Below are 57,050 nucleotides of genomic sequence, written 5' to 3' on the forward strand. Positions count from 1 at the left end.
AGCGCCCATTAGCCTGATGTCTGAACGACAATCAGGGGGCTTTGAATGCGACAGACTTTCTCCGTTTCTTCCCGCGTGGCGCCGCTTATCCTAACCCTGGGCCTTGGGGCCTGCGCCACGCCGATCCCGACTTATGTCGATGTGCCGGGCATGGCCAATCCCGAACTCGCGCTGCGCGAGAGTTTCGCCAGCGTCGATGCGGAGACTGCCAAACTCGGAAGCCTTGATCTCAAGGATCCGCTACCTCCCTCGCCCGTCTCAAAGTCTGCCGAGACCCCGGCAAGACCGGCCAAAAGCCTCTCTCCACTGCAGCGCACGGGCGTTGTCCCTGGCGAATTGCAACGTGTCGTCCAATTTCAGTTCAATGGCTCGCTCGACGATGGCGTGACCCAGCTCGGCAAGATCATCGGCTATGATGTCGCGATCCAAGCGCCCCCCAATGCCGAGCCACAACCGATCGTCGTCGAGGCGGTCGAGGCGCCTGTCGTCGATTATCTCCGGTCCATCGGCAAGGCGGTTGGTGATCGCGCCACGGTTCAGATCGATCCGCAGCACCATCAGATCCAGGTGATCCACCATGTCTGAGCGCCGCGCGCCCCATGGCCGCCGCTTGGGCCTCACGCTCGTGGCCGGCCTCACCTTCCTCCCGCCTGCCCATGCCGAGAACAATGTGACGATCCTGCAGATCCCGCCAGAGCCCAGCTTGCGGGAGATCGAGCAGGCAGCGCGGGAAACCGGCAATCCTTTGTCGAAGCCGGTTACGGGCGCCAAGCAGATCCCGGCTATTACAGGTGGCGAGCGTCCACCGTCTCTTGAGGCTCTGCAAGCGGCTTTGCCTGGCCCTCAGCCTGGCGACGGGCTTGAGCCCGGACGCGGCGACATCCTCTATCAGGCGGCTTTGACCTTCGGGGCTCAGGGCGGGCTCGCCGCGCGGGCTTTCGGTATCAACGAAATGCTGCGCCGGTACGAGCCGACACTCGATAGCGTCTTCGATTTCAGGACCGTGGTGGTGCGGGTTGGTCCGGGCCGGACCCTGATGCGACCACCGATCGTGACGGCGGCGCAAATGGCCTTCGCTTTGGGAGAAGGCGCGCAGGTCGCCCGCGAGACGGCCTGTGTCTATCAGATCACGCGCCGCGCTCAGCTCGCCTCGGCACCGCCGAATTGGCGCACCTATCTCGTGCGCTCCTGGGCCTCACCGTCAAAACCGTCCGATGCGGTCCTGCCAAGGACCGAGCAGGAGGTGAACTGGTGGAAGAAATGGGTGGCCGAAGGCTGGGCGCAGGGCGAGCGGCAGGGGGTCGAGATTTTCCTCGCCGATCTCTCCCGCCTGCAGCGCGATTACATCGGCATGGTTCGTTACCGCGTCCTTCTTCGCGCGGGCCTCGTGGAAAATCCCCGTGTCGCCTTCGAGGATAGCCTCGTCAATGGCGGCCATGAAGAGATGCGGGCAGGCGATCGCGTGATCCGCATCACCGATCAACCCGGCCTGCGGGCAGACCGCAAATCCTGGCCGAAGAACACGAGGGATTGCCCGCAATGAACGCGCCGCTTTCGACGGTCTGGCAGGGACGGGGGGCTGACCCCTGGGTGCGCGATCCACGCAAAAGCGCGCCTGGTCTCGATCATCTTCTGACCTGGGCCTATCGGCAGGGGGCTTCGCGCATCGCCTTTTTGAGCGGTCATCCCGTCTGGGTGCGTATTCATGGCCTCAATCAACCGGTTGAGCCCGATCCCATTCCTGAAAGCGATCTCGCTCTCATCACCAACCATATCTATGGCGCCGATGGTACGGCGCGGTTGAAGAAAGGCCAGGACTTCGACCTCACTTACGAAGTCCTGCTCGATCGCGGCACCCGCCTGCGTTTTCGCATCAATGCGACGGCCACGCGGACAAGCCGCCGCGACGGCGTGAATATCATCCTGCGGCCGATCCCTGACAAGCCGCCGACGCTGGAACAGCAAAGGGTCGAGCAAGGCATCCTGGAGTCCTTTCGGCCGCATGAGGGCATGGTGATCGTCTCGGGGGCGACGGGCTCGGGCAAATCGACGCTGATCGCCGGCATGACGATGGCCAAGCTGAATGATCCCAATGGCCATTACAACATCATTGAAGGCGCGGCTCCCATCGAATTCATGTTCGATCGGATGAGGAGCGATAGTTCTACGATCGTTCAGAGCGAGATCCCGATCGATCTGCCGACTTTCGAAGCCTTTATTCGCGGCTGTATGCGGCGTGAGCCCACTGACATCATTGTGGGTGAGTGCCGTGACAGTGTCACGATGGCGGCGGCGATCCAGGCGGCGATCTCGGGCCATACTCTGACGACGACGATCCATGCCAATGACGTCGCTTTGACCATGCAGCGGATCGCAAGCCTCTGTCCGCCCGATGAGCGGGACAATCTCATCAGCGCGGTGGCGCAATCGCTGCGCCTTGTCATCAATCAGAAACTGATCCGTTCCAGCGATGGGAAGCGCATCGCTCTGCGCGAGTTTCTGGTCTTCAACCGCGCTCTGCGAACCACTTTCCTCGAAACCGATCCGAAATTGTGGCCCGCCCTCACCCGGCAGGCCATTGCGACGGAAGGACAATCTTATGAGCAGGCGATCAACCGCCTGCTCGAAGCCGGGCTGATCTCGGAAGAGACAGCTGCCCATGAACGCAAGGAGATTGGATAATGTGGCGGAATACGGCGCGGCCCGTGATGGTCGTGTTTCTCGATGCGCGAGCCTGTTTCCCGGTTCTCGCATTCTTCATGTACTGGAGTTGGACGACCGCCAAGATCGCCATTTTCGGCACGCTCTTCTTCGGCATGATCTCCTGGCTCGGCCTGACACTCCCGTCGTTTGTCCGGCTTTTGCGGCGCTGGATCAATGGGAGCCTTCGGCCAGCCATTCCCGCTTGGAAGCGCAGGAGGTTCGCATGAACGAGGAGCTGAGCCCGGTTCTCGTCGGCCGTGGTGTCACGGCTTTATTCAAACTGACACCGCGTCCGTTGCGCCTCCATGATCCTGTTTATGGGACCGTGAGGGACATTCCATCAGAGGCAATCGGGGAAGTCGACGGCTTGTTGCCGTTGTTCCTGGCGGCGGCCGAAGCGATTTGGTTCGAGGCTTTCGGGCATGGCTTCGCGCTGAAACTCTGCATCGATCATCAATCGCTGCTTGGCTATCGGGTGGTCAGCCTCGGTTGTGTCGGCTTCGTCGGCGTCATGCTTCACCTGATGGAGGCGATCTTTCAAATCGCCCGACCCGACATGATCCTGCTCAACGATTTCAGTGTGGTCTGGCAGAGCGCCAAAATCCGGCTTGGTGTTGCCTCTGACACTGACGCGCTGCTCTCGATCGCATAGGAGGGCGAATGTTTTTCAAACCCGGTCTCTTCGGTGTGGCCTTTGCGGTCTTAAGTGCCTCTATCACTCACGCCGATCCGCTCATGAGCGAGGGCCAGAAAGTGCTGGCCTGTATCGAGGCCTCGGCCGAGATCCATCATTTGCCGTCTGGTCTGCTCCTGACTCTCTTGCGGGTCGAAGCCGGGGAGCTCGGCAAAGTCTCACAGAACAAGAACAGGACGGTCGATATCGGGCCGATGCAGATCAATGATAGCTGGGTGCATAAGATCGCCCGGCATTGGGGAGCCTCCGATGCCGAGACTTACCGCGCCTTGCGGGACAATTTCTGCGCCAATGTGGCGGGCGGCGGCTGGATCCTGCGCCAGACGCTTGATGAGGCGAAGGGCGATATTTGGGAAGGCGTGGCGCTCTATCACTCGCATACACCTGTCCATAAAGTCCGCTATCTTCATCAGGTCCTGCATCATCTCCATGCGCTGCAGAAGGAAGCACAAGTTTCCTCTCGGAATTCAGGGAGCTGATGATGGCGGGAGGCAATGGCGCTCGCGCCGATTATACGGTGTTCAGCACGATCGTGATCGTGCTGGGCCTTGGTCTTGGCGGCTGGATGCTCTGGCAGAGCCAGCATGGCGAGATCAGCGCGGCACTGATGCAATTTTATCATTGGCAGATCCAGCACCTGCAGGGGTTTACCCATCGCTTCGATTTGGCCGATCGCCAAATGCTGGCCGCCAATCCCGATCGGGTCGAGATCGGTACGCTGATCCGAATGGCGCGGGCCTTGGGACAATTCTTTCTCTATCCGGCCGTTGGCCTCGTGCTGTGGCTTGCCGTCGTGTGTTTCATCTATGCAGCGTCATCTCGCTATTGCCGGGCTCTCGACCTCGAGGGGCTGATGCGTGAGCAGGCCCAGAGCCATCCCGGGATCACACCGTTCATAACCCGGTCGTTGCGTCTCCTGCCACTCGACAAGGCGTTTGTCCGGTCCCTCGATCCTGCCTTGAACGTGCGGGAATGGGTTGAGCGGCATGCGCTGACAAGCGATGGCACGTTTGATAGGGCAGCGGCGCGCTGTGAGCTTATTCGGCAGCTCGGCGATCCGTGGCAAGGCCCAGACAAGGCGAATCCAACGGTTCGCTGCATGCTGGCTGTGTTCATGCTGCATGCGGCGGGCAAGCGGAAAGAGGTGGCGGAATTCCTGGGTCAGATGGCCGAGGATCTGTCCGATGGAAAAGGCGAGGGAGCGGCCGGCCCAGACATGCCCCTTCACTTTTCGGCGCCTGTGGTCCAGCGTGCCGATTATTGGCTCAAAGACCGTGACTGTCTGATCGCTCTTCTTGGCCCCCTCTCTCAGCCCAAGCACGGCTATACGGCGACGATGCTGATGAGTGCCTTGACACAGGCACGCCTGGTCTCGGGCGTCCTGGCGCCGGCGCAGTTCAATTTCCTCAAATTGGTCGATCGCAAACTTTGGTTCGCACTCCATTCGCTCGGTTTTCCGACGAGCGGCAAAAGCCTGGAAACGCATCCCAACCCGCGCGTCGAGGCGATCGGCGCGCGCGATCATTGGTCAGCCGAACGGGTTTTTGGCGCTCCCCTTCGTCATCCTTCCGTTGATCAAGCCGTCGAGGCCATCGCCGAGGCCTTTACCAGACTCTCTTACGAGTAATCAGGAAAGCATCCATGTCTCAGATTGTTTTGTATTCAGGATTCGATCAAGTCGAGGCTCAACCGATTTACCTGCATTTTGACGACGACTTGAAGGAATGTCGGTTGCGGATCGTTCCCTCATCAGGGACTGGCCTTCACGTCCACATCGAACGGGATGAGACCAGGAGATTTGGGCTTTTTCGAAAGAAAGTCCCGAACGAAGCGGCAAGTGTTGGTGAAAGCCGCAGGTTTGTGCGGGATCCAACACTCGTGGCCGTGTTGATCACCGTAGCTGGTATGAGCTTCAGTTGGATCGTGATGCATGTCGCGAAGACGATTCTTGAGAAACCCGATATTGAACTCGTCGCCAAGGCACCGGCCGCCAACCCCGTTCAAGCGGTTCCCGCGAACCCTGCCTATCGGATATGGGAAAATACTAGGGTCGGGACTTCTCAACCCGACCCGGAACTGAAGGTCGTTACGGACAATCTCCGCCATGCGCCGATCGTGACGCCGGCCCCTGGCAGCGATCCGAATTCCCCATCGGGACCGACCGCGTTTGGCCTCGAATAGGGGCAAAGCATGCAACGGCTCTCCTGCTGCATCCCATTCTGTCGGGCAACGCGCGGCGATCGAAAGAATGATCCCTTGCGACCGGGCCTCGAGTGGATCTGCTCGCGCCATTGGCGTGATGTTCCCGTAGTTCTCAAGGCAGAGAAGAGCCATTGGCAGCGGCTGTCGCGCCCCGCCAAAGCCAAAGGGCTTGAGACGCCGCGCATCCATGCGCGCGCCTTTGCTGCCTGGGAGGCCTGCAAGGCCAGTGCGATCGAGGCCGCTATGGGTCTTTGAGCCTTCTCAAATTCAAAAGGGAGAATGATCTATGATCATGCGCGAGATCGCTGGCCCGCAGGGGCGTTTCGAACGAACGGGCGCGCAAAACCTGCGCGATACCCGCTCGATCACGCAGCGTTTCGCATCGGCACTGGTTACGAACTTCTCGGCCGTCATGCTCACGGTCGGTGCAGGAGCCATGGTGATCGAGCCCGCGAGTGTTGAGCTGATCGCTCCGGCCAGCCTGCTGTATGCCGGCATCGTCCTCACGCGGCGCGTCAAGCTGCCAATGCGCCTCCCCAAGAGCGCCAGGATCAAGGACTGGAACTATCCCGATCCATCCTCCCGCAAGCCCCGCATGGCGGCCGGCACGATCTATCTCGGCCGCGACATCGAAACCAATCATGAATTGTGGCTCACGCCGGAGGATGGGCGCCAGCATGCGACCATTCCTGGGACGACGGGTGCGGGTAAGACCACGGCGATCGTCTCCTTCCTGACCAATGCTCTGACGCAGGGCTCGGGCTTCGTGCTCGTGGACGGCAAGGCCGACAACAAGCTCTATGGTGAGATCCTAGCCCTGGCACGCCGCTTCGGCCGCGAGGATGATGTCCTTGCCCTGAATTTCCTGGTGGCGAGCGGTGAGAAACAGTCGAACACGTTCAATCCTTTTGCGACAGGCAACGCGGACGCCATCCGCGAATTGCTGGCGAGCCAGCTCGGCGAACAGAATGCGCAGGATTCCAATGGCGTGTTCCGCGCCCGCGCGGTGGCCTTGATTGGCACGATCGCGCCCGTGCTCACCTGGATGCGCGATCATCGCGGCGTGCCGATCAGCATCGAGACGATCCGCTTTTGCCTTGAATTACGCTGGATCTGGACACTCGCCACCCATCGCCTGTTCATGGTCCGCGATCCCTCAAACGGCAAGATCATCGAATACGACGTGTCGAAAGACATGCCGGAAGAAATCATCTATCCGATGCAGGCTTATCTCGGCGAACTGCCAGGCTATGATTCCAGCGTGCCCTGGAACCAGCAGAAGGACAACAAGCCGTCCGAGCAGCATGGCTATGCGCTCATGTATTTTACGGCGACCTTCACTCAGCTCGCTGTCAGCCTCGGCCACATTTTCAAGGTGCTCAATGGTGACATCGACATCCGCGATGTCGTGCTCAATCGGCGTATTCTGGTGGTGTCGCTGCCAGCCCTCGAGAACTCCGACGATACGCTGGCGGCGCTTGGCAAGATCGTCGTCGCCTCCTTGCGCGGGATGATGGCGCAGATCCTCGGTGCCAAGCTCGAGGGCGATTATGCGCAGATCGTCGAGAACAAGCCGGGCATGGGTGTCGCGCCCTTCATGGTGGTCCTCGATGAGCTGGCCTATTATGCGACGGGCGGTCTCGACCGCATGCTGGCCATGGGCCGTGGCCTCAATATCATGTTCTGGTTGGCGTTTCAGGAAGTCTCCGGCATTTGGGCGCGGATCGGGGAGAAGACGGCCTCTCTACTCGGCAACGCCAATCTGACCGTGGCGATGCGCCAGCAGGACGCGCAACGCACCCGCGAATGGCTCGAACAGACGGCTGGCCAAACCTATGTGACCCAGGCCGGTGGCTATCAGACGGGCGAACTCGGCACCTATCTCGAGAGCCAGCATGCCGATCTGCGCCAGGTGTCGCGGATCGACTGGCGCGATTTGCAGAGCCTGATCGAGGGCGAGGCAATCATTCTGTTTGGCGGCCGCCGCATCTACGCCAAGCTCTTTCATGCCAAAGTCGACGTCTCGGGGCCGATGCGCCTCAACCGCTGTCTGGCTTTGCTGCCACCGAAGCCTGAAGTGCTTTCCCAGGAAGAAGCGCGTCTTTCGGAACTGATTGCGACCTTCCAGAACGGGCTAATCGGGTTCGGAGTGGAGGGGCCAAGCGATCCGGTGCTCGAGGCTGGCCTTGGCGCGTTTCGGCAGGAGTTGAAGAAGGGCTCCTCGATCGACCAGGGCCTGCAGGAGGTCTTCGAGGCGATTGACGCGCTGCCGCATGAGCTCGCTCAATCCTCTTTGGTGATCCAGAAAGACGAAGCGCTGCGTCCGATCAAGACTCCGTTCACGGATCTTTTGGAAACGAGCCGAACCGGCTGGCCTTTGCCGCCCGCGTCCTTCGGATTGCCGCGTGAACCGATTGATCAGCGGCTCTTTCTCGACGTTGTCGAAATCGAGAGGACGATCGGTGCGTCTCAATCCGCCGCTCGCAAGACAGCCCTCGATCTGTTGGCGCTGCGCGATCTTGCCTTGAGAGATGAACAGAATGAGCCCCGGCCAGCTGTTTCGGTCGAGGATCAGAAACGTAAGCTCAGAAGCCTGATTGAGACATTCGAGGCCATTGCAGAGGCAGGCGAGCTCGTGCCGATTTAAGCTGAAAGGATCTTTCGATGATGGAAAGCCTGATCGTTGAAATGACCACTCAATAGTGCTAATAATAGCACTATTAATAAGCCCGTGGAGTGGTCATATGGCGCATATTGTTCTCGCTGAGATAACAGCCAGCATCTCGGAACTGAAAAAGAACCCCATGGGGACAGTAGCGGCTGGAGAAGGCGCAGCAGTTGCGATCCTCAATCGCAACGAGCCAGCGTTTTATTGCGTGCCTGCCCGCACCTATGAGGCGATGCTGGAACGTCTTGAAGATATGGAACTGAACGCCATTGCTGACGCGAGAGCGAATGATCCTGTCATCAAGGTCAATCTGGATGACCTATGAGCTCGCTTTCGTGGATGCCGCTCTGAAAGAATGGCACAAGCTCGATAGGAACACGCGTGAGCAGTTCAAGAAGAAGCTCACGGAACGCTGTGAAAATCCGCGCGTGCCCTCCGCAAAGCTCTCGGGAAGCACGGACCGGTACAAGATCAAATTGCGCAGCGTTGGCTATCGGCTCGTCTATGAGGTTCGGGAAGCGGAAATTCTGGTGGTCGTGATTGCGATTGGGAAGAGGGAACGCAGTGAAGTCTATAAAGCGGCCGAGCGACGAGACCTTTAAAATTGGCAGGTTGTCATGCCATGCAGCAGTCAGCATTCCCAGGCAAGATCGTTTAATTTCCGCATTGATCCAGCCTTAAACGGTGCCAGTGCAGCCTTAATATCTGTGACTGGTTTGTGCCTCCGTCTAACTATGCCGAAGTCAGCCTCGCGTTATAAAGCCATTGGCTACGACGTGCCGGATCCCCAAGGCATTCACGGCCCGCTTATCAGTCGTCATCTTGTAAGAAGAGGCTCTTGAAGCTGAACAGGCTGAACATACAGTAGCTCAAGGTGTTTCCACCTCGGAGTTTATCAGCCCAAATTCATTCTTAAGTCATATTGATTTAATATAATCATTATTATACACCGCCTTAATGATGTCGTCAGAACTATCTGCAAGATCTTCCAAGCTTGACCTTAGCATTAGCAGTACAGAGAATAGCATGGACCTTTGGAAATGAATCTGAAAGGAGATCCCTTGAGTGTCATATTAATATTACATCTTACTCTGATCTATGAATTGCTTGATGATTAGCTCCTAAAACTCGTTACTAGTTCCTCAAACTCGACGCAGTCGAGCATATCAAGATCAAGCCCTAAGCCAGGGTGAAGACTAGAACCATTCCGCTCTTCCCCGGCAACGCCAAGCGGCGGCTTTCTCAATGCGCAGACAGCCCGCATCTTTGACTCGGCGTCTCACTCAGATGCAATGGTTCCCGACAAAGCGAGAGGACTCCTGTTCGGCCGCAGATCGCGCAATGTCTATGACATCGAGGATTTCCTCCTGCGAACTGAGTTCAGACGGGCCGAGAAAGCCCCAATATGACAGTCGCATGTGCCATTGTTCTGTATTTTATAGTGATCGAAAATGACCTGCCGCGTGTTGGGCCGACGTCCTTGAAGCGGCCATTCATTTGATCATTGAAACCTGAACCTGGAAAAACAAGAACATATGGCATGAGCAAATTCACAGATCTTCTGGCGCTCGCAACGCCCGGTCTTTGGTTCGTCGAACCGGGCCAGAAACTGATGGCAGACGATACACTCCTGCCGATAGATTGGATCAAATCCGGTGACGATCTGGGCTGCATCGGAGCAGCTCACTTCGTCGGTCCTGGCGTGAACGAGCGGCAGCGTGGCTACGCTAATGCCCTGCTGTTCTCCGCCAGTCGCGAAATGGCGCTTTTGCTCGAAGAAGCGCTTACTGTCTATGATAACGAATTTGAGAACGACCTCGAGATTTCTGGTGCGGATCTCCTCGACTGGTTTTTCAACTGGCGCTTGCGTGTCAAGCGGCTCGTCAACGAGCTATGCTGAATTTTTCTAGCTGCCTGGTCGCAGGACACCATTGCAATCGCCACGACCAGTCATTCAACTGTCCCCGCCAGAGACACAAGATGTGCTGTCATTCTGACGGCAGCTTGACCTGGCCCATCCTTGCCGCGCCTGCGCTCGATAACGGTATATGTGATCGAGGGTAGCTGAGGCAGAATCCCGTCAGATAGCGGTGGCAAACCGATCCCCACTTCGGTACGGCTGGCAATACCCAGCCCAGCTTCAACCGCTGTGCGGAGGCCATCAAGGCTGGGTGTGACCAAAGCGATGCGCCAAGACCAACCTATGGCATCCAGCGCTTGCTGTGCGGCCTTGAGAAATGGGCATGGTGGCGTGATGCTGACAAGCGGTAGTACTTCCTCGGCCAGAAGATCAGGCTTTCCAAACCACTCCATCGGAAAGCTCGTGACGGCTTTGCCGCGGCCAGGATCGTCAGCACAAAGCGCTGTATCAATCCGGTCCTCCCCCATCGCTTGCAGCAACTCCGCCGTACTGCCGATAACAATCTCAAATGTGGTATTGGGGTTGGTGGCTCGTAGATCTATCAGGGTTGGGCGCAAAACAGGGACAACGAAGTCCTGAACGACGCCAACCCTTATCAGCGGCGTTGCTGCCGGTCCCAATTCCGCGCGCGCCGCGTCAATCCTCCTGAGAATTGCGCGAGCATGACCTAAAAGATGGCTGCCAACTTGATTAACCTTCAGTGCCCTGCCGTCACGATCGAAAAGCGGTTGCCCGACAATATTCTCAAGCCGTGACATTTGAAGGCTAAGAGCGGATTCACTGCGCCCAACCCGCACGGCCGCAGTGGCGAGCGAGCCGCAATCGACCACAGCAACAAAGCTGCGCAGCAATGGTGATGGCAGATCTGGAATCATGAGATGTTCTCAAGTCAGATTTAACAGCTTTTCGATTATACTTTTACAAATATGCATGAAAATCCGGGTATTACGAACCGGAGGTTAGAAATGCCCTTTGCCAGACTGACGTTGACGTCGATCCCGACACTGGATCAGGCCAATCATCTTGCAACCGAATTAACTGAACTAATTGCTCATGATCTTGGCAAGCGACAGGAGCTCACTTCGATACTTGTTGAGACCTCGGGTATTTCCCATTGGGCGATCGGCGCTGAAGGTCGACTGACTGCGGCACATCTCGAAGTCTGCGTGACAGCCGGAACCAACTCGGAGCAAGAGAAGCGGGCCTTCATTGCAAATGCCATGACAATCCTTCGGACAGTGCTGCCTGGTCTCAATCCCGCAACCTATGTTGTCATCAGGGAACTTCCCGCAACAGACTGGGGTTACGATGGACGAACCCAAGCAGATCGAGCGATGGATCGGATACATGGCACTGCCTTAATCGGACAAGAAAAGAGTTGAACGTCCGCTCAGGGCTGCAGGCGACTCTCCAAGAATATGGAACAAGCCTCATCCTGAACCCCAATGTTCATTTCCCTGCCGCAGGCGAGGGAGAAGCTTCGTTTCGTTGCCGTGCTTCGGCCAGCTTGCGCTGCTGTTCCTGGGTCTCGGCTTGCATCTCCTCCAGAAACGAAGCGGCGCGCTTTGAGAGAGCATCGAGCCGCTTTCCGTTTTCCTTGATCGCGGCATTCAAGGCCGCGACTTCCGGATCGACCTGTTCCTGCACGACCTTGGCCCGAATGAGCTGGCGCAGATCCCGGCCAAGCTCCTTCGATTTGCCCTCCTTACCCTCAGCCTTGAGCCCAAGGGTCAACAAGGTCTCGACCGCCTGTTCTCGGTGCCGGCGCAATGTGCCGATCAGATCGGTTGCCAGCGGCTTGTAATTCTTCGTGGCCATATCAGCGGCGATGCGCTTCCAGATGTCCTCGGTGGTAACAGGAGAGGCATCACCCAGGGCGCGGCTGCGCTTCTCAGCCTCATGGACGGCCGCTCCCGAAACCAGGGTCCATGTGGCGCCGCGGCTCCGGCTTTCTGCGACATAGCCTTTGAAGCTGCTGATGCCGGCACTGCCGCGCGGCAAGGCGTTGATATGCTCTTCCGAGGTCAGGCCTTGGGCGGCGTCGATGGTCAGGGCATGGCCATAGCCGAGCATCAGGCGCTGCGTCTTTGGATCGATCAGACGCCTCATTTCAACGGAGCCGATCCGGCCTTTCTTGTCCTTGAAAGTGAAGCCATCGGCACTTCTGCCGACAACCTCGACGATGTCGCCATTGTCGCCGATCGAGCCGCCCTTGCCATCGATCGTCGCCCAAGTGCGCCGATAAAGGCGCAGCTTGTCGCCCGTGGCGATCCGGAGGTCATAGGTCTCGCCGCGCTGGTCGATCGCCTTATAAAGCTTTTCATCGGCGCCGATCTCGCCACGCGCCTTGAGCCGTTCGCGGATGGCCTGGCTGATGTCGGCCGCATCCTGATTGGTCAAGGCGGAGACGGTGATGCTCTTCTTCGGATCCTCCGCGCGCAGGATGTCGCGACGCTGCATGTAGAGGTCTGCGATCTGGCCGATGACCTGATCCTGATCGCCGCCGAGGAGGCGGGCGGTGCCATCCTCGATCTTCATCCCCAGGGCCTCGCCGGCCTTGCCTTCCCGGAAGAGATTGGCGATGTCGCGGTCGCGCCGCGTGCGCTGGCGCACGGTCGTCAGGAGCGCGGGCAGGGCCTCCTTCGGGAGGACGCGCTTCAGGATCTCGATCGTGTCGCCGGCTTCGATCGACTGTGCCTGTTCCCGGTCGCCCAGGGCCTTGATGGTCATGCCGGTCTCGGCCTGGACCTCGAGGAGCTTCAGCATGGCGCGCGGGCCGATCTGGCTGACTTCGTCGATCACGATGACAGTGTTGTGGGTCGGCTTGACGGTTCCCTTGTCGATGGCTTGCAGCAAGGCCTCGACGCCGGCTGTCTTCTCGATGCCGGCATTGGCCAGGGTTGTTGTGTCGGGCTGGCCCTCGACGCCAAGCGATTGCAGGAAGGGCTGAAGGGCGACGGTCTTGTCGATACCAGCATCCTTCAAGGCATCGGCTTGCCGCCAGGCGGTGGCAACGCCGATCACTTCGCGGCCACCCGCATCATAGCGGGTGTCAGCCTTCCAGGCGGCGACGAGGGGTTGCAGGAGTGTCGTCTTGCCGGACCCGGCCACGCCCGTCAGGAGGGTCAAGCGCCCGCCCTCGCCGAGTGCATGAATCGCCGCGCGCTGCGCCGCTCCATGTTCGGGTTCAGTGGTGAAATCCAGGCCGGAGGCGTTGATCGCTGCCTTGACGGTTTGAGCAGAGAGCGCGCCGTCCTTGTCCCGCGCTACGGCCCGGGCCTTATTGGCGAGCTCGGTCTCGATGCGGATCTGCGCCGTATTGGTGATCCGCACCTTGTCCTCCATCCGGCTGGTAATCAGCGCCACATGCTCGCCCTGGAGGGTGAGGCCGCGTTGTTCGAGGAGAGTGACCACTTTGTCGATGTCGTCGCGACCATGGGCTATGCCGGCACCGATGAGGCCACGCACGGCATGGACGCGCAACCGATCATGGTTGAGGACGGCGGCCGTCTTGAAATCCTCGGCCAGGCGTTTGGCAGCGAAGTCATAGGCTTTGTCGTAGCGCTCCGCGTCGGTCAGGGCCTCGTGCCTGACCCCGTTCAGGACGGTTTCATGCCGCCAGCCGATGGCTTCGGCCTGGGCCTTCCAGGCTTCCTTTTCGCCCTTGCCGTCTTGCTTGGCATAGCGCGAGACGACGCTCGATTCATTGAGGATCGTTTGCTTGCGCTCGATCGAGAGTTCGTCCCAATCAAGGCCCTGGCTCTTGGCGAAAGCCTTGGCCGAGCGCAGGACCTGCTGGCGGCGCTTGCTGAAGGTGTCCACCGCCTTTTGGGGAATGGCCTCGAGAACGACGGCTTCGTCCTTCTTGTCATAGCCGATCTCGGCGCCGAGGCGGCGCAACTCGTCGGCGAGGCGGGCCTGGAAATAGCCGCCGAGCTCATGGGTCAGATCGGACGTCAGCTCCTTGGTGTTGAGCGATCCGACACGGCCATCGGCCGTGACGACCATGTTCATCAGGAAATTATGGATATGGGCCTGGGGATCGCCCGCTGTCTTGGCCTCGACCAGATAGGTCGCCCCGCTTTTGCCGTCCTGCAGCTCGACGGTCGGCCGGGCGACGTGATGCCGGAAGCTCACCCAGCCGACATCACCGGGATCGACGCCTTCCTCGCCGCCTTTGCCGCGCCGCGCGAAACCGAGGCGGCCGGCCGCATAGCGCATGGCGGCATCATTGGCGCGGTCAATAGCGTTCCAGATCGCCGCGCTTTCAGCGGGGGTCACGGCGAATTCGGCGGCGATCGTCACCGATTTATGCGGCGAGAAGGTGAAATCGAAACCGGATAGCGTTCGCTCGTGCTGGGACCAGCGCTCCCCATTATCCCCCCGCTTGCCCTCGAAGAGCCGGTCGAGGGCTTCGCTGGTCGGCATTTGGCTCGGATCGATGCCCGCGGCCTTGGCGAAGGCCGGGGTGATGTCTGGCCTCCAGGTGGCCCGGCTATCGCGGCCGGTATAATAGGACGTCAATCGGCTGCCCGGTTCGAGCTGTTTTTCTGGATGTTTGGTCGGGTCGTGGATGGGCGCGGTCTTGCCTTCGGTGAAATAGGTTCGCAGCACGACGCCTTGGGAATCCGCCGAGATCTTGCGGAAATTCATCATCGGCGGGCATCCCCTTGGCCATTTGGCGCGGCCGGGGTTTCCCTGCCCATCTGCAGGAGCTTTAGGATCTGCTGCAGGAGATTGAGCTGGTCTTTGCTCTGCCGGACGAGGTCGGTGAGGAGTTTATCGAGCGGAACCCGGTCGGGATCCATTTCGGGAGGGGTAAGAAGCTCGAGGATTAGGGCGTTCTGCTTGACCAGGGTGCCGAGGATCGCGGTTTGCTCCGTCTGCACCATCTGAATGGCTTGCAGGCGATTTTCGGTCGTGGGTTCTGGGCCGGTGGAAGAAATGGCCATGTGAGGTCTCCGGAATGGATGTTCTCAGCATGGCCAGAGGTCGTGAGAAGAGCACACATCTTCTGGCTGATGCCTAATCAAAAGCACGCACACAACAGCAAAAACGATTCAGGCAAAGAAGTCGGCTTGGCCAAGCGAGTTCGTTACGAATGTTATAGGAAGCATGGATCAGTGTTCCCGCTCCGATCTTTACATCTTCATCTTCGAAGCCCGAAACAGGTGGCCTGAGGGCTTTGCCCACGCGGTCCATGGACCGTTTAAACCAACTCCTACTTCTCATATCACGCAATTGTGATATGAGAATGCGCGCATAGGTGGAGCCAGACATATTGCCAGCTAAGGTTTAGCTAGTACTATGAAAAATATTTTACAGCTTCAGTATCAACCAATGATTTTGCTGTCGAGAGGGCGGATGACGCATGCATGCCCGCAGAGAGTCTAGATCATCGGTGGCTTGGCCGTGGCGGCGTTAGACCTTTATGCGTCATGACGAGGAATAGGCTAGTCATCATCGTAATTTGGTTTTCGCCTTAACGGAGAGTTTCCCATGACGTGGAAATTTAAAACAAAGAAAGGGGTTTTTGATTACGCCCCTGAATTCGAAGAACAGTATTCAGTCAATGATGATGGCACAGAAATACGCTTAGGTGGCACAATTAGTCGCTCATATACGCACTTATCCTTTGAATATGAGGGACGAGGTGTAAAATTTAGATTTTCCGCGATGCCTATTACGGAATATATAAAAAAAAACGATTTATATAACCTAGGTAAAGTATGTACGGTATATATATCATCGGCAAACAAGATTTATATAAGCCACGATCTTGGACTAAAGATCGCAGAAGACATCCGCGATATGCTTATAGATACATATAAATACTATAGATTTAGCGGCGATTCTCATCTTGAGGATGTTGTCTTCGATCAATACGCCAAGGCATTCTTAAACATTTAATATGCAATACGTAATAAAGGAAATTATATTATGCTTGACGCTACGACGCTTGCGCAGCTTCAGAATATAGCTAACGCTCAAACCAATGTCGGCGTCAAGAATGCTGTAGTCAATATCATAAACCTCGCGACCGGGAGCAATCCAGCCTCAAGCACTTTGGCGCAAACTGTCAACACATTGCTTGGCGGCCCGAACGGGCCGATGTCGGCCAAAGCCAATGGTTCTGCGCTATTCTATTCGGACGACGACAACAATCCAGGGAAGCCCAACCTCCAAGCGGCAAAGGACTGCCAGACGAGCCTAAAGGGGAATGGTTATTTTCTGGCCGACACCCAAGCAGGCGTGGCCGCAGAAAAGTTGGCAAATCAGGCTGACGCCTTGTCAGGCGCCGTTAATACTTCGCCAGCTGGCGACGCCATTATGGGCCTAGCGTCGGCGATGATGGGCGCGCAAGCGGACAACGCTTATGCCTTCGTCAGCAACGCCTATTCCGGAAGCATTTGGACGCAGTACGAACTGCCGGCGCTCCTGGGTCAAACGGGCAGCGAAGTGGGCACCGTCAACGGGCTCAACCTGAGCAACTACAATAATTACAGCCCCAGCCAAATTCAAAATCTGATCAGCGCGTCTCAGGCTTGCGACCCAAATAACCTTCCGCCTCCGACCGGCGGCGTTCCTGCGAATGATAACCTGAGCACAACGCAGATGATCGCGCTAGGCCTGCTCGGCGCGGCGACGACAGTCGGTGTTGGCGCCTTGATCATTTTGGGCGCGCCTGTGGAAATTCCTGCGCTTGGTGTCGGCGGAATAATGTTGTTGCTAACAACGAGTCAAGCCGCCGCTAAACCTATTGCGCCGACAACCACGGATGCGGCGTCACAATATCAATTTCAGTGGCAACTCAACACCTACAATGGCGCTCAGATTGCACCGGCGCTCGGCTATATTCTGGCGCAGGCTCAGGGCGCGCCAAATGTGTCGTCACTTGCAATGCAGGTTCAGCCGAGCTTGGTCAGCCTTCGTAACCTTGTGACGCAGAGCAATTCGCCATTGTTCGCTCAGACGACCGATTCTTCTGGAAACTTGGTGAATGTTACGATTCAATCGAACTCAAGCAATTCACTGCTAATTCAGTTGGCTTCCGCGACAGCGACCACGGCGGTGAATCCTGCGACAATCGATGTCGGCTTTAACAATTCGGGCGGAACGTCATTTGAGCAAACAACTGTAACCAACGCCAATGGCTCGGCCGCGGTTTTGATCTCAGGAGACGACAATAACGCGTCAATCAACAATTCTACCATTTCCCTGAATTCAGGCGCGACAGCTACGATCACTGGAAACTCCAACACCTTCGCCCTCGGATCTGACTCCTCCGTCACGCTGAACAGCCAGGGCGGGAGCAACACGGTGACCGTGACAGGTGACCCGTGGTTCAGCTGGCTGGCTTCGCAGACGACGCGGTTCGAGGCGGATGCGAACGGTGTCCGTGTGGGTTACCCCGGTGGCAATCTGGGGACGGACTATTCTCTCAATGACCAAGGACAGATCACGGCGGCGCCGGTCTTCATGGGCTTCGGGCTGGGCGGCGGCTATGCCTCGGACAGCGCGGAAGCGGGCAGCCTGCAATCGAGTGTGAGCGGCACGATTCCGGCCGACACATCGTCTGGCCCCCCTCTCGACGCCTGGCTGTCGTCGGTGGTGGTGATCAATCTCGGCGGCGGGGTGGGCAGCGGGACGCTTTATACCGCGCCGTCAGGCTTCATTCAGGGCGGCCGCGTCCTGAGCTCAACCGATATGGCGGTGATTTACCCCAACGCCAACAATGACGGCGTCTTCAACAATTCCCCTTCAGGCAATGTCGCCGGCTATAATCGGTCGGCCAATGACCAGCTGTCGGCTCCCTCCCAGAACCTGCAGGACCTCGTCGGCGGCACGGTTTCGGCGCTGCAGACCTTATCATCGGTGAGCCCGCTGTTTGGAGCCGCCCTTGCCGACATGGCCAGCAACGCCAGCAGCTGGATCAATACCGATCCCCTGGTGATCGGCACGACGAGCGCCGGCATCACACTGACCAATTGGATCTCCAATGCGGTCTATTTCGATACCAATGTGAACCCCACGACCTTGCAGGCCGATGGCAAGCTGCATCACACCAGCTGGGTCTCGGGTGGCACCGGCATCGTGGCGCTCGACCGCAACGGCAATGGCCAGATCGACGACATCACCGAGACCCTGTCGGAGTTCTTCCAGGGCGGCTCGAACCCCGGCCATTACGCCGATGGCCTCGATGCGCTGAAAAGCCTGGCGCAGGCGGGGGCGAGCGTGTTTTCCGCCGCGACCTCTCTGACCGATCCCACGACCCACCAGAGCTATTGGAGCGAGCTCAGGGTGTGGCTGGACGCCAACCAGAACGGCGTCACCGATGCGGGCGAGTTGAAGACGCTGAATGATCTCGGCATCACCTCGATCAATCTTGTGGGCTCGGGCAACCTGGGGGAATCGCTGGAAGGCAGCGCGGTGACCAACCGCACGACCTATACGAAGAGCGACGGCAGTAGCGGCGCGGTAGCGGCGGTGGATTTTGCCACCAATACGGTCGGCGACATCGCCACCTCCGCCAATGGCGGCATCACCATCCAGTCAGTGCCGGAAGGCGGCGCGACGCCGTCGAACAGCTTCGTCATCAAGAACACCTCCGCCCATGCCTATACGCTCTCTAACGGGCAGCTCATTGATAATACGACGGGGCAGACCGTCATCGCCAGCGGCACCAAGGGTGTCTTCAGCACCAATCAAAACGACAGCATCGCCGTGGCTTCCAGCGATCCGACACCCTATTGGCTGGGCGGCGGCACTGGCGCGGCGACGCTGACGGGGGGCGCGGGCAATACGGTCTTCTTGATCAATTCCAAGACCATCGTGCATGGCGGCACGGGCTTCAACATCGCCGAGGTTACGGACGCCAAGCCCATCACCGTTGATCTCAAGACCGCCAATCTGCAGGAGGTCATCGGCGGTGCGGGCGACGGCGTGTTCAACGCCTCTGGCACCAATTGGAACGTTTTCATCCAGGGTGGTTCCGGCAATAATATCATCATCGGTGGGACCGCCAATGACGCGCTGGCGGGCGGTACGGGGGATGACCTCATCGAGGCCGGCACCGGGGGGTCGGTCATCCATGCGGGAGCGGGCAATGACGTGATCTACGGCGGCTCGGGTTCGACCTCCACGGCCCAGCCTGCCTATGTCAATGCGGGTAATACCGCCGATATTTCCTATGTCGAGCGGCTCTACGAGGGCGGCTTTGGCCGAGAAGCCAGTGCTGGAGAACTGCAATGGTGTGTGTCTGTTCTCGGCAATGGCAGCGTAGACCGAGTGACGCTTGCCTCATATTTCCTCAGTAATCCAGAATGGCAAAACCGGTTCGGGACACAGACCGACGCGCAATTTGTGACGAGCGTGTTCGATAACTTCCTGGGGCGCGATCCCAGTGCCGGGGAACTGGCGCAGTTCACGCAAGCTCTTGCCGACGGAGCACCCCGTAGCTATGCGCTGGAATCAGTCGCTGACAACGCTCAATCCCAGACCTATTGGGGGCTCCACCACCCGGGCGCGAGCGACGTCATCTATGGTGGCTCCGGTCATGACACGATCGTGCTCGGCACCAACAATGCCGTGGTCTATGCCGGCTCCGGAACGATGACGGTGGTCGGCAACGCCAATGGCTTCTCGACCGTCGGCCTGCACGGCAGCTATGCCGATTATACGCTAACCCATAATGCCGATGGGACGATCACCGTGACCAATATCGGCCATGAAGATGGCGACGGCACGGTGACGATGAAGAATGTCACGGCTCTGGATTTCAAGGACTTCATCCAGGTTGATATTGCCACCGCCCTGGGCATGCCGGTCGATGACACGTTGAACACCGGCAACGCCAGCCAGGTCACGGTCAATGCATCCGGCCAATATGTGATCAGCGCCATAACGCTGCTCGCCAATGATCTCGATTATGCGGGCAAATCGCTGTCGATCCGGGAACTTCTCGACAATAATGGCAATGCCATCGCGCGCGGTTCGAGCGGCCAGGTGAACGGCGGCATTGCGATGCTCAGTACGGATGGTTCGAGCATTACCTTCACACCCACGCCGGGTTTCGCCGGGGTGATGAGCTTTCGCTATCACGTCGAGGACAGCGACGGCCAGACCGGCCAATCCGTCGTCCAGACCGGTACGTCCAATACGGCGGAACTGGCGGCGACGGTTTCCCTCGTCACGCCGTCTCAGCCGACCGACCCTCTTTTCGCCAAGGAATGGTTCCTGCAGGCGGCGGATGTCATCCCGCTGCTCAAGCACTATACCGGGGCGGGGGTTTCCGTCGGCATTTTCGATGGCTCCGGCAATGTGGATTTCTCCAACCCGGATCTTTCAGCCCATGCCGGGCAGTCGGTCAAGCTCGACGGCACGCCGGGGATCACGCAGACCGGCACCCATGCGACCCTCATCGCGGGCGTCCTCGGCGCCGCCATCGACGGTGAAGGCGCGGTCGGTGTGGCGCCCGACGCGACGTTGAACAGCGAGGCTGTTGGCCTCGTGGGGATGTCGACGCAGACCGATGCGAATCTCATGGACTGGTCGAATTACGACGTCGTCAACAATAGTTTCAGCGTGAAGCCTCCCTTTTACAATCTCGGCCTTTCCCCTGCCGGTTCAGCGTCGGAACTGACGGCGTTTCTAAACGCGATCCAGAACGGGCGACAGGGCTATGGCACGATCATCGTCATGGGAGGCGGCAATAGCCGCGCCCAGGGGGAAAACACCAATGATTCCTATTTGACGAGCTCGCCCTATGCGATCACGGTCGGCGGAATCAATGCCACGACCGATCTGTCCACCTTGCGGATTTCCGGGGCACCGTTCAGCGATCCCGGCTATTCGATCCTCATTTCGGCGCCGGCCAACAATATTACCTCCGACGGAGTGGCCTACACCAATGCCTATGGCCAGAACTTCGGCTCCACCGTCAAGACAGCGGAAGGAACGTCTTTCGCGACGCCGATCGTGTCCGGCGTGGTCGCTGATATGCTGCAGGCCAATCCTTATCTCTCCTGGAAGGATGTACAGCAGATCCTCGCCTATTCGGCGGTAAAAGTCGATCCCAACGATACCAATCCCTTTGTGGCCGGCTCAACAGCAGGATCGGGCTGGGCCTTCAACGGGGCGACGAATTGGAACGGTGGCGGCCTCCACTATAGCCCAGATTACGGCTTCGGCGAAGTCGACGCCCGCGCCGCAGTGCGGCTGGCCCAAAGCTGGAGCAGCTTTGGCATTTATACAGACGTTTTCTCCCATGATACTTATGTCATTAGCACTCCTTTATCATCGGGACCCTTTTCCAAAACTTTCACAGAATCCTCGACGACGGACACCGTCGAGACTGTTCAGGTGCGTGTCAAGATCTCGAATGCTATTCGTAGCAACCTGACCATTACATTGATATCGCCGTCCGGCGTCACCAGCACGCTCATGGCGCGGCCTGGATCGGTCATCGGCCCAATCGCGGATGCGGCGAATTTTGTTCCGGGGGCCTTCGATGATTTTACGCCAGGCACGTTTGATTATACGTTCATGACACAGGCGGACCGTGGGGAAGCCTTTCAAGGCAATTGGACTGTCAACATCTCGGATGCCGCTGGATCCACCTCCCAGGCGATTGTAACAGACGTCAAAATTATCCTACAAGGCAACTACACGGCTGGTAAGCCACAGACATTCATTTATACAGACGAATTCGCCACTCTCTCAAGCACACCGGGCAATGCTCTCTACGATCCGAATAATGCCGCGCGGTTTACTCTCACGGGATCAGGCTATCAGGATACACTGAATGTTTCGGCAACAACCGGGGCGGTCAATCTCGATCTTGTCACCGGCTCCACCGACAGCACCATCGACGGCCGTTATCTTGCCATTGCGCCAGGTTCAAAGATCAACAAGGTTTACCTCGGTGATGGTGTTTCAACGGTCCATCTCAATGCCGATAACGACATCATCAATACGGGCGCCGGCAATGCCATTCTTTATGGCGGGGCGGGGTTTGACATCTACAACATTGGCAAATGGCTCCAGCGTTCGATCCCTGCTGGGAACACAACCATCTATGGAGGCAGTGGTGGCAGCGCGGTCTATATCGGGGACGAGGCGGGTAGCAACATATTGGTCGGAGGAGCTGGCGTTGACACCGTGTCCTATTCCTCGGCCTCTGCGGGTGTCACGGTCAACCTGGGGGTGACGACGGCGCAGGCCACCCGCAGCACGGGGACCGATACGTTGTTGGGCTTCGAGAACCTGACCGGCTCGGCCTACAACGATGTGCTCACTGGCAATGGCGGCAACAATGTCATCGATGGTGGGGCCGGCAATGACACGATCGACGGGGGTCCCGGCAACGACACACTGATTGGCGGGGCTGGGATCGACACTGTGAGCTATGCCTCGGCGACCTCCGGGGTGACGGTGAGCCTGGCCCTCACCACGGCGCAGGCCACGGGCGGGGCCGGAACCGACACGCTGTCGGGCTTCGAGAACCTGACCGGCTCGGCCTATAATGATGTGCTGACAGGCGATAGCGGCGACAATGTCATCGACGGGGGTGCCGGCAATGATCTCATCGACGGGGGCCTTGGGAACGACACGCTGATTGGCGGGGCCGGGATCGATACATTGACCTATGCCTCGGCGACCTCCGGGGTGACGGTGAGCCTGGCCCTCACCACGGCGCAGGCCACGGGCGGGGCCGGAACCGATACGCTCTCCGGCTTCGAGAACCTGACCGGCTCGGCCTATAATGATGTGCTCACTGGCAGTGGCGGCGATAACGTGATCGACGGCGGAGCCGGCAATGATCTCATCGACGGGGGCCTCGGGAACGACACGCTGATCGGCGGGGCCGGTGTGGACACGGTGACCTATGTTTCGGCGACCTCCGGGGTGACGGTGAGCCTGGCCCTCACCACGGCGCAGGCCACGGGAGGGGCGGGGACCGATACGCTCTCCGGCTTCGAGAACCTGACCGGCTCGGCCTACAGCGATGTCCTGACAGGGGATGGCGGCGACAACGTCATCGACGGTGGCGCCGGCAACGATACCCTCTATGGCGGGGCTGGCAACGATACGCTGATCGGTGGGGCCGGCAACGACAAACTCCAGGGCGGCGCCGGCGATGATACGCTGGATGGGGGCGCCGGGACCGATGCGGCAAGCTATACCCAGGCTTTGGCTGGCGTGACGGTGAGCCTCGCCGTGAGCGGGCCGCAGAACACGATCGGGGCGGGAACCGATACGCTGCTGAATATCGAGAACCTCACGGGCTCGATCTATGACGATGTGCTGACCGGGGATGCCGGCAACAATGTCATCGATGGTAACGCCGGCAACGATCTCATCGACGGGGGCCTCGGCAATGACACGCTGATCGGCGGGAGCGGGACCGACACGGTGAGCTATGCCTCGGCGACCTCCGGGGTCACGGTGAGCCTGGCCCTCACGACGGCGCAGAACACCGGTGGCGCGGGCACCGATACGCTGTCGGGCTTCGAGAACCTGACCGGCTCGGCCTACAACGATGTCCTGACAGGGGATAGCGGCAATAACGTCATCGACGGCGGCCTCGGCAACGACACGCTGGATGGTGGGGCCGGTGTGGATACGGTGACCTATGTTTCAGCGACCTCCGGGGTCACGGTGAGCCTGGCCCTCACCACGGCACAGGCGACCGGAGGGGCGGGAACCGACACCCTGTCGGGCTTCGAGAACCTGACCGGCTCGGCCTACAGCGATGTCCTGACAGGGGATGGCGGCGACAACGTCATCGACGGTGGCGCCGGCAACGATACCCTCTATGGCGGGGCTGGCAACGATACGCTGATCGGTGGGGCCGGCAACGACAAACTCCAGGGCGGCGCCGGCGATGATACGCTGGATGGGGGCGCCGGGACCGATGCGGCAAGCTATACCCAGGCTTTGGCTGGCGTGACGGTGAGCCTCGCCGTGAGCGGGCCGCAGAACACGATCGGGGCGGGAACCGATACGCTGCTGAATATCGAGAACCTCACGGGCTCGATCTATGACGATGTGCTGACCGGGGATGCCGGCAACAATGTCATCGATGGTAACGCCGGCAACGATCTCATCGACGGGGGCCTCGGCAATGACACGCTGATCGGCGGGACCGGGATCGACACGGTGACCTATACCTCGGCGACCTCCGGGGTCACGGTGAGCCTGGCCCTCACGACGGCGCAGAACACGGGCGGGGCGGGGACCGATACGCTCTCCGGCTTCGAGAACCTGACCGGCTCGGCCTATAACGATGTCCTGACAGGCGATGCCGGCAATAACGTGATCAACGGCGGCGCGGGCAATGACATCCTTGTCGGCAGCGCGGGGAGCGATACCCTGGATGGCGGCGCCGGCAATGATGTCTATATCTACCATCAGGCCGATGGCAACATGCTGATCCATGATGCCGGAGACAGCAGCGGCCCGACGCCCTTCAATACCCTGTCCTTCGCCGATCTCACGCTGTCCAATCTGCTGTTTTCACAGAGTGGCACGGATCTGGTCATCGGCATTGCCGGCACCGGCCATTCGATCACGGTGCAGAATGAACTGGGCGCTTCAGGCCTCGACGGCATCCAGCAGATCAATTTCGCCGATGGCTCCAACATGACGCATGCGCAAATCCTTGCGCATGCCTGAGTTTTGCTTTTCCAGACGGCGGCACGGTTTGGCGGGCTGCCGTTTTCTTCCTTTTTTCTTCTTTCTTTTCTTCCTTCCTTCTTTCGGCTTTTTGCATGAACAGTTCTGCTGGTGATCCTGCCTCCGGCACACCACTCGATTCCGGCCTCTGTGCTCTTGTCGCCATCGCGGGCTTCTATCGGATCGCCGGCGATCCCTCACAATTGGCGCATACATTGGCCCTCGACACCCGTGCGGCCGACGAAGAGGATCTCGTGCGCGGCGCGCATTGCCTCGGCCTCAAGGCCCGCCTCCTTCGTCAGGCGACGCCGAAGCGTCTGGCGGTCTTGCCAAGGCCGGCCATCGCCCGCTTGCGCTCTGGTTCTTTTGCCATTCTCGGCCATGCGATGGCCGACGGCACGCACCGGCTCATCGATCCGCTGACGCGGATCGAGCGCATGATGCCCCTCGACGATCTGGTCGCGGCGATTGAACCCCTGGTGATCCTCGTCGCGCGTCGTTTCAATGGCGTCGGCACCGATCCAAAGACTTTCGGCTTCCGCTGGTTTTTGCCCTCGCTCTGGCGCTATCGCAAGCCTTTGGGCCATGTGCTGCTCGCCTCCTTGTTCGTCCAGCTCTTTGCCCTCGTCACGCCGCTGTTCTTCCAGGTGGTGATCGACAAGGTGCTACCGCACAAGGGCTATGCCACTTTGTTCGTGCTGATCGGCGGTCTCGTCCTCGTCGGCCTGTTCGATGCCGTGCTGAACTATCTGCGGACCTACGCCCTGTCCCATACGACGAACCGCATCGACGTCGAACTCGGCCAGCGCCTCTTTCAGCATCTCCTGCGCCTGCCGCTTGGCTATTTCGAGAGCCGTTCGGCGGGACAGACGGTGGCCCGCCTGCGCGAACTCGAGGTCATCAGAAGCTTTCTGACCGGCCAGGGCCTGTTTTCGGTGATCGATCTGCTCTTCACCTTCATCTTCATCGGCGTGCTTCTCGCCTATTCCTGGCCATTGACGCTGGTCGTCCTCGCTGCCATCCCCTTCTATGTTCTGATTGCCGCCCTGGTGCGGCCGCCCCTGCGCGACAAGATCAAGGAGCGGTTCGATCGCGGCGCCGAAAGCCAGCAGTTCCTGGTCGAGACGGTCGTCGGCATGCATACGGTCAAGGCGAGCGCGGTCGAACCGCTGATGCAAGCGCAATGGGAGGAAAAGCTGGCCGCCTCGGTCAAGACCGCCTTCAGCGCGACGCTGCTCGGCGCCGGCGGACAGAACGCCATCACCTATGTCAGCAAGCTGGCGCATGCGGCGCTGCTGCTGTTCGGCGCCAAGGCGGTCATTGACGGCGACCTGTCGGTCGGCGCCTTCATCGCCTTCACCATGATCGCCGGCCAGGTGACCCAACCGGTGCTGCGGCTATCGCAGCTCTGGCAGGATTTTCAGCAGGTGCAGATCTCGGTCGAGCGGATCGGCGATATTCTCAACGCGCCGCCGGAACGGTTCGCCGCGACCCTGGTGGCTCTGCCGCGCCCGACTGGCGCCATCGAATTGCGCAACGTCAGCTTCAGCTATCGCCCGGGCGCCCCCGCCATTGTGAAGAATCTGTCCCTCGCGATCCCATCCGGCGCGGTCGTCGGCATCGTCGGCCCCTCCGGTTCGGGCAAGTCGACCCTCACCAAACTGTTGCAGCGCATGTACATGCCGGATGAGGGTCAGATCCTGTTCGACGGTCTGGACATCGCCCAGTGCGATCCCGCCTGGCTGCGGCGGCACATCGGGGTCGTGCTGCAGGACAGCCTCCTCTTCAACCGCACGATCCATGACAACATCGCCTTTTCCAACCCCGCGATGACACGGGCCCAGGCCATCGCCATGGCGCGGCTCGCCGGCGCCGATGCCTTCATCGGCCGCTTGCCGCAAGGCTATGACACGCTGATCGAGGAGCGCGGCGCCAATCTGTCCGGCGGCCAGCGCCAGCGCATCGCCATCGCCCGGGCGCTCGCGTCCAATCCGCCGATCCTGATCTTCGACGAGGCGACCAGCGCCCTGGATTATGAGAGTGAACGGATCATCCAGGAGAATATGAAGAAGATCACCAAGAACCGCACGGTGATCATCGTCGCCCATCGCCTGGCCGCCGTCCGGCAATGCGATACGATCCTCGGCATGATCGAGGGCCGCATCGTCGAAGCCGGCACCCATGACGAACTCCTGGCGCGCAAAGATGGCCTCTATGCCCGCCTGTGGCGCCTGCAGAACGATCCGGTGGCGGCATGAAGCGGGTTCTTGCCTTGCTGGGACGCCGAGGGGAACCCCGCGCCTTCCGGCCCGATCAGGAGTTTCTGCCAGCGGCCCTGGCGATCCTGGAAACACCCCCCTCGCCGATCGGTATCGCCCTGTTGTGCACGATCTGCCTGCTCGCCGTCACAGCTCTTGCCTGGGCCTCGTTCAGCCGCATCGATGTCATCGCCGTGGCGCAGGGCAAGATTCAGCCCGCCGGCCGGGTCAAACCGATCCAGCCGGTCGAAACCGGGAAAGTGATCGCGATCCAGGCCGCGAACGGCCAGCACGTCAAGCAGGGGGAGATCCTGGTGGCCCTCGATCCCGAGGATGCTCAGGCGGAAACCGTGGCGCTCACCATGAGCCTTGCCTCCTTCAAGGCTGAAATCCTGCGCCGCAAGGCGGCCCTCGAGGCAACGAAAGAGCACCTGCTCAGACCGCTGCCGCTCGTCCGGTGGGAGGAGGAGATCCCGCGTCCCATCCAGGAACGCGAGGAGCGGGTGCTGCGGGGCGACCTCGCCCTGTTCGCCGCACAGATCGAGGGCCTCGTTGCCCAGCGCCGGCAAAAGGAGGCCGAACAGGAGCGGCTCACCAAGACCATCGCCGCCCAGGAGGCTCTCCTGGCGACGCTGGACCAGCGCGTTGCCATGCGGGAGGCCCTGGTCCAGCACAGCGCCGGCACGCGGGCGAACCTTCTCGATGCGATCGAATCCCGCCAGTACCAGGACGTCATCCTCAAGACGCAGCAAGGGCAGAAGGCCGAGAACGTGGCAAGCCTCGCGGTTCTGATCCAGGACATCGCCAAGAGTTACGAGACGTTCACCGCCGAAAACAGCCAGAAGCTCGCGGATGCGGAACGCCAGGCCGATGAGAACGCGCAAAGGCTCGTCAAGGCCCGTGTCAAGCTCGGCCATATGCTGCTCACGAGCCCGATCGACGGCACGGTGCAGGCGCTCAGCGTGACGACGCCAGGCCAGGTGATCGCCAGCGGCGAGGAGATCATGCGGATCGTGCCGGACGCCCCGGTCCTTGAAATCGAATGCTATCTTCAGAACAAGGACAGCGGCTTCGTCAGGCCGGGCCAGGAAGCCGTCGTGAAGGTGGAATCCTTCCCGTTCACGCGGTTTGGCACCCTGGGGGCGGATGTCGTGCGGGTCGCGCAGGATGCGATCCCCGAACCCGATGCGCAGCTGATTGAAGGCAACCCCGCCAAATCGAACCGATCGACCGTGTTCGCGGGGGCGCAGCGGGTCCAGAATCTGGTGTTTCCCGTGACGCTCAGACTGGCCGCTTCGACGATGATCATCGAGGGGACCCCGGTTCCCCTCTCCCCGGGCATGGCCGTCAGCGTCGAGATCAAGACCGGCAGCCGCCGCGTCATCGACTATCTGTTCTCCCCGCTCGTCGAAGTGGTTACAAGCGCTATGCGGGAACGATAACAGCGTTCATGGGGCTACACACAAAGGCGGTGCTGTTTCTCCGGTCTCCCGTGCTTTCCATTGGACAGCCGGTCTAATAGTCCGTCAGCCGACTGCCCGGTTCGAGCTGCCCTTTTATCGTGAGGACGTCTTTCAGGATCTTTCCCTGCTCGGGCGTCAAGCCGATAAAGAAGCGAAGATCATCTTCATTGGCTTCGTTATTCTTCAACTGTTCTTCCAAAGACGGTTCAAAGGGGCCTTCTTGCTCACGGACGAAGGTTGGATCGTCTTTCAGATCGTAGCGGCCAGACTTGCGGATCGAGGGCAGGACCGTGCTCGTGACCCAATCCTGAAAATCTTGGCGCCCTCCGTTCGCGCCGTCATGATAAGTTTGTAAAGGCCGGATTCCGAGATCACGAGCCCGGCTTGGGGACCGCCAGGGGTGTGGTATGTAGCGACATCCTTTTCTATTTCATAAAGCTTTTCAGTTGCTTCCGTAGGTTTTGTATGGCTTAGGGCGGCGCAGGCATCGCTCGCAATAAACCAAGGCTCGCTATTTTTGAGAAATGTCCGGATCAGAGCGTCCTTGAAATAGAAGTCTTGCGTTTCGATCGGCTGCTCTTCGAGTTTCGGTTTTTGCGGCGCTTCATTCATATTCATAACATCCTGATTTATGACCGGTAATTTCTGCACGGCATGGCGTTGAGCCTCCCAAGGCTCCGCCAGTCAGGCGCAGATCAGGACATCATCCATCCATGAATAGAAGAAACGGCGCGGTTTCGCGGCCTCTCTACTGCTCGCCCTATACATGTGTATTTTCACTATGCGCCTTATGCGCGCTCGATCGGCGTGAGCGCCCAGCCTGCCCGGAGGGCAGGCCCCGCACCAGAGGTGCATTGGTGTGTACCTAATTCTTCTCGTTTTTTATGGCAGTAAAATAGCAGTGAGACGGCAGTCAAACAGCCGCGTAGCGGAAGTGAGATGGTCGTGAGACGGCAGTGAAAAACGGCCGATAAAAAAGTTTTCGTTTTTATCGTGAGCCGGTTCGACGTTTTGCACATGAGCAAAGCAAACACGGCCCAATTTTTTGAAAGCGTCAAAGCGCATGGATTTGTCCGCCGGTCAGCGGTCTATCGCTGGATGTGGACGAATTACGATGACTTGAGCGAGCTTCTTAAAGAGGCTCGGCCGAGTTGGATTGTGATCGCACGTGAGTTGAATGGAATTGGGCTGAGAGATGCTCGAGGCCGGGATTTGGCGTCGGATAATATTCGACGTGTTTGGCTGAGGGTCAGCCGTGATCTTGAAAAGGAACGGCAAGCGGCGCGCGCGCAACAGCGCCCCGCCGAGCCGGCCACGTCAGCGCGGGAAGAACCCAAGCGCTTCAATCCGTCCAGGCTGCCAGCCAATTACCGGCCTGATGTCGAAATCAAGCCTCAGCCATCCGTGCCAGCAACGTCAGGTCCTTATCAGGTTCCTGCCTCGATCGATGTTTCCGAGGTTCCGGAATTTTACACCCGAAAGGACGGCACGGTAGTCCATCGTACTCAGGAACAGAGGGAGAGAATAGCGCAACAACGAGCAGGGTTTGAAAAGGAAACACGCCATATTGATCGTTATATACTAACACAAAAAGCAAAGTAATGGAGAATAAATAATGTCATTGTCTCTTGAACACATCAATGATCGGAACCCGGTCTTGTTTATTGCCATTGGGCGACAGCAAGCTGGGAAAACGACCTTTCTGAATACGACCGCGCAATACTTGAAAGAAAGGGGTGGGACGTTTCAGATCTGGAACGCGGATCTTCTGAACAAAACGCATGGTCTCAAGCTCTTTCATGATGAGACGATTGAGGCCCCCTCATTGACGAGGGACGATGTCAAAGCCTGGCTTCAAGGAAAGATCAAGGAACAGGCCAGGGAACGGTTCGATGCGGTCCTCGACTTTGGTTGCGGCGATAAACCTTTAGAGTCCCTGATCGAGGCTGTGCCGGAGATAGCGACTCTTCAGCAACAAGGTATTCGCGTGGTTGTGGCTCATCTCATTGGGCCACGTTTGCATGATGCCAAATATCTCGACGGCTTTAGCCAGCCCAGCACGTTGACGCCTGATGGCACGCTGATCGTCTGCAATGGGGGCGTGGTCCCAGAAAATCGCGACGAAAAATTGGCGTTTCAAGAAATCATGCGCCACGGCGCGATCGAGGCGGCCTTATCGAAGGGTGCCCTCGTGCAACTCTTTCCGCGATTTTCGCTCATGCTGGACGTCACTGAACGGGAACTGACGTTCAACGAGGCCATGAATGGTGTCGAGGGGCAGGATGGCCGTGCCTTTGGTCTCGTTGATCGAGCGCGTGTCGAGAAATGGTGGATCCACCTTGTTCCAGATTTTTTCCAAGAGGTTCCCACTGAATGGCTACCTTCCGTTCAGCGGAACTGAATGCGGTCGTCATCCACAACCCTGCAGGTTTGTTCCGGACAACACGTCGAACCGGACAGAAGAATTCATGGAGCAGATTTATGGTGCAGTCTTACGAACAGAATGGTGAGCGCAAGCCGGTTTTGCTGATTGCCCTTGGACGGCAGAGGGTCGGCAAAACGGTCTTTTTGAATACACTAGCCCAATATCTCAAGCAGAAAGGTGCACGGTTTGAGATATTGAATGCTGATCTTTTGAATAAAACTCACACGCTTACACTCTTCCACAAAGATACGGTCGAGGCGCCTTCCACACATCGTGAAGACATGCAGGCGTGGCTGGTCGCCCAATTCAGGAGGCAGATGGATGAGCGTTTTGATGCGATCCTTGATGTTGGCGGTGGAGACACGCCATTGGAACGGTTGATCGAAGAATACCCGATCGTCTCCGTGCTTCAGGATCATGGCATTCGCCTGGTGATCGCTCAGGTTATTGGGCCGGACATGGCTGATGTCGATTATCTCGAACGGTTCACGGAGCGCAGTACCTTGATGCCAGACGGGATGTTGATCGTGTTCAATGGGGGTTTGGTCTTGACAGGCCGTTCGGCCAATGTTGCGTTCTCTGAAGTTGCAAAACATCAGGCAATCGATACGGCGGTGGATCAAGGTGCAATTATAAAAGTCTTTCCTCGGCTGCCATGCATGCAGGAAGTCACTGATCGGCATTTGACGTTCCTCGAAGTGATGAATGGGGAGAAAGGGAGGGGGAGCCAGGCTTTCTGTCCTTTTGACCAGGCGCGGGTCAATCGCTGGTGGACGGTTGAAGTGCCGGAATTTTTTGGAGGCGTTCCCTCCGAATGGCTTCCCGCCATTCCGGAGAATGGGGCGGCTCCGATGCCTGCGGTCGTGGGGAACGAACCGAAGGCCTCCAAGAAAGAGCGAAAGGACGCACAGAAGCTTGCCGAAGTCGATTCCTCGGAGTCGCTTAATGGCTAAGACAGAAGAGCAAGCCTCGCTTGTTCATCAGCGCGTTCTTCGATTGTCAGAAGAGTTGGATCAAGACCTGGCCGCTATTCAAGCGGCCGGGCGTGAATGGGGCTTGCGCCATGATCATCCCGAAGGGGCGTTTGTGACGGCCATGATGCATGCAATCAAGCGGACGGGCGAGCTGACTGTCGCGGCGGCGAACGATCTGAATACCGTGGCGGAGACCTCTCGCAAGACGGCGCAAGTCGAATTGCAGCGTCTCGGGCTCGCCAATGATCAAGCGCTTCTTCTCGTCGAGCATGCACGGATCGAGCGCGTGAATTTCTCGCAGGATCGGGACGCGCAAGTCGCCAAGATGGTGGCGAAGCTGGGCGAAGACCTGGTGACGGGTGTCCGCGACTGGACCGTCATGCGTGAAAGGGAATTGAATCGCAAATGGGCCTTTAATCGTGCGGTCATTGCGTCGCTGATCGCCGTTTCGATTTTTGTCGGCGGCTATGGAGCGCGGATCTATCAGGAGAAAGGAGTTGGAATGAATGGGGAGCCGTGCAAGGCGTCCTCATTGTACCGGGCGGCGAACGGAGAGATTTGGTGCAAGGTTTCCGGCACGGCGCAATAGGTGCTGTCTGCATTGATCGAGATTGGGCAAAAAAGAGCGTCATTGGATAAGAGGTTCGTTTTTTTCATGAGCAGCAAAGAGCATCGGGCTGTCCTTTCACGACGGAGGTCCGATGTTTTGCGATTTCGAAGATCCAGGGAGCCTGGAAAGATCAAAGGTCCGGAGGACATTGATTTTTATCATTGAGGTTTCGCTGATGGCGCTGGCGATCGGCAGTGTTGTCGGCTTGACCAAAAGTTACGCGGATCCGGCTCTTGCGACCCAGAATGGGTTGCCGCAAGTGCCCCGGGAATATGTGCCGGAAATAGGCGCTCCCGCGATGGTCTATCCGACATCGCCAACGTCCTCGGATGCCAGCTCGACTGGTAATTCCAGTAGCGCTGGCAATTCTAATGGTACGGGAGGAAGCAGCGGAACAAATTGGAATTATCCCGGAACTGGTTCGGGCGTATCAGGTGCGACCGTTGCTCAAAACTATTCGAGCTATAACGGTCAGAGTGTTGGCAGTGGTGAATGTGTGGCACTCGTGCAGGCAACGTCAAACGTTGGCTTGACATCAACGTGGTCGCCAGGCGTTCAGGTTCAGGGCAATACCGATATTGCGGCAGGAACAGTGATCGCGACTTTTGGTAGTAACGGAACTTATACTAATACCTATGGTCAGTCACATGCAGCCATCTATCTCGGACAGAATTCAAGTGGAATTCAAGTCATGGATCAATGGCTTGGACAGGCTGCCCAAACCCGTACAATCCCTTGGACCACACAAAACTCATATGAATCCGGGAGTCAGTTCTATGTTGTTTCGCATTAAAGCTTTGCTGTTGTTGCAAGCGCTATTCTTTTCGCAAACTGCTCTTGCTGGAAGTCTGTGTCAGACTGGGTTGAAAGGTATTACGCTGACTGCTGGAACATACGATCCCCCAGGCATTCTTGCACCGGACAGTCAATTATTAAAGCCTATTGGTCAATGGCCTGAAAATCTCATTGAGCAAGGCTGGCATAATCTGAGGAAAGCGCCTCGTCCATTAGTTTTTACTTGCCGGTATAAGGATGGAAGGGAGGAGACAATCCTGCTTTCTGAAAAAGTGGATGCCTGTTTCTTAAGGGCAGGCTTGAGTTTCAACTGCGAATAGCGCGAGGATCGAAGAGATCACGCAATAGAGGTTTTGTTCTTATCATGAGAGGCAAGGAGCATCGGATCGTCCTTTGACGAAGGAGGTCCGATGTTTTGCTTTATCGAAGATGTAGAGAGTCCGGACAGATCAAGTGGCCGTAGGCCATTGATTTTTCACTTAGAGGTGTCGCTGATGGCGGTGGGGATGGCCGTGGTTGGAATGCCCAAAAGTCATGCGGCGCCAGGGCTAGCGACGCAGAATGGCCTGCCGGAAGTGCCACACGAATATGTGCCGGAAATAGGTGCTCCCGCCTTTGTTTATGACACTGGTCCGGCCAATGGAAACCCCAGCACGCCTGTCAATTCTAGCACTGACAATTCTTCCTACTCCTCTTTGACGGGAAGCACGAACGGCGGTTCCGACAATGGCGGGGCCTCTCTTGATACAATGCTTTCGAAGAGCTGGGGGACTGCCGCGCAAGCCGTGGCACAGGCAATGGGTATCAATCCCTCGGCCCTGGCGGCGACTTGCATGATGGAAAGCGGTTGCTCGAATGCAGGAGCGGCAAGCGGAAGTTCCGCGTCAGGCGCTTTCCAGATGATCAATTCGACTTATACAGCGGATATCAATCAGGCTGTGGCGTCCGGTTTGGTGTCGAATTACAACGTCGATACAAGCCTTGCAGGAAAGATGGATCCTGCGAACGAAGCGATCGCCGCGTCGCAAGATCTGAAAAATGCGGCTACAAGATTGCAAAGTATGGGTATTTCCAACCCAACTGTCCTTGATACCAGAGCAGTTTATCAATTTGGCGCGGGCATTGGACCGTCTGTCGCCAAGGCAGATGCTTCTGCGAATTTAAACGACATTGTTGGGTTAACGGCTCAACAACTTCAAAATAATGGTTTGACCGCTACAACCACAGTAGGGCAGTGGCGAGCAACTGTCGCACAGAAGCTTGGAAACACGGCAAATCAGGTCGTTCTAGCGAGTCAATAATGGAGTGTATACAAATGTATAAGGCAACCTTTTGCTTTATTTCAATAGCCTTCATTTCAACGATAGTTAGCAATGCGATTGCTCTTACAGCAGTCAAGCCAGTGACTGAGCTTAAATGCATGCTGCTAAACTTGCCAGATGAAGTTATCAGGGCTTATGAGGGGCTACCGTCAGAATATGCTGAAGCTAAAGAGAATTCAAAGGAAATAGGGAAAGCGGAGAAATTTGTATTTGTGTATAGAACACAAACGGAAACGAATGGGTTTCTCAAAGTTGTACGTTCAGATTGGACTCAAGGGTGGATTAAGGTTGATCTCTTAAAAGAATATCAAGCTCCGTCACCTCGATCGAAACACTGTATCCCATCTAAAATGTCTGATGGATCTCTTGGATTCCGGCTTGATCCGTGATCTATTCCAATGATGTATGCGTTTCATTATCATTGACAATAAATTCCATACTCTGGCGGTGTACATACAGACATTGCCAGCAGTTTACAGATTTGCTTGCATACAAGCGGAATAGGATATACTAATAGGGATATTCGGATATTTAAAAAGAATATCCTATGCCGTTATTCATCAAGGACGCCTCCGTTGACGAACTAGCAGCGGAACTTGCCCATTTGCTGAGTGTGAATAAAACCGAAGCGGTACGCCTCGCCTTGCGCCAGGCGCTGGACAGAGAGAAGGCCACGGAATCTTTGGCGGAACAGGCCGTTCGCTTTTGCCGCGATCTGCGGGCACGAAGCCATCCGGAAAGAGGCCAGCCTGCTGATAAGGCCTTCTTTGATGAGCTGAATGGTGGGCTTTGATGTTCGTGGATGCTTCTGCTCTTGTGGCCATGCTGACCAACGAAGATGATGCGGCTGATCTTGCCCAACGCCTGTCTCAAACGTCCAAACGCTTGACGACACCAATCGCGATCTTCGAGACCGCTGCGGCAGTCGCTCGGGTCCTGGACCTGCCGTTTGATGAGGCGCGGGAGGCTGTTGAAACTTTCCTCCAGCTTCTCAATGTCCAAGTGCTGGCCTTGCCGCCGAGGGCCAGTACGCTGGCTCTCGAGGCCTTTGAGCGCTACGGCAAAGGGCGTGGCCATCCTGCACAATTGAATATGGGTGCATGTTTCTCTTACGCCTGCGCACGCTATTATCGCATGCCGCTTTTGTATAAATGCGATGATCTCCGGCAGACGGATATAGAACGAGGTTGAGCTAGCCAAGGCTTTGCCGATAGTCTAGATGATCGCCATTCTGGCGCCTGGTTTTTCCTCGACAGTGGCCGAAGCCGAGCCGCAGCGCATTGGTCCTGCGCACAAGAGGAGAAGCCCGTCATGTCGAGACTAGCAATCGCGTTTGTGTTGGCACTAACCGCGACAGCGGCCAACTCGCAAGATACTAAGTCTGGACAATCGTTCACGCCGTCCGTTCCCAGAGAGAATGGAGCACGGCCATTTCTATTTGATGGACGAATGCGTGGTGATGGCGTCCGGCAGGGAGCACTCGCCGACGATCATCATCGCAACGCAGGCGCTATCGTCGTGCAGCCGACAGTAAGCCAGCCCGGGCGTGAATGATGAGTACGCGCCTCCGTTTTATAAGACTGGGAAAATGCCCATCCTTAGTCCTGTTTATCAGTACCGATCATAGTCATGCCGCCCATCATTCGATAATACCTTGAATATTAGAATGATGATCTTGAAGACGCCTTTTATGACAAAGAAATAGAAAAGAAATGCTATGACAAATAGAACAATGAGAGCGATGAATGGCATGTCAGACATGATGAGCATATTGGTTTCCATGACGTAATTCCTAGAATGATCTATTTTATTGATCTGGTTTGTTATGAAAAGCGCCCCATGCGATGACAGGGCGCTAATGTGTTTCAGTAGTTATTGGGGCGGCTCCAGATGAGTTGGAAGTCGGGTTCTCCCTCGACCTCGACGAGATTGCCAAAGATGGGGGCGGGAAAGCTCGGATCATCGAGCTTCAAGGCGAGATAGGCTTCGCCGTTATCCTTGGTGAACTTTTCCCAGGCCGCGCCGATCTCGGCACCGTTGCGAGAGGAACGCACCCGATAGAGCGGGGCCTCCTCGGAAAGTCGCTTATCATTGAGAACGAGTTGGGCCTGGACATTGACCGTCAGGGTCCGAATGCGGCCTTTATAGATCTTGGTGGAAGCGTCGTAAGAGAAAGAACCGATGACTGACATGGGGAAGCTCCTGCGAGTTTGAGATTTGCCCTTTAATATTCGGGGGCCGGCCGTGCCGTGCCCCCTTGCCAGGTGGCGAACCGGGGGGAGGGGAAGGGGCAAGCCTTTTCTGGGGAGGGGTATCACCCACCCTTGGGCGGCGCCCGCGGCGCCGGTTTTTTCGAGCGGAGGAATGAAGGAGCGCGCGCAGCGCCTTCCTTGCGCTCGGGAAAATTGGGGAGACCCCAGAAGGGGCTTGCGGGAAGGGGAGGAAGGAACGTCTTCCCCTTCCCAAACCGGCCATCGCTTGCGATGGCGCGAGGAGGAGAGGACGATCACAAAGGTGATTGTGCCGAAGGAATGTCAGCGCGTAGGCGCTGCCCGACAAGAAGAGGGCTGGATCAGCCACAGGGGATAGGGAGGCTGGCGCGTGAGGCCGGGGCTTTCGTGCGGCGAGGCGCTTTTGCGGGGAGGAACCCGGCCTGTCTCGGCCGGCCGCGACAGGGATCGTTACCTGAAAGGCGAAGACGGTGCGGAGCGCTGGCTTCGGGCGAAGCCTAGAGCCCGGTCTTGCAAAGCAAGAGTCGCCCGAGCGCATTCATTCAGGAAGGACTGGGTGCAGCAGAAATTTGTTTCAGCGAATTGTGAGCCCGAAACGATCGCAGGCGACTGATGAGGGATAGAGATCGATTAAGAAAAGGCTGTTATTTTATTGGATGGATGAAGGTCAATATCTGCAATCTTTTGCGAAGACGCATTGGAATATTTGTGACTTCGGAGCAATATCTTGAATAGACGATATAATTGATTGCAATGAAAGGGATTAATGCGATCAAGAAACCAAATGCGATGATTATGAGCCCGATGATTACGAACGAAATGAAAAAGAATTGGCTGAGTTTAAAAATCCTTTCGAGATGAAGAGGATGGTTCTGATCATAGATGACTTCATTATGAAGTTTTTTGATGAGGCGCGTTTCCAGAGGATCTATATCGTCGCTTCCATAGACGAGACTATCAACGATGGTTTTGCGGTGATGGAGGTAGCGCCGATAAAGGAATTCATCAAAGGAGAGTGTAAAAACGCTCAGTGCGATGAGATAGATCGTTTGAAGCGTATTCATTGACGGACTGCCTTGTTGAAGGTGTTGATCAGGATGCAGCCCGAGTGTGTTGATGATTCATGAGAATAGGAAATCGCGTTTGGCGCGGATTAGGCGATCATGGCGGAAAGGTCGTCCTGCCGGGGTTTATTCCGGCAGAAGGAGCCCTTGCCCTTTCTGGGGGTGATGACTTTCGGGCGTGTGTCGCTGGTGACAGCGACATGGGCGCTGGCGGCGCGCAAGCGCATGGCCTGCGTGGCACGATTGCGTGGGGCACGGATCGTTTTTTTCTTCATGGCTTGATCTCCATAGCTGTATAGCTGGCCTTGCCTCCCGGGCATGAACGTAAGAAAGCGCCTCGCATGACTGCGAGGCGCTTTGGATTGGGTCAGTCCCTTCTGGGGCGGCTCCAGAGGAGTTGCAGCTCGCGCTCGCCTTCGACCTCCACCAGGGAGGCGTAGATCGTGCTCGTGAAGCTTGGATCATCCAGCTGGACCGACAGGTATTCGTTGCCCATGTCCGACGTCTTCATCCAGGCGGCACCGAGTTCGACGCCTTTCGGTGTCACGATGCGGTAGTGAGGGGCATTGTCGTTGGTCCGCATCGGGATGGGAACCAAGGTTGCACGCGTTTGGATGGTAAGCGTGTTGATCCGACCGACAAGGGTGTTGTCCTGGGTGCGGGTGAAAGAGCCAATCGTCGCCATATCCGTTTTTCCTCTATTCTGAGGCCTTGCGTCCATCGCCGCCTCGATGGCGATCAACAAGACCGGGCCGAGATCGTCTTGAACCTGACCGGGCACCAGGCCTTGGCCTGGTCGAGTCAGGCCGGAGCACAGCGGAGGATTGCAGAGCGGCAATCCAACCGGGCGCCAGACGCTTGCGGCTGGCCGAGTTGGGCTTGCTTTCTTGTTCCGCGAGGAGGCCGCAGGCCGGGGAAGAAAGTTGCGCGGCGCTATTGTTGACGAGATTGGTTTGGTCTGATCTGGCCATCTTAAGAGGCGCGGGGACTGCTTGGCCTTTCAGGACAGGGAAAGAGCGGATGGCTGACCGATGGCTTGACCGGCTCCCGAAAACCCTGGGGATCGACGCACCATGGCAAAGAACGCCCAAGCCTTGATGCCCTGAGCGGACAACGTCCGGCTTCCTTCCATGCGTCGATGACCCAAGCAGAGAATAGGGCCTTTGCCTTGTCTCAAGAACGAGGCAGGCAAGCTCAATCCATCAGGCTCTGTGGCCTTGATCCAGCAACGAGACGGATCAGCCAGCCGGTGGCCGGGGTCGGGCGCGCGGCGTTGCTTCTCCCTGCCGCCGAGGGATCGCACCGAGCAAGCGCGTATCCATGCGGGGTGCTTTAGCTGGTGTTCACAGCTGACCGCGACAGGGATCGTTACCGAAGGCGAAGACGGCGTGGAGCTTGCGGAGCGCTGGCTTCGGGCGCAGCCTAGAGCCCGGTCTTGCAAAGCAAGAGTCGCCATGGATTGATAATCAATGCAAGAGCGAGCTGGTTACGTGAAACATTTCGGCTTGAGTTCGCTTCTGGCAATTATTTTATTGTTATTACGATGCTGTATAAGCTTGTATGAAGAGATACTGATCATTGGAATGAGGGATAATAGTACCGGGAACGGGTTGTCAGGGGATGAATTAAAAACTGCGATAAAAGGAAGAATTTCTACTAAGATTGCGATGCATGTGACCGCAACGAAGATTAGTGGCTCACTCAAAATAGATATTTTCATCTTATGTAAACCTCCTGCGAAGTTTTCATTGAAATCATTTGTCTTATCAAGACGATTGAGAAATTTCCTTACTGGTTTCGTCTTCGATGTCGAAATTCAATCCTTCGTAGAGTTCAGCAAGAGGCAACTCGATGCCGATTTCTGGCATCTGGAGGATGGCATCGTCCGAGAGAATTTCGAATGTCCAGGTATCGCCGGCACGGGCATAAATGGTAGCGCCGATGCGGTCCTGTTCAAGCATGATGTAGCGCTGGATGGAGGGTGTGGCCTGATATTCACGGGCCTTGACGATACGATCGGTGCTTGCGGTTGAGGAACTAAGGACTTCGAAGACGATGACGGGATCAGCGATAGTGGTGCGTCTATTCTGGACGGGAGAACAGACGATCATTCCGTCGGGATAGCGGGAGGAATTGTCGGCGACGAGGGCCTTGAGATCGCTGCCGATGAAACGGCAGGGTTTGCCACGAAGACGACCCCCGACAGCTATAGCAAGGTTGGTCTGAATGATGGCATGAGCTTCTGTGCCCCCAGCCATGGCAAAGGGGGCAGAGCCATCGAATTCGTATCGGATGGGCTGCTGTTCTTCCCAAGCGAGGAATTCGGGCAGGGTCATGGGCTTGCGGAGAGGCAGGTTCATGATGGTTATCCTATCACAACGGCAGGCAAAAGGCTTGAACAAAGAGGCTGGGGTCATCCCCAGCCGATATGGGTGGCGCCGGCTTCACGGCTTTCGTTGAGGAAATCGGAGAGATCTTCGAGGCGGCGCTCGATGTAGCCTTCGGATCGTCCGCAATCGATGACCATGGCGTGGCCAGGCTCCTGGTGTGCCGTCGTTGGGATTTCTGGCGAGCGATAGTCGAGGCGTTTACGCCTTGCGACGGTGACGAGAGCGCGGAAGGCTTCGATCGGCCAAGGTGCGGAGGAACAGGAATCCTCGATACCGAGGGTATTGAGGAGATCGGTGCCGTTGGCGCTAGATAGACAGAGTTCGATATCGTCGGGCAAATCGACGAAGTGAAATGCATTGTCTTTTTGATGAAAGGCATTGAATGAAATGGACATAAGATTGGTCTCCGTGGAATGATTGTTCGAATACGAGGCTGGGAAGATACCCAGCCTCGGGGATGTGTGTCAGTACCGGCCATAGTCACGGCGCCTATCATTCGATAATGCCTTGACTATAGAACCGATGATTTTGAAGATGCCTATTAAGACCATGAAATAGAAAAGGAAAAAGAGGACAAAGATAACAATGAGAGCGATGAATGGCGAATCGAGCATGATGAGGATGTTGGCGTCCATTGTGTAAATCCTGTGATGTTTGGCAGGGTTTGAACTCAATTGTCAGGAGAGGCGGGAGCTTTCGCTCCCGCCTTTGGATGTCAGCGGCGCTGGAAGGCATCCATTTGCGCCTGGGTCGAGCGGTGTTCGACGCGTTGTGTGGCCTCGGCGCGGGGAGCGTAGGGCTTCCAGTCCTGGCCGGTGATGTGGCGGTAGGCATCGACGGCGCCATGAGCGGCCGCCATCAGGGCGTAGGCCTGGGAGGCCATTTCAGCGGCGAATTGCCGGGCACGTTCCTGCTTGTTCTCGAAACCTGCCACGCCGTCGCGATCTTCGTCTCGGTCATCGTTCCCAAAGCCGCTGCTGAGCCGGGCGGCCTCGGTAGCCTTGTTGCTGTAGAAATTGGCGGCACCCCAGGCGGATGCGACATAGGCGCCGGTGATGCGCTCGAGGTGCATTTGCAAAGCCTTTTCGCTGAGAACCTTGCAGAGGGCGTCGTTCTCACCCATCAGATTGAGCTGCACCGTGTCGCGGATCTTCTCATAATCGACGTCTTCAAGAGCGAAAGCGGCTGCGATCTTCACCATCATCGAATGCGTGGGGGCGACCTGCTGCACCATCTCGAAAGTGGTGGGCTTGCGCTTCTTTTCGGGCTTTTGTCCGAGAGTGGCGTTTGCGTCGTCGATGCTCTTGAAGGCCATGATCTTGTCTCCTGTCACTGCTGTTTCGAGGCCGCGTTCCTCAGCGCCTCGATGGCGATCGAAGAGACAGGGGCGGGTTCGCCTTGCACCCGACCGGGGACCGGCCGCAGGCGGGTCGAGTCGGGCCGGAGCGTAGCGGAGGATGGCAGAGCGCAACTCAACCGGGTGCCAGCCGTTTACGGCTGGCCGAGTTGGGCTGGCTTTCTTGTTCCGCGAGGAGGCCGTTTACGGCCGGGGAAGAAAGTTGCGCGCCGCCATTGCCAGGCGGTTCCGCTTCTGTCTGATCTGCCATCTTTGAGAGGCGCGAGAACGGCGGCCGGGAACGCCAGAGATGACAGGTTGATCGTGGAGCGCGCTTTGAGAGCGCCGGCAACCGCCTTCGGATCGAGCCCTGAAAGCGCGAGCTCTTTCAGATCCGTGCGTGAGCTACCTTCATCCAAGCCGGGAAAAAGCGTGCAACAGCCTTTTGAAGACGAAGGGAAGCCCCCGTCACGAGCTCAGCTCCGAGAGAGAAGGGGAACCGCCTGGCTTCTCGGAAAGGCTGATACTTCTCGGCGGGCGCCCAGCCGCTTCCGTCCCGCCTGCCCTTACAGCAGAGAAACAGGGCCTGCCGTCCGCTCCAAGAGACTTTGCCGATGAGTGATGGATCCATCGGGGTGGGGCATCGAGAACAAGCGAGCACTGCAAAGCGCTGAAAGGCCGTCGCAGCCCGGCCTTTGACGCTCATGCGCAAGAGATACAGTGTCCGGGCTCGAGACTGGATGCTCTTCCGACAAAACGAGAGACAGCACGCGCATGCCTGCACATGCCCGCGCATGCATGCCATTCTCAACGCTCATGCTGAAAGGCGGGAAGAAAGCCCGTCCTGTGATGATGGGAAGCTGTGCCACAATTCACGCGGCGCATGAAATACTATAATAATCAACATGTTATGCTTGCATATCTGAGGCGCTTCGGTTATGGTAAGGCTATCGCTGAAGGATGGAGGCTGCGATGCGCGTCGAATATTTGCCCGGCACTGACAATGTCATCCGGTTTCCAGTCGAAAGGGATGAACGGCCAGGCCTGGCGCTGTTACGCGAAATCGCACCGGATCCGCGCGAGGTTTTCTATGCAGCCGAAGCCTTCAAGATCGCGCCGCCTCTTCATGGCCTTCGCGGTGAAATGGATCGGGAGACGGCCGACTACATTCTGAATCAAGTGGATGATCAGCCTGGACCACGCCGACAGCGAGAGCTCGATGGTCTCCTGGCGCCTCTGGTCGCCAAAGCCGTCAAACTGTGCCAGGCCCATGATAGGACGAGCGAGGAAATCGATCAGGCCTATGACCATTACGACAAAGCGCGGGGCAAGAACGATCAGGCCAGTCAGCTTTGGATGAATGTCTTTGAAGCCAAGATCGTGGCCGCGACGCATTTGCTGATCGAAGCCTATGAAGCTTCCGAACGTGCGGAGGGCGCGGCGCGGGCGGTGGCCTATGCCATGCGTGGTGAGCCTTGGGAGCCTTTCGATGTTCACAAGGCCATGGAAAAATTGTGCTCTCTTCACATTGAGTCCAAACTCGGCCAGTAAGGCTGGCAAGTGGACCCTGGCTTTATGAGAAAGCCGCGGCGCTGATGTTTCAGCCCGTGGCTTTCGTTTCGGGCGGCATCTTCCCCTCGGCGGTGCATTGCTTCTTTTCGGGAGAAGCATCTTTTTCGAATTCAGCCATGCAATCTTCGAGAAATTGCGTGGTCGAATGGCATTTGATTTCATCAGCGGTGATGAAGCTCGCCATGCCGCCAAATCCATCGGAGCGCATTTTGGAACAGGTCCAGCCGGTCACGACGGTAATGTAATCGAGAGATTTTGATCGTTTGACGATATCCTGCAGAATGTATTCATAGGAATAGTCGCTCATGTCGAGCTCGGTGGGATCGGTTTCTCCGACTGGACGGTTTTCGAGGAGCCATGTGCGCAGGCTGCTAAAGCCATCGTCTTTGATCGCCAGAAGACGTTCATAGTCTTCAGGTTCGATGGTAATAAGATCTTGTGGGCTTTCTTCGTGAAAAAGATAGAAGCCATTGCCGTCTTCTTCATACTGGAAGATTTCGAGAAGGACGGTTTTTTCGAGCTCCGTCATATCGGCTTCGGGGATGGTCTGCTGGATGACGGTAGGCGAGGAATAGTCAGCCATGAGGGCCTCCAGAAATGCAAAAACCCGGCTTTGGCCGGGCTTTGAATGAATTGCGGGCGGTCAGAAACATTCTGGTGAGCGGCGCTGTGGTCGCAATAGGCGTAGATGGTTTACCTTTCTAGCGATCAGGCAACCCGTGCCCAAGCGACGGGATAGGCAACGCCGTCTTCGCCGCTATCGGGCTTCAAGGGGTAATATTGCGCCCATGGCACGGTGTTGTGCCGGGCTTCCGTGAAGTTGATGTCTCCATCGTCGAGCTTGAGGAGAATGGTGACATTGTTCGGGCAGTTTTCCATATCATCGTGCCAAGTGATGTCGCTCATGGGCTTTATCCTTATGATTGGTTGATGACTTCGGTCGAAAGGCATGATCGTGATCAATCACGTTGATCATCCTCTTCTTCGTCATCATCTTGATCCGCCAGCCTTGCATGGCAGGCAGGTTCGTATTCGAGCGTGCAGACAATCTTGTTTTCACAGTGAGGGCAGGTGATGGTGCCCTCACCGACATCGCCGAGATCGGTGTAGCATGCGGGGCAGGTCCAACGGCTATCATGGTTGGGATTGCTGCAATGATCAGACAGAGGCTCTTTTGGCATAACGGTCTCCTTTCAAGTTCAATCAGATGAGTCCAAGAGCTAGGAGCCAAGAAGGTGAGCCATCAGGACCATGGCCATCTGGTTCGACCTCGTGGCCGGTCGGGGTTTCACACTGGCCGTCGGACAGCCATTCCTCGAGTTGTTCCATGGAGGGTAATTCTTGGACGTCCAAGGCCCAGGCGGGCCTGTTCGCCATCTCTTGTTTTCTATTATTGAGCCATTCCTCGATAAGTACGTTTTCTTTTTTGCGGCGAAGGACTTTCCAATCGTCGTCTTCGAGCCTGTGCAGGAGTTGAACTCCTTCCTGCGCGATGACGATCATTCCGCGATATTTTGGACTGAAATACCGTTTTACCTCCGTGTATTGATCGAGTGTGGACATGTGTATGTCTCCAAAAATGCAAAAACCCGGCTTGCGCCAGGTCGTGAAGGGAAGGACAGAGCTGAGAAGTGGGAAGTTTCAGAGCCGGTAGGCCGCGACCATTTCCTGCGCGCGCTCATGGTGCTCGAGCATGATCCTGTAGAAGGTTCTCCGATCAGGCCGGAGCTGAGGATCCTTCAGCGATTTGGGATCAAGCTTCTTGATGGCAGCGCGCACGACCGTCTGCCAACTGGCATCGACGGGGAGGTTCAAGCGGTTGTAAGTTCCAAACATGGCGAAGTTTCCTTTTTTGAGGAGAGGGATTTGGGCTTGCGGAAGGGAAGACGGGGCAGATCGGGATAGTGGGTTGGTCCCTTGGTCAGGCCTTCGTCATCGTGCAGGATCAAGGTGTGGACGAGGGTCGTGCGTCGGCGTCCCGTCCGTAGGGAACGGATCAGCGCGGTGTCGGATCGTCGGGAGACGTAGCGGTTTTCCCAATAGCCGGTCAGCGGATCCTTGATGGCGGCGCCCATCAAACCGTTGAAGAAGCCTTCGACAATCCAGGGTTCTCTGCATTCGGCTTTGCCGCGAAAGCGATCACGCCACCAGCATGTGGGTTGGATATAATAGATCGAGCCAATGGCGATGGTGCCAACACGCAGGGGATTGTCGCCGCCTTGGCAGCGTTGAGCGTAATATTGACGGATCATTCAGGCCTCCGGGTCGATTTCGTAGAGTTCGTTGCCGTCATCATCGAGGAGCATGCAGAACAGACGTGTCCGGATGATATTGTCCGGCTCGATATGTTGAGACTGGCCATCGGGCAGGACGACATGGTTTGAGTCTTTTTCGCGGGCCTCGGCATGAGCGGTGAGGAGGACAGAGGCCGCGTCTCCTGGCGTTTTGGCCTCGACGATGAATTCTCCGGTATCGCCTTCGATCAATTCCTCGACGAGGCGCAGGCGGTAGAGGGTCATGGGGAGTCTCCCTAAAGAAGAGGGGGTGGGCTGATCAGGCGGCTTCCTCGCCATAGTCATCTTCGGCGTGGCCGAATGCGTCGTCTTCCATGCCAGCAGGTTCATGCTCTGGCATTTCGGCATCGGCGCCGTTGACGTCCCCTTCGGCCTCCGGATCGGTCTCATCGTCGTAGGTTTCGGCCGGTCGCGTGATTTTGGCGATTTGCTCATCGTTCAGGGCGAAGTGGGCAAGCGGATGAATGTAGGGGGCTTCGCCGATCTGGCCGAGAACAGCGGTGCGGGTGTCCTTGACGCGATCGCGGGGCAGGACGCCGAGATCGGAGCCGGCTTTTTCGAGGGCCGGCCGGGAGAGGCATTTGAGGAAATCTTCGCTGCCCATCGAGGGCAGATGGGCGTCGGCGCCGATGGCATCGCCAGCGAGCTGCGCGGGGAGCCCACTGCTATTCCAGCCTGTCTTGCAGGTGAGAACATGGGCGAGCATGGTTCGGGCTGTCTGACGCAGGGTTTCGGGATCTTGCGTGAGATGGCCACCCTGGATGATCGGGCCGACGAGGGTTTTGAAAGTGCCGTAAGGCTGACCAGTCTTGACATCGACGTTCTGAGCACTGAAGGCCAGGACAAGCAGGCCGATGAGCTGCGTGTCGTCGATCGGGTTTTCGGCCAGGGCTTTGTGCAGGGCCTCGGTGCGGAAATCACCGATCATGTCCCAGCCTTTGCTGGTCAGGTCAGGCTTGGTCTTTGCGGGGATAGGCGTTGCATCATCGGCATGAGTTTCGGCTTTTTTGCCGTTTTGGTTCTTGACCGGAGCGGGCATCCGGTAAGGCTGCTCATGAATACGGCCACTGCTTTGATCGATGGCAAAGGCAATGAAATCCTTCTTGCCCGGCTTCGTCCAGATGCGTTCGGCTTTGGGCGGCAGTTTCATTTGGCCATAATCGCCCATTTCGACGATCATGCCGTTTTTCGGCAGGTTTTTCTCAAGCCAGGCCTGTTGAGCGGCAAGGAAGGCTTCGCGATCGTTCGTGAAACGATTGTCTTCGTCGGCGGGACCGAAGAGATCATCTTGCCAGGCGAGGCCGAAGGCGCGGGCGTCTTCATCTGAAAACCGGGCATCGGTCGCGAGAAACTTGGTTTTTTGAAGAGCGGCAGCGATTTGATTCCAAAACGCTTGCTGGCCCTTTTTCGGCTTTTTGGCTTTCCAGACGGAGGCCTGATCGTCCAGTGAGGCAAGCGCGATGACTTTCAACTCACTTTCCTTGGGCATATCGCCATGACCCATATGGTCGAGCATCGGCGGATGGACTTGTCCAAGCAAGCGTAGACATTTGACATCACGAACGGTCATTGCAAGCCCGTGAGCGATGGCCTGCTCGGTCCAGTTGTTCTTGGCTAAGGCTTCGATGGCGCGCCATGTGTCGATGAGCGACATGGGTGCCCGCACGGCGTTCTCCATATAGGCGCGCATGGCGTCGAGATCGTCGTCTTTTTCGGTGACGAGCACTTTGATCGTGGCAAGATCGGCGGCGATGGAGCAAAGCGTGCGGCGTTTGCCGACTTTGACGAAGAGACCAGCATCGTTCTCGTAAACGATCGGTGGCTGTAGAAGACCGACAATGCGGATGCTGGCGATGAGTTGAGCGTCTTCACATTCGTCGGCCGCGATCCTACGGGGATTGTCGGAATCGAATTTCAGGATGCGGGGATCGACTTCGCGCAGTTCCATGTTCGTCATGTCTCAATCCTTTCCTTTTCTGGATTCTGCCCTCCCTTCCGCGCTTTTGCCGGGACCCCGGCACCCATGCGGGCGAGCCCGCCTGCCTTGCGCGGGACGCGGGGCGCTTGCGCCTTGCGGCCAAGCGAGGCCGGTGGCGCGTAGGCCGCGTTGGACCGAAGGGATGGCGGGGACCGGCCAAAGCGATCCGCCTTCTCTCTCTTCATTTTTCGGGGGGAGGAGCGATCAAAGCAGGGGGGTGAGGAGGACCCGGTAGGCGCGGATCATCGCCGCTAATTGGGGATCATCCTGGGTGCGCTGTTCTATAGTGCGCACGGCATGCAGGATCGTCGTATGATCGCGTCTGCCCATGGCCTGACCGATCTGTGGCAGGGATAAGGGCGTCAGCATCCGGGCGAGATAGCAGGTAATTTGCCGGGGTTCTACGATACGCGCCTTGCGTGAGCTGGATTTGAGATCGTCGATGGTTACGTCATGGATCTGTGTAACGAGCCTGAGGATCGTCTGTATCCTGGGCTGCTTTGATCGAGGCTTGAAGAGATCAGGGGCCGGAGGCTGAGCCAGCGAGCACGGATGGAGAAAGAACGAGGACCGGATCGGGAGTTCGGGAAGGTAGAAGGCAGGAGCGGGGGAGTGTTTTGCTTTGATCGCACTTGGCGGCGGTGGAATTTCCTCTGCTTTCTCCGTAGTTTTCGAAGAACGCTGAGCAGCGGCGAGAAACCGCCATGAATTTCCTTGCGGCGCTGCATGAGGGTGGATCGATAGTCCTCTGTTGAATCGTCACAATTGATGAGCATGAGTGTGACTCCATTATGTCGTGCATGTGTGAGAGGCTCGTTGGGGCTCAGGAAAAGAGATCGAAGAGTGTCGTTTGCTGGGGCGGGGCGGGTGTTGAAACCGGGATGGGCGCCGGCACGATGGGCGTGGAGGCGGAGGGTTTCGAAGGCAGGGGATCTGGCTCGTATTTGGCCTTGAGCCGCGCGAGCATGGCTTTTTCGCGGGTCTCTGTTTCGATTGTGAGCGTGCGCTTATGCCAGTCGAGAAGGCCGCTCTGCGCGATCCGGTGAACGACGACGCGTTCGAGATCGCTGAATGTATGCGCTGGATCGCCCCAGCAAGGGTAGCCGAGCGTTTGCTGTAAAAACTCGATCTTGTCGGCGGTGCTCGTGAAAAAGGTTTCGTAGAAACCATGCACATTGTAATGCGCAATGTGCCCGAAACAATTGGAGAGCCTTTGATAGAAGGGCTTCTTGAATTTCTCCTTGGGGCAATCCTCCGCCAGGAAGCGGAGAAGTGCATTGCCAAAGGCGGCCTTGTCGGCGGGGCTGTCCCATTGTGTGGGCTGGAACAGATCAGCCTCGAGCGCCGGCAGGCGCAAGGCTTTGGCGATCGCCGCGGGGATCATTGGAGGGTTCTCCGGGCAAAAAGTGGCTCGCATTTCAGAAGGCGTTTGAATAAGTTCATGATTTGTTCCTTCATAGAAAAGGCGGGAGGCCAAGGAGGGATTAGGCGGCGCAGAGGTATTGGCTCCAGCCGATGTCTTCTTCCTCGGCCTTTTCGGCAGGGGTCAGTTGAAGCAGGGCCTCGAGCTCGGCGAGGTCCTGGTGCTTGTCGTCGAGATCGGCCTGATGCGCGAAGGTTTCGCCAAGGCGGGCGCGATAGCCAGGCAGGCGGTGTTCGGCCTCGGCGGCTTTTGCCTGCCATGAGCGCAATTCGCCGTCGAAGCTCGAGAGGGCATGTTCGAGACGGGCGATGACGCCGAGCGGAGTCAGATCGCCGGTGAGATCGATTTCGACGTCATCGGCTTCGCGCAGGAGCGCGCCATCGAGCCGGTAGTCACCGATCTTGTAGAAACGCAAGCCGATCGAGACGTTGAAACCGCCAATTCGGGCCAGTGTCCAATGGCCGTTCGAGCCTGCCGCGATCTTTTCCGCCATGGCTTTGAGCAAGGCGCCACCGGCATCCTTGCGTTCCCGATAGGGCCGGTCTCGGACCTGCATTTCGAAAAGATCGCCCTTGGTCGCGCGCCGCGTGGCGAGATCGTTTTGCAGGGCGGTGATCTGTTTTTTCGCACGTTCGAGCGTCTTTTCGTTCCGTGTTATTTCGTGGCGGACGGCGATCTGGTCATCGAAATGCGCGTTGGCGAGGCGTTCAAGACGCGCGACCTCGGCTTCGAGCCCGGCCTTGCGCATCAGGCGTTCATCGCCAGACGCCAGAGCCTTGGCGAAGGCGAATTGATCGACCGTGGAGCCGACATCCTCGATACGGCGGATGCTTCTGTCGCCGGACATGGCCATGTCGATGAAGCGGGCCTTGCGTTCGAGGAGCTGCCAGCCGGTGGCGTCGACGCTGCCCTTGGCGACATAGGCGAAGAGGCGGATTTCTGCATTCTGGTTGCCCTGGCGCTCGATGCGGCCTTCGCGCTGTTCGATATCGGATGGCAGCCAAGGCACATCGAGATGATGGAGGGCGATCAGGCGCTGCTGGGCATTGACGCCGGTGCCCATCGTCTGCGTCGAGCCGATGAGAAAGCGGACCTTGCCAGCATTCACATCGTTGAACAGGCGCTGTTTTGCAGAGGACTTCTTATAGTCCTGCATGAAGGCGATTTCGCTCGCCGGCACGCCGCGCGCGATGAGCTGGTCGCGGATCCAGGTATAGGCGGAAAAGCCTCGCTTGGCCGCGGCGTTGGGCGTGCCGAGATCGGAGAAGATCATCTGCGCGGCGCCCGGTAGCGGCCAGGGCGTGCCGTCTGGCTGGCGATAGGTCCAGTCCTTCGTCTCCAGCCAGATCGCAAAGGCATTATCGATCAGCTTGTTGAGCTTGTTGCCGGGTTCGCCGTACTTCAGTCCGACAAAACGCAGATCGATCGCCGCGTGCCGGCCATCGGTGATGACAGAGAGGAGGATGTCATCGCCCTTCTGCGGCTTGCTGTGCCGGTCCTCGATCGTCTTGATGCGGCGGGCGAGATAGTTCTGATAGGCCTTGAAGGCGGAGCTTGCCTCGCTGGTGATGATTTCGCGGCGGCCGCCACGGATCGCCGGCAGTTTCAAATGCTTGCGCAGATCGCTTTTCAGGACGACATCGGCGATCGTGCGATAGATCGCCATCAGGTCTGCGACATTGACGAATTCGGAAAAGCGCGTGACCGGTTTGTATTGGCCGGAGGGCTGCAATTCGAGCTCGGTGCGCGTCTCCCCGAAATTGGCCGCCCAGGCGTCGAATTCGCTGACGCGGCGTTCGGCCAGGGCTTCCGGCTGCATGTAGCGCTGGAGCGTATACATCTCGCCGAGCGTGTTGGTGATCGGCGTGCCTGACGCCATGATCAATTCGCGGCCGGCATTGATGGTCTCGATGTAGCGCGCCTTCGCATAGAGGTCCCAGGCACGCTGCGAGCCTTTGGGATCGACGCCTTTCAGCGAGCTCATATTGGTCGGAAAGGACAGTTTGCGGAATTCCTGGGCCTCGTCGACGATGATCTGATCGACGCCGATCTCGCCGATGGTCAGGAGATCGTCCTTGGTGCTCTGCAATTCCTTCAGCTGTTTTTCGAAGCATTCTTTGCGGTCTTCGATCCGCTTGCGGGTGATGCGCTCGCTTTTATCGACGGATTCCAGCAGGCTTTGGTAAGTGTTGATCTGGTCCTCGATCAGGCGTTGTTCGAAGGCGGCGGGGGCCGCGATGAGCTTGAACGCGGAATGGGTGATGATAATCGCGTCCCAATGGCCGGTCGCGGCGCGGGCGAGAAAACGTTGGCGCTTGTCCTTCGTGAAATTGGTCTCGTCGGCGACGAGGATCTGGGCCGTTGGATAAAGCAGCAGGAATTCGCGGGCGGCCTGCGCCAGGCAATGGCCGGGCACCGCATACATCGCCTTGGTGATGAGGCCGAGGCGTTTCTGCTCCATGATGGCGGCCGCCATGGAGAAGGTTTTGCCCGCGCCGACCGCATGCGCGATATAGGTCTTGCCCGCGCTGATGATGCGCCAGATGACGCGTTTCTGATGGAAGTGGAAATTGATGACCGAGCTGGCACCGGGCAGGCGCAGATGCGACCCGTCGAAATGGCGCGGCACCAGATTGTTGAACGTGTCGTTGTAGAGGCGGCAGAGGCGCTCCGCGCGCTCCGTGTCGGTCCAGACCCAGGCGCTGAAGGCGTCGCGGATCTTGGCGAGTTTTTCCCGCGCGGCCTCGGTCTCGACAGCGTTGACCACTTCGGTTTTGCGCCCATCTTCGGTGATGATGTCTTTGATTTCGGGAATGCGGGCGTTGAGCGCATCACTCAGAAGCTCGCCGGCAGGCGCGCGTTCCGTGCCCCAGACCGAAGTCGCGGCGGCCTGGCCTTGGAACGGGCTTTCATCGATCGTCCAGATCGCCAGTTCCGGTATGTGATGAATCGTTGTTTCGATCTCCATCGTCTCGCGGATGAACCGGACGATGTCACTGACGGGGATCCAGGATGCGCCAAGGCGCACAGTGATGTCGGAGGGTTTGAGGTCAGCGGGCTGGACGGCCTCGAGCGCCTGGACGTTGGCACGGTAACGGAAATCCGTCTCGGCGTGTGTCTTGGCCTCAACGAGCTTCCTGCGGACATTGCCGGAGAGATAGGCATCGGCGCTCTGCCAGACGTCGAGACCCGGCACGGTGCTCGGGATGCGGTAGATCTGCCCGCGCAGGGCTTCGATAACCTGGTCCTCGCTTTGCCCCAGAAGCTCGCCGATCGTCGGCAGGTCGATCGTGCCGCGCTCGTGCAGGCAGACCGCCAGCGCATCGGCGGCGCTTTGAACCATGGGTTCGACAGGCGGATGGAGGACACGCTCGGTAAAGATCGGACCTTGCTTGGCCTCACCCGTCTCGATCGAATAATTTTCGATCGAGGAGACCAGCCAGACATCGGGATCATCGAGGAAAGGTTGCAGATTGGGCCTGCGCTGCGTCTCGCGGATGGCGCCCGTTTTCGGATCGGTGGTTTCCGTGACATTCGTCAGGTTGATCGGCTTGAACTGGCGCACGAAGGCCTGATAGGCGGCGCGCAGGCGGCTTTGGGCCACGCCCCAAGGCTGATCGGCTTCCTGGGCACGCAGAACGGCGCGGACGGCGTCGCGGACAGGGATCAATGCCCGGATGATCCGCGCATGTTTGGCGAAAATGCCTTCCTTGTTGGTCGCGCTGCGGATCGCGACCTTGCGGGGCTCGCCGTCGATGATCTGGTGCAGTTCGTCATCAAGGAGGAGATAGCTGCCTTCCTTGATCGTGGCGCCTTCGGCGGCCGTGCCGACGACCACGCGCGGTTTCGGTGATGAGGGGCGTTCCTGGCTGGCCTCGGTGGCCTGGACGAGATTTTGGGGCAGGGTGTCGATCAGCGCGTCGAAGCGATCGAACAAGTCTCCATCGGCCGGCATACAGCCATAGGTTGGCCCGTATTGCGAAGAGACGCGGGCATGGCGGCCAAGGACATGCTCGGGGTGCGCAAGGTAATATTCGTTGATGGAGAGAGCCGCTTCGCCATCCTCGACCGGGAGCACTTCGGCGAGATTTTTCCAGGTGATGCCATTCGGTTCCTGGCCGGTCAGGCGTTTGTGGAAGAACAGGACATCAAGGATGACGTCGGTGCCGGCCGATTCCGCCATGGCGCCGCGCGGAAGGCGGAAGGCGGCGACGAGATCGGCGCTTTGGGCGATGGCATCGCGGGCCATGGTGCTCGTCTTGTCGAGCGTATAGCGGCTGGTGACGAAGGCGGCGAGCGAACCAGGCTTCAGCCGGTCGATCGAGCGCGCGATGAAATAATCATGCAGCGACAAATTGAGCTTGCCGGTCGCATCATCGCCATGGACCGTGCGGTCCGAGAAGGGTGGATTGCCGATGGCAAGATCATAGCTGTCGGGAAGTTTGGCCTTGGTGAAATCCTCATTGCGGATCCAGGCATTGGGGAACAACTGGCCGGTGATCCGCGCGGTGACCGGGTCCATTTCGATGCCGGTCAGACTGACCTTCTGGCGCAGCTTTTCAGGCATGAGGGCGAAGAACAGGCCGGTGCCACAGCCGGGTTCCAAAACCTTGCCGCCGGCAAAGCCGAGGTGGCGCACGCCTTTCCAGAGGGCGGAGACAAGCCGTTCGGGCGTGTAATGGGCATATTGCGTCACGCGTTTGAGGCTGGCCAGTTCGGTTTGCGTGACGAGTTGCTCGAGGTCTTCAGTCAGCGTTTCCCAACCAGGAACGAGCGGGCTGTCGAGGCGGCGAAAGATCTTGTCGGCGACTTCGCCCGCGCCGAAGGCGGTGAAACGGGCAAGGATCGCCTGTTCCTCGGGAGAGGCATTGCGGCCTTCTTCCGCAAGCTTCTGCGACAGCGCGATGGCTTTCAGATTGTCGGCGGCGCGGGCTTTCCAGCCCTTGGCGAGGCCGCGATCGCCCTCGAGACGGAAATCGCGGGCGGGAAAAGGCTCGGTTTCATGGGCAAGGGGAGATATTTCGCTTGGGACAGGCGTTGCGCTGGCGGGCGTCTTGACGGTTGGCCGGGCCGTGAAGGCGGGCGAGAGAGCGGTCGTGTCGAACAGGGAAAGTTGGAAGGAATCTTTGCGGGAACGGGCCATGGGGTCCTCAAGACGAGCGCCTTCCACGGCTGGCCTTGCGGCCGTCCGGGAGGGCAGGGACAAAGGAAGGGGGAGGCGAGCGCGCTTAGAACGGCTCGATGGTTTCGAGCGGGAGCAGGTGGAGACGGACCTTGGTCTCGCGGCCTATCAGGTCGATCGCGACCCGCGCGTAATCCGTGAAAGGTTCGCCGCAGCGTTTGATGATCGTGCCGATGCGTTCCTCGATCCAAGGCTCGAAGGTGCGGGGGTCATGGACGATCCGCACACGCTGGCCGGGAGCGCACCAATTGGCGGCGCGTCCCTCGAGCTCGGCGCGTAGGCGGTCGGCGCGGTCGCGCCATTGCCGGATGGTTTCGCCCGGCTGCGGATCGCGCCAGGACCAGGTGCCGAGGTATTGAGGGGCAGGCGGGAGAGGAAGCGGGAGGATGTCCCGCTTGTGGCTTTGGCCCCGGTCAAGGGGTTTCTTGACGGCGCTCATGGTTCACCAGAAGCCATGGACAGTGAAGATGGCCATCTGTTCGCGGCGGTCGATCAGATCCAGGGCGTCGCGATGGAGCTGGGAATATTTGCGGGCCTCATCGACGACATGCTTCCAGGCGTCGCGATCTTCGCGAAAGGGCGAGGTCCCGCGTGTCGTTTGAATCTGGATCTTGGCATCGCCATCGGCGTAATGGCCTTCCGCGATCAGATCCCAGCCTTCACGGCGGGCGGCTTCATGATTGAAGTGTTGAAACAGGCTTGAGAGCTTTGCCTCTGGCGGAGAGGATGTCGGTTGTTCGGGATTGGGCTGAGCCACGCGCTCTTTCATGGGATCTCCTTTCTTCTTTTCCGAAGACCCCTTTCCGCGACCACAAGCTGGAGGGTGGGCTGCAAAAGCGGCGCTTGCGCCGGGATCGCGCGGGCCCAGCGCAGCGGCCTGCGTGACCCACCTTTTGCGGCCGGCACCCGCTTGTGGTTTTTCTCTTCCCTCCCTTTTCTTTCTTGGATTTCGGCCCAAAAAAAACCGGCCTGGGCGGCCGGTTCGTCAGCATTGGCACTTGGGTATGGCCCGCCATTGATGGGATGGACGTGCCTTCGCCCTGTTAGGCAGAAGCTTGTTCCTTCTCGCCTGCGGCGATGGCAATATCGCGGTTGATCACGCGTTTTAGTGGACCATCTTTGGTTATTGCCTTGTTGAAACCGGAAAACAGGCGCGCGGTCTCTTGGGGATGTTTGCAAGCATAGAGCTGATAGCAGATGCCGCTATCCTTAAAACTGTCGGCGAAGGCGTTGTATTCGGCGATCAGCTCTTTCAGTGAAGAAACATCGACCGTTTTTTCCGGCTTCGCCCCGAACAGGCTGGACATCTGGGTCGAGGTAAAGCCGGAGGCTTTGCTGACGGTGATCGCATCGATCTTGTGGGCTGTGATGATATATTTGGCCATGAGAAATCTCCTGAAATTTTGACGGTCAAAGACGACAAAGCCCGTCACGAGGGACGGGCTTTGATGACAGCAAGGTTGCGAGAACAAGCAGGCGTGGATCAGGGCAGGCTCTGCGTCAGCCTTTTGACGCGCTGGCGCCAATTGGCGAACCACTCGAGGAAATCGGCTCCGGAGATATCCTGATCGTTCTCGAATTCTGCGGAATAGGCGGTGAAGGCTTCTTCCAGCAAAAGCGCCATATCCCGGCTGGCGATGAAGAGCTGGGCGTTGGCGCGTCTGCGGTCCTGGTCCTGATCCGTTGGACCAATCGGATGCATCTTGGCGATGATGCTGAAATCGCCAAGGGATTTAACGATGTCCGTCGGAAGGATAGTGCCATCGGCCATCGGCCATTTCTTGAGTGCCGGGCTCGAGAATCCAGCGGCCAGAAGTCGAGTGTTCGATCAGGTCAGTTAGCTTGTTCATGCCGCCTTCTCCAGGGCTTCGTTCTGCCAGGCGTCGACGATGGCCAAAATGGTGGCTTCGCTCAGACCCGTCATCTGCGCGATATGGCGGATTTCGATCGCCACGACATGCAGGATGATGGCGCGCGCGACTTTCAGATCGAGGGCCTTTTCAGTCGCATTGCGCTCGGTCCGGGGCAGGAGGTCGTCGAGGACATCGTTGACGGAGCTCGAACCCCGGCCTAGCAGGAGTTCAATCGCCTTGTCGGACACGGCTTCGTCGGGATGAGAGGCGAGGTCGAACGCATTGATGGTCGGTGCCTTGAAGGGCCGCAAGGGGATGACAGGCACGGCCTTCGCCGCTTGCGGAACGGTTTTGGGTACGGCCTTGGGTGCGTTCTTGGCGGCAGCTTGAAGGGCGGCTTTCGCTGGGGCCTGGGGCTCGATGCGGACGCGCTCAGCCGCTCTTCGAGAGACGAGGCTTACCACGAGCTGCAGGAGTTTTTGGCCGAGCGGTTCAGGGGTTAGAGCGTGAGGCAGTACCAGGATGGAATTCATGGGGATCTCCTTTCTTCTTTCTCGAAGACCCCTTTCCGCGACCACAAGCTGGAGGACAGCTGCAAAAGCGGCGCTTGCGCCGGGATCGCGCGGGCCCAGCGCAGCGGCCTGCGCGACCCACCTTTTGCGGCCGGCACCTGCTTGTGGTTTTCTTCTCTCTTCTTTCTTGGATTTTGGCCAAAAGAAACCGGCCTGGATGGCCGGTTCGTCAGCATTGGCAGAGGATTGGATTTTATTTGAAGTGGATCAATATGCCGACAAGGGTGGCAAAAACCCCGACCGCGGCAAAGACGACAGTGGAGAGCCAGCAGGTTTGTTCCCGAACGGTTTTTTCGAAAGACGCATTCGATTTCTCGATGGCAGCGGCAAGGTCCTTGTTCATGCGATCCTCGACAAGCTCGATTGTCCCTGTAGCATTATTTATCAATGGCCCGGGCGAGGGCCGTGGCCTGGCTCTCGGAAAATCCCGCTTCCTTCAGCATT

General features: G+C 58.0%; 58 protein-coding genes (1 of these 58 running past the window's edge). 31 read left to right on the forward strand and 27 right to left on the reverse strand.

Features of this window, described 5'->3' with window-relative positions:
* The first annotated feature begins 45 nt into the window (after window positions 1-45).
* The 13 genes from BIND_RS18705 to BIND_RS18765 all read left to right on the forward strand — a co-directional run bounded on the left by BIND_RS18705 (window position 46) and on the right by BIND_RS18765 (window position 10,167).
* A complete protein-coding gene (locus BIND_RS18705) occupies window positions 46-585 on the forward strand; it encodes a DotD/TraH family lipoprotein (protein WP_012382842.1) in 540 nt (179 codons plus the stop codon).
* A complete protein-coding gene (locus tag BIND_RS18710; RefSeq protein WP_012382843.1) occupies window positions 578-1,543 on the forward strand; it encodes a type IV secretion system DotC family protein in 966 nt (321 codons plus the stop codon). The genes BIND_RS18705 and BIND_RS18710 overlap by 8 nt, the downstream gene beginning before the upstream one ends.
* Window positions 1,540-2,682 carry a type IV pilus twitching motility protein PilT gene (locus BIND_RS18715; protein ID WP_012382844.1) on the forward strand — a complete coding sequence of 381 codons (1,143 nt, stop codon included), beginning with the start codon at window positions 1,540-1,542 and terminating at the stop codon, window positions 2,680-2,682. Before BIND_RS18710 ends, BIND_RS18715 begins: the two co-directional genes overlap by 4 nt.
* Window positions 2,682-2,930, forward strand: a complete 249-nt coding sequence (icmT, locus tag BIND_RS18720) for an IcmT/TraK family protein (RefSeq protein WP_012382845.1) — start codon at window positions 2,682-2,684, stop codon at window positions 2,928-2,930. Before BIND_RS18715 ends, icmT begins: the two co-directional genes overlap by 1 nt.
* Entirely contained in the window at window positions 2,927-3,355 is a 429-nt protein-coding gene (locus tag BIND_RS20330) for a hypothetical protein (RefSeq protein WP_012382846.1), read from the forward strand. Before icmT ends, BIND_RS20330 begins: the two co-directional genes overlap by 4 nt.
* Before the next feature lie 8 nt (window positions 3,356-3,363).
* Window positions 3,364-3,876, forward strand: a complete 513-nt coding sequence (locus BIND_RS18730; RefSeq protein ID WP_012382847.1) for a lytic transglycosylase domain-containing protein — start codon at window positions 3,364-3,366, stop codon at window positions 3,874-3,876.
* A 2-nt stretch (window positions 3,877-3,878) separates the two neighbouring features.
* On the forward strand, window positions 3,879-5,024 hold the full coding sequence (locus BIND_RS18735) for a secretion/conjugation apparatus DotM-related subunit (RefSeq protein WP_210160547.1): 1,146 nt from the start codon (window positions 3,879-3,881) through the stop codon (window positions 5,022-5,024).
* 251 nt (window positions 5,025-5,275) lie between these two features.
* Complete coding sequence (locus BIND_RS21490) at window positions 5,276-5,578, forward strand: hypothetical protein (RefSeq protein ID WP_148210824.1); 303 nt, start codon at window positions 5,276-5,278, stop codon at window positions 5,576-5,578.
* A 9-nt stretch (window positions 5,579-5,587) separates the two neighbouring features.
* On the forward strand, window positions 5,588-5,854 hold the full coding sequence (locus BIND_RS18745) for a hypothetical protein (RefSeq protein WP_012382850.1): 267 nt from the start codon (window positions 5,588-5,590) through the stop codon (window positions 5,852-5,854).
* Between the two features lie 31 nt (window positions 5,855-5,885).
* Window positions 5,886-8,246 carry a type IV secretory system conjugative DNA transfer family protein gene (locus BIND_RS18750; RefSeq protein WP_012382851.1) on the forward strand — a complete coding sequence of 787 codons (2,361 nt, stop codon included), beginning with the start codon at window positions 5,886-5,888 and terminating at the stop codon, window positions 8,244-8,246.
* A 97-nt stretch (window positions 8,247-8,343) separates the two neighbouring features.
* Window positions 8,344-8,592: a type II toxin-antitoxin system Phd/YefM family antitoxin gene (locus tag BIND_RS18755; RefSeq protein WP_012382852.1), complete on the forward strand. Its 249-nt coding sequence runs from the start codon at window positions 8,344-8,346 to the stop codon at window positions 8,590-8,592.
* Entirely contained in the window at window positions 8,582-8,869 is a 288-nt protein-coding gene (locus BIND_RS18760) for a type II toxin-antitoxin system RelE family toxin (protein ID WP_012382853.1), read from the forward strand. Before BIND_RS18755 ends, BIND_RS18760 begins: the two co-directional genes overlap by 11 nt.
* Window positions 8,870-9,807: 938 nt before the next feature.
* Window positions 9,808-10,167 (forward strand): hypothetical protein, encoded by a 360-nt coding sequence (locus BIND_RS18765; RefSeq protein WP_012382854.1) that lies wholly within the window; start codon window positions 9,808-9,810, stop codon window positions 10,165-10,167.
* 50 nt (window positions 10,168-10,217) lie between these two features.
* On the opposite strand, the gene BIND_RS18770 is transcribed toward BIND_RS18765, so the two are convergent.
* The gene (locus BIND_RS18770; RefSeq protein WP_012382855.1) at window positions 10,218-11,063 is read right to left on the reverse strand and encodes a LysR substrate-binding domain-containing protein; all 846 of its coding nucleotides are present in this window, start codon (window positions 11,061-11,063) and stop codon (window positions 10,218-10,220) included.
* 90 nt (window positions 11,064-11,153) lie between these two features.
* Here BIND_RS18770 and BIND_RS18775 point away from each other — a divergent pair, with 90 nt between their 5' ends.
* Window positions 11,154-11,570, forward strand: a complete 417-nt coding sequence (locus BIND_RS18775; RefSeq protein ID WP_012382856.1) for a tautomerase family protein — start codon at window positions 11,154-11,156, stop codon at window positions 11,568-11,570.
* 67 nt (window positions 11,571-11,637) lie between these two features.
* Here the strand turns inward: BIND_RS18775 and mobF are convergent, their stop codons facing one another.
* Window positions 11,638-14,844 (reverse strand): MobF family relaxase, encoded by a 3,207-nt coding sequence (gene mobF, locus BIND_RS18780; protein WP_012382857.1) that lies wholly within the window; start codon window positions 14,842-14,844, stop codon window positions 11,638-11,640.
* Window positions 14,841-15,140 (reverse strand): hypothetical protein, encoded by a 300-nt coding sequence (locus tag BIND_RS18785; protein WP_012382858.1) that lies wholly within the window; start codon window positions 15,138-15,140, stop codon window positions 14,841-14,843. The genes mobF and BIND_RS18785 overlap by 4 nt, the downstream gene beginning before the upstream one ends.
* 547 nt (window positions 15,141-15,687) lie before the next feature.
* Between BIND_RS18785 and BIND_RS18790 the strand changes: the two genes are divergently transcribed.
* From BIND_RS18790 to BIND_RS18805, 4 genes are all read left to right on the forward strand, one after another.
* The gene (locus BIND_RS18790) at window positions 15,688-16,098 is read left to right on the forward strand and encodes a hypothetical protein (RefSeq protein WP_012382859.1); all 411 of its coding nucleotides are present in this window, start codon (window positions 15,688-15,690) and stop codon (window positions 16,096-16,098) included.
* A 30-nt stretch (window positions 16,099-16,128) separates the two neighbouring features.
* A complete protein-coding gene (locus BIND_RS18795) occupies window positions 16,129-24,864 on the forward strand; it encodes a proprotein convertase P-domain-containing protein (RefSeq protein WP_012382860.1) in 8,736 nt (2,911 codons plus the stop codon).
* 95 nt (window positions 24,865-24,959) lie between these two features.
* A complete protein-coding gene (locus tag BIND_RS18800) occupies window positions 24,960-27,122 on the forward strand; it encodes a peptidase domain-containing ABC transporter (RefSeq protein WP_012382861.1) in 2,163 nt (720 codons plus the stop codon).
* Entirely contained in the window at window positions 27,119-28,564 is a 1,446-nt protein-coding gene (locus BIND_RS18805) for an HlyD family type I secretion periplasmic adaptor subunit (protein ID WP_012382862.1), read from the forward strand. Before BIND_RS18800 ends, BIND_RS18805 begins: the two co-directional genes overlap by 4 nt.
* A gap of 73 nt (window positions 28,565-28,637) precedes the next feature.
* On the opposite strand, the gene BIND_RS21720 is transcribed toward BIND_RS18805, so the two are convergent.
* Both BIND_RS21720 and BIND_RS18810 read right to left on the reverse strand, forming a co-directional pair.
* The gene (locus BIND_RS21720) at window positions 28,638-28,784 is read right to left on the reverse strand and encodes a hypothetical protein (RefSeq protein WP_158304408.1); all 147 of its coding nucleotides are present in this window, start codon (window positions 28,782-28,784) and stop codon (window positions 28,638-28,640) included.
* A 50-nt stretch (window positions 28,785-28,834) separates the two neighbouring features.
* On the reverse strand, window positions 28,835-29,197 hold the full coding sequence (locus tag BIND_RS18810; RefSeq protein ID WP_012382863.1) for a BRO-N domain-containing protein: 363 nt from the start codon (window positions 29,195-29,197) through the stop codon (window positions 28,835-28,837).
* 381 nt (window positions 29,198-29,578) lie between these two features.
* On the opposite strand from BIND_RS18810, the gene BIND_RS18815 reads away from it, so the two are divergent.
* The 10 genes from BIND_RS18815 (at window position 29,579) to BIND_RS18855 (ending at window position 35,902) form a co-directional block, all read left to right on the forward strand.
* Window positions 29,579-30,187, forward strand: a complete 609-nt coding sequence (locus BIND_RS18815) for a hypothetical protein (protein ID WP_041779062.1) — start codon at window positions 29,579-29,581, stop codon at window positions 30,185-30,187.
* 13 nt (window positions 30,188-30,200) lie between these two features.
* A complete protein-coding gene (locus tag BIND_RS18820) occupies window positions 30,201-30,986 on the forward strand; it encodes a hypothetical protein (RefSeq protein ID WP_012382865.1) in 786 nt (261 codons plus the stop codon).
* Complete coding sequence (locus tag BIND_RS18825) at window positions 30,959-31,963, forward strand: P-loop NTPase family protein (RefSeq protein WP_012382866.1); 1,005 nt, start codon at window positions 30,959-30,961, stop codon at window positions 31,961-31,963. Before BIND_RS18820 ends, BIND_RS18825 begins: the two co-directional genes overlap by 28 nt.
* A complete protein-coding gene (locus BIND_RS18830; protein WP_012382867.1) occupies window positions 31,956-32,573 on the forward strand; it encodes a hypothetical protein in 618 nt (205 codons plus the stop codon). The genes BIND_RS18825 and BIND_RS18830 overlap by 8 nt, the downstream gene beginning before the upstream one ends.
* A 169-nt stretch (window positions 32,574-32,742) precedes the next feature.
* A complete protein-coding gene (locus BIND_RS20905) occupies window positions 32,743-33,387 on the forward strand; it encodes a BPSL0067 family protein (RefSeq protein ID WP_244396048.1) in 645 nt (214 codons plus the stop codon).
* On the forward strand, window positions 33,371-33,709 hold the full coding sequence (locus tag BIND_RS20910) for a hypothetical protein (RefSeq protein ID WP_012382869.1): 339 nt from the start codon (window positions 33,371-33,373) through the stop codon (window positions 33,707-33,709). Before BIND_RS20905 ends, BIND_RS20910 begins: the two co-directional genes overlap by 17 nt.
* A 90-nt stretch (window positions 33,710-33,799) precedes the next feature.
* The gene (locus BIND_RS18840) at window positions 33,800-34,690 is read left to right on the forward strand and encodes a hypothetical protein (protein WP_012382870.1); all 891 of its coding nucleotides are present in this window, start codon (window positions 33,800-33,802) and stop codon (window positions 34,688-34,690) included.
* Between the two features lie 14 nt (window positions 34,691-34,704).
* Window positions 34,705-35,100 (forward strand): hypothetical protein, encoded by a 396-nt coding sequence (locus tag BIND_RS18845; RefSeq protein WP_012382871.1) that lies wholly within the window; start codon window positions 34,705-34,707, stop codon window positions 35,098-35,100.
* 158 nt (window positions 35,101-35,258) lie between these two features.
* On the forward strand, window positions 35,259-35,504 hold the full coding sequence (locus BIND_RS18850; RefSeq protein WP_012382872.1) for a type II toxin-antitoxin system VapB family antitoxin: 246 nt from the start codon (window positions 35,259-35,261) through the stop codon (window positions 35,502-35,504).
* Window positions 35,504-35,902 (forward strand): type II toxin-antitoxin system VapC family toxin, encoded by a 399-nt coding sequence (locus BIND_RS18855; protein ID WP_012382873.1) that lies wholly within the window; start codon window positions 35,504-35,506, stop codon window positions 35,900-35,902. The genes BIND_RS18850 and BIND_RS18855 overlap by 1 nt, the downstream gene beginning before the upstream one ends.
* Before the next feature lie 674 nt (window positions 35,903-36,576).
* On the opposite strand, the gene BIND_RS18860 is transcribed toward BIND_RS18855, so the two are convergent.
* Window positions 36,577-36,903, reverse strand: a complete 327-nt coding sequence (locus BIND_RS18860) for a DUF736 domain-containing protein (RefSeq protein WP_012382876.1) — start codon at window positions 36,901-36,903, stop codon at window positions 36,577-36,579.
* Window positions 36,904-37,772: 869 nt separating this feature from the next.
* Between BIND_RS18860 and BIND_RS21495 the strand changes: the two genes are divergently transcribed.
* The gene (locus BIND_RS21495; RefSeq protein ID WP_148210825.1) at window positions 37,773-38,009 is read left to right on the forward strand and encodes a hypothetical protein; all 237 of its coding nucleotides are present in this window, start codon (window positions 37,773-37,775) and stop codon (window positions 38,007-38,009) included.
* An 86-nt stretch (window positions 38,010-38,095) separates the two neighbouring features.
* On the opposite strand, the gene BIND_RS18870 is transcribed toward BIND_RS21495, so the two are convergent.
* The 5 genes from BIND_RS18870 to BIND_RS18890 form a co-directional block, all read right to left on the reverse strand.
* Complete coding sequence (locus BIND_RS18870; protein ID WP_012382879.1) at window positions 38,096-38,281, reverse strand: hypothetical protein; 186 nt, start codon at window positions 38,279-38,281, stop codon at window positions 38,096-38,098.
* 92 nt (window positions 38,282-38,373) lie between these two features.
* A complete protein-coding gene (locus BIND_RS18875) occupies window positions 38,374-38,787 on the reverse strand; it encodes a DUF736 domain-containing protein (RefSeq protein ID WP_341872327.1) in 414 nt (137 codons plus the stop codon).
* Between the two features lie 985 nt (window positions 38,788-39,772).
* Window positions 39,773-40,366 carry a Uma2 family endonuclease gene (locus BIND_RS18880; protein ID WP_012382882.1) on the reverse strand — a complete coding sequence of 198 codons (594 nt, stop codon included), beginning with the start codon at window positions 40,364-40,366 and terminating at the stop codon, window positions 39,773-39,775.
* 53 nt (window positions 40,367-40,419) lie between these two features.
* Window positions 40,420-40,791 (reverse strand): hypothetical protein, encoded by a 372-nt coding sequence (locus BIND_RS18885; RefSeq protein WP_012382883.1) that lies wholly within the window; start codon window positions 40,789-40,791, stop codon window positions 40,420-40,422.
* Between the two features lie 320 nt (window positions 40,792-41,111).
* Entirely contained in the window at window positions 41,112-41,711 is a 600-nt protein-coding gene (locus BIND_RS18890) for a hypothetical protein (RefSeq protein ID WP_012382885.1), read from the reverse strand.
* Between the two features lie 993 nt (window positions 41,712-42,704).
* Between BIND_RS18890 and BIND_RS18900 the strand changes: the two genes are divergently transcribed.
* Window positions 42,705-43,283, forward strand: a complete 579-nt coding sequence (locus tag BIND_RS18900) for a hypothetical protein (protein WP_012382886.1) — start codon at window positions 42,705-42,707, stop codon at window positions 43,281-43,283.
* A gap of 49 nt (window positions 43,284-43,332) precedes the next feature.
* Here BIND_RS18900 and BIND_RS18905 read toward each other — a convergent pair whose 3' ends face one another.
* From BIND_RS18905 to BIND_RS18980, 16 genes are all read right to left on the reverse strand, one after another.
* Window positions 43,333-43,887, reverse strand: coding sequence for a hypothetical protein (locus tag BIND_RS18905; protein ID WP_012382887.1), 555 nt, complete (start codon window positions 43,885-43,887; stop codon window positions 43,333-43,335).
* A gap of 125 nt (window positions 43,888-44,012) precedes the next feature.
* Entirely contained in the window at window positions 44,013-44,210 is a 198-nt protein-coding gene (locus BIND_RS18910) for a hypothetical protein (protein WP_012382888.1), read from the reverse strand.
* A gap of 53 nt (window positions 44,211-44,263) precedes the next feature.
* Entirely contained in the window at window positions 44,264-44,485 is a 222-nt protein-coding gene (locus BIND_RS18915; RefSeq protein WP_012382889.1) for a hypothetical protein, read from the reverse strand.
* Between the two features lie 22 nt (window positions 44,486-44,507).
* A complete protein-coding gene (locus tag BIND_RS18920; RefSeq protein ID WP_012382890.1) occupies window positions 44,508-44,867 on the reverse strand; it encodes a hypothetical protein in 360 nt (119 codons plus the stop codon).
* Window positions 44,868-44,945: 78 nt separating this feature from the next.
* Window positions 44,946-45,140 carry a hypothetical protein gene (locus BIND_RS18925; protein ID WP_012382891.1) on the reverse strand — a complete coding sequence of 65 codons (195 nt, stop codon included), beginning with the start codon at window positions 45,138-45,140 and terminating at the stop codon, window positions 44,946-44,948.
* Window positions 45,116-45,556, reverse strand: a complete 441-nt coding sequence (locus tag BIND_RS18930) for a hypothetical protein (protein WP_012382892.1) — start codon at window positions 45,554-45,556, stop codon at window positions 45,116-45,118. Before BIND_RS18930 ends, BIND_RS18925 begins: the two co-directional genes overlap by 25 nt.
* A complete protein-coding gene (locus BIND_RS18935) occupies window positions 45,557-45,823 on the reverse strand; it encodes a hypothetical protein (RefSeq protein WP_012382893.1) in 267 nt (88 codons plus the stop codon). It lies immediately after the preceding gene.
* A gap of 34 nt (window positions 45,824-45,857) precedes the next feature.
* Window positions 45,858-47,555 (reverse strand): ParB N-terminal domain-containing protein, encoded by a 1,698-nt coding sequence (locus BIND_RS18940; protein ID WP_012382894.1) that lies wholly within the window; start codon window positions 47,553-47,555, stop codon window positions 45,858-45,860.
* Between the two features lie 225 nt (window positions 47,556-47,780).
* A complete protein-coding gene (locus BIND_RS22290) occupies window positions 47,781-48,314 on the reverse strand; it encodes a helix-turn-helix domain-containing protein (protein WP_081433838.1) in 534 nt (177 codons plus the stop codon).
* Window positions 48,315-48,399: 85 nt separating this feature from the next.
* On the reverse strand, window positions 48,400-48,960 hold the full coding sequence (locus BIND_RS18950; RefSeq protein ID WP_012382895.1) for a hypothetical protein: 561 nt from the start codon (window positions 48,958-48,960) through the stop codon (window positions 48,400-48,402).
* A gap of 100 nt (window positions 48,961-49,060) precedes the next feature.
* Entirely contained in the window at window positions 49,061-54,142 is a 5,082-nt protein-coding gene (locus BIND_RS18955; protein WP_012382896.1) for a helicase-related protein, read from the reverse strand.
* An 85-nt stretch (window positions 54,143-54,227) separates the two neighbouring features.
* On the reverse strand, window positions 54,228-54,620 hold the full coding sequence (locus BIND_RS18960) for a hypothetical protein (protein WP_012382897.1): 393 nt from the start codon (window positions 54,618-54,620) through the stop codon (window positions 54,228-54,230).
* Between the two features lie 3 nt (window positions 54,621-54,623).
* Window positions 54,624-54,950, reverse strand: coding sequence for a hypothetical protein (locus BIND_RS18965; RefSeq protein ID WP_012382898.1), 327 nt, complete (start codon window positions 54,948-54,950; stop codon window positions 54,624-54,626).
* Window positions 54,951-55,224: 274 nt separating this feature from the next.
* Entirely contained in the window at window positions 55,225-55,566 is a 342-nt protein-coding gene (locus tag BIND_RS18970) for a hypothetical protein (RefSeq protein ID WP_012382899.1), read from the reverse strand.
* A gap of 98 nt (window positions 55,567-55,664) precedes the next feature.
* Window positions 55,665-55,952: a hypothetical protein gene (locus BIND_RS18975; protein WP_012382900.1), complete on the reverse strand. Its 288-nt coding sequence runs from the start codon at window positions 55,950-55,952 to the stop codon at window positions 55,665-55,667.
* 75 nt (window positions 55,953-56,027) lie between these two features.
* A complete protein-coding gene (locus BIND_RS18980) occupies window positions 56,028-56,567 on the reverse strand; it encodes a hypothetical protein (protein WP_012382901.1) in 540 nt (179 codons plus the stop codon).
* Here BIND_RS18980 and BIND_RS21500 point away from each other — a divergent pair.
* On the forward strand, window positions 56,566-57,050 hold the 5' portion of the coding sequence (locus tag BIND_RS21500) for a hypothetical protein (protein ID WP_148210827.1). The gene runs 7 nt beyond the window's last position; only the first 485 of its 492 coding nucleotides appear in the window; the start codon lies at window positions 56,566-56,568; its stop codon lies beyond the right edge, outside the window. The two genes, BIND_RS18980 and BIND_RS21500, sit on opposite strands and share 2 nt — an antisense overlap.

Source organism: Beijerinckia indica subsp. indica ATCC 9039 (genome assembly GCF_000019845.1).
GTDB lineage: Bacteria > Pseudomonadota > Alphaproteobacteria > Rhizobiales > Beijerinckiaceae > Beijerinckia > Beijerinckia indica.

Coding starts and splice junctions, on each gene's coding strand:
- BIND_RS18745 (WP_012382850.1), top strand. CDS start 5,588: ATGCAACGGCTCTCCTGCTGCATCCCATTCTGTCGGGCAACGCGCGGC.
- BIND_RS18915 (WP_012382889.1), bottom strand. CDS start 44,485: ATGCCAAAAGAGCCTCTGTCTGATCATTGCAGCAATCCCAACCATGAT.
- BIND_RS18970 (WP_012382899.1), bottom strand. CDS start 55,566: ATGGCCAAATATATCATCACAGCCCACAAGATCGATGCGATCACCGTC.
- BIND_RS18800 (WP_012382861.1), top strand. CDS start 24,960: ATGAACAGTTCTGCTGGTGATCCTGCCTCCGGCACACCACTCGATTCC.
- BIND_RS18715 (WP_012382844.1), top strand. CDS start 1,540: ATGAACGCGCCGCTTTCGACGGTCTGGCAGGGACGGGGGGCTGACCCC.
- BIND_RS18940 (WP_012382894.1), bottom strand. CDS start 47,555: ATGACGAACATGGAACTGCGCGAAGTCGATCCCCGCATCCTGAAATTC.
- BIND_RS18855 (WP_012382873.1), top strand. CDS start 35,504: ATGTTCGTGGATGCTTCTGCTCTTGTGGCCATGCTGACCAACGAAGAT.
- BIND_RS18880 (WP_012382882.1), bottom strand. CDS start 40,366: ATGAACCTGCCTCTCCGCAAGCCCATGACCCTGCCCGAATTCCTCGCT.
- mobF (WP_012382857.1), bottom strand. CDS start 14,844: ATGATGAATTTCCGCAAGATCTCGGCGGATTCCCAAGGCGTCGTGCTG.
- BIND_RS18870 (WP_012382879.1), bottom strand. CDS start 38,281: ATGAAGAAAAAAACGATCCGTGCCCCACGCAATCGTGCCACGCAGGCC.
- BIND_RS18935 (WP_012382893.1), bottom strand. CDS start 45,823: ATGACCCTCTACCGCCTGCGCCTCGTCGAGGAATTGATCGAAGGCGAT.
- BIND_RS18905 (WP_012382887.1), bottom strand. CDS start 43,887: ATGGCTGACTATTCCTCGCCTACCGTCATCCAGCAGACCATCCCCGAA.
- BIND_RS18850 (WP_012382872.1), top strand. CDS start 35,259: ATGCCGTTATTCATCAAGGACGCCTCCGTTGACGAACTAGCAGCGGAA.
- BIND_RS18705 (WP_012382842.1), top strand. CDS start 46: ATGCGACAGACTTTCTCCGTTTCTTCCCGCGTGGCGCCGCTTATCCTA.
- BIND_RS18795 (WP_012382860.1), top strand. CDS start 16,129: ATGCTTGACGCTACGACGCTTGCGCAGCTTCAGAATATAGCTAACGCT.
- BIND_RS18975 (WP_012382900.1), bottom strand. CDS start 55,952: ATGGCCGATGGCACTATCCTTCCGACGGACATCGTTAAATCCCTTGGC.
- BIND_RS18980 (WP_012382901.1), bottom strand. CDS start 56,567: ATGAATTCCATCCTGGTACTGCCTCACGCTCTAACCCCTGAACCGCTC.
- BIND_RS18735 (WP_210160547.1), top strand. CDS start 3,879: ATGGCGGGAGGCAATGGCGCTCGCGCCGATTATACGGTGTTCAGCACG.
- BIND_RS18825 (WP_012382866.1), top strand. CDS start 30,959: ATGGCTACCTTCCGTTCAGCGGAACTGAATGCGGTCGTCATCCACAAC.
- BIND_RS18765 (WP_012382854.1), top strand. CDS start 9,808: ATGAGCAAATTCACAGATCTTCTGGCGCTCGCAACGCCCGGTCTTTGG.
- BIND_RS18755 (WP_012382852.1), top strand. CDS start 8,344: ATGGCGCATATTGTTCTCGCTGAGATAACAGCCAGCATCTCGGAACTG.
- BIND_RS18810 (WP_012382863.1), bottom strand. CDS start 29,197: ATGAATGAAGCGCCGCAAAAACCGAAACTCGAAGAGCAGCCGATCGAA.
- BIND_RS18790 (WP_012382859.1), top strand. CDS start 15,688: ATGACGTGGAAATTTAAAACAAAGAAAGGGGTTTTTGATTACGCCCCT.
- BIND_RS18965 (WP_012382898.1), bottom strand. CDS start 54,950: ATGAAAGAGCGCGTGGCTCAGCCCAATCCCGAACAACCGACATCCTCT.
- BIND_RS18840 (WP_012382870.1), top strand. CDS start 33,800: ATGTTTTGCTTTATCGAAGATGTAGAGAGTCCGGACAGATCAAGTGGC.
- BIND_RS20330 (WP_012382846.1), top strand. CDS start 2,927: ATGAACGAGGAGCTGAGCCCGGTTCTCGTCGGCCGTGGTGTCACGGCT.
- BIND_RS18960 (WP_012382897.1), bottom strand. CDS start 54,620: ATGAGCGCCGTCAAGAAACCCCTTGACCGGGGCCAAAGCCACAAGCGG.
- icmT (WP_012382845.1), top strand. CDS start 2,682: ATGTGGCGGAATACGGCGCGGCCCGTGATGGTCGTGTTTCTCGATGCG.
- BIND_RS18775 (WP_012382856.1), top strand. CDS start 11,154: ATGCCCTTTGCCAGACTGACGTTGACGTCGATCCCGACACTGGATCAG.
- BIND_RS18890 (WP_012382885.1), bottom strand. CDS start 41,711: ATGGCCTTCAAGAGCATCGACGACGCAAACGCCACTCTCGGACAAAAG.
- BIND_RS20910 (WP_012382869.1), top strand. CDS start 33,371: ATGTTGTTTCGCATTAAAGCTTTGCTGTTGTTGCAAGCGCTATTCTTT.
- BIND_RS18885 (WP_012382883.1), bottom strand. CDS start 40,791: ATGTCCATTTCATTCAATGCCTTTCATCAAAAAGACAATGCATTTCAC.
- BIND_RS18770 (WP_012382855.1), bottom strand. CDS start 11,063: ATGATTCCAGATCTGCCATCACCATTGCTGCGCAGCTTTGTTGCTGTG.
- BIND_RS18860 (WP_012382876.1), bottom strand. CDS start 36,903: ATGTCAGTCATCGGTTCTTTCTCTTACGACGCTTCCACCAAGATCTAT.
- BIND_RS18805 (WP_012382862.1), top strand. CDS start 27,119: ATGAAGCGGGTTCTTGCCTTGCTGGGACGCCGAGGGGAACCCCGCGCC.
- BIND_RS18950 (WP_012382895.1), bottom strand. CDS start 48,960: ATGATCCCCGCGGCGATCGCCAAAGCCTTGCGCCTGCCGGCGCTCGAG.
- BIND_RS18920 (WP_012382890.1), bottom strand. CDS start 44,867: ATGTCCACACTCGATCAATACACGGAGGTAAAACGGTATTTCAGTCCA.
- BIND_RS18955 (WP_012382896.1), bottom strand. CDS start 54,142: ATGGCCCGTTCCCGCAAAGATTCCTTCCAACTTTCCCTGTTCGACACG.
- BIND_RS18830 (WP_012382867.1), top strand. CDS start 31,956: ATGGCTAAGACAGAAGAGCAAGCCTCGCTTGTTCATCAGCGCGTTCTT.
- BIND_RS18910 (WP_012382888.1), bottom strand. CDS start 44,210: ATGAGCGACATCACTTGGCACGATGATATGGAAAACTGCCCGAACAAT.
- BIND_RS18760 (WP_012382853.1), top strand. CDS start 8,582: ATGACCTATGAGCTCGCTTTCGTGGATGCCGCTCTGAAAGAATGGCAC.
- BIND_RS18730 (WP_012382847.1), top strand. CDS start 3,364: ATGTTTTTCAAACCCGGTCTCTTCGGTGTGGCCTTTGCGGTCTTAAGT.
- BIND_RS18930 (WP_012382892.1), bottom strand. CDS start 45,556: ATGATCCGTCAATATTACGCTCAACGCTGCCAAGGCGGCGACAATCCC.
- BIND_RS18710 (WP_012382843.1), top strand. CDS start 578: ATGTCTGAGCGCCGCGCGCCCCATGGCCGCCGCTTGGGCCTCACGCTC.
- BIND_RS18820 (WP_012382865.1), top strand. CDS start 30,201: ATGTCATTGTCTCTTGAACACATCAATGATCGGAACCCGGTCTTGTTT.
- BIND_RS18845 (WP_012382871.1), top strand. CDS start 34,705: ATGTATAAGGCAACCTTTTGCTTTATTTCAATAGCCTTCATTTCAACG.
- BIND_RS18900 (WP_012382886.1), top strand. CDS start 42,705: ATGCGCGTCGAATATTTGCCCGGCACTGACAATGTCATCCGGTTTCCA.
- BIND_RS18750 (WP_012382851.1), top strand. CDS start 5,886: ATGATCATGCGCGAGATCGCTGGCCCGCAGGGGCGTTTCGAACGAACG.
- BIND_RS18785 (WP_012382858.1), bottom strand. CDS start 15,140: ATGGCCATTTCTTCCACCGGCCCAGAACCCACGACCGAAAATCGCCTG.
- BIND_RS18925 (WP_012382891.1), bottom strand. CDS start 45,140: ATGTTTGGAACTTACAACCGCTTGAACCTCCCCGTCGATGCCAGTTGG.